This window comes from Bhargavaea sp. CC-171006 (assembly GCF_009761675.1).
Taxonomy (GTDB): domain Bacteria; phylum Bacillota; class Bacilli; order Bacillales_A; family Planococcaceae; genus Bhargavaea; species Bhargavaea changchunensis.
The window spans coordinates 57,672-115,342 of sequence record NZ_QUZH01000014.1 but is presented as its reverse complement, the minus strand read 5'-3'; the positions used below and the strand labels follow the sequence as shown (position 1 = coordinate 115,342).

54 protein-coding genes, 1 pseudogene and 3 riboswitches (2 of these 58 cut by a window edge) are annotated in these 57,671 nt (G+C 53.4%); of the genes and pseudogenes, 38 read left to right on the top strand and 17 right to left on the bottom strand.

Annotated elements, in window-relative coordinates; all coding sequences use genetic code 11:
* The 8 genes from DZC51_RS06505 to yedF all read left to right on the top strand — a co-directional run.
* Positions 1 to 2,410, top strand: partial view of an NEW3 domain-containing protein gene (locus DZC51_RS06505; protein WP_157294566.1) — the 3' portion only. It extends 89 nt beyond the left edge of the window; 2,410 of the gene's 2,499 nt are visible here — the last part of the coding sequence; the start codon falls outside the window, past its left edge; the stop codon is at positions 2,408 to 2,410.
* Between the two features lie 173 nt (positions 2,411 to 2,583).
* On the top strand, positions 2,584 to 3,747 hold the full coding sequence (locus tag DZC51_RS06500; protein ID WP_232524077.1) for an ROK family transcriptional regulator: 1,164 nt from the start codon (positions 2,584 to 2,586) through the stop codon (positions 3,745 to 3,747).
* Positions 3,748 to 3,767: 20 nt separating this feature from the next.
* Entirely contained in the window at positions 3,768 to 4,895 is a 1,128-nt protein-coding gene (locus DZC51_RS06495; RefSeq protein ID WP_232524076.1) for an extracellular solute-binding protein, read from the top strand.
* Between the two features lie 106 nt (positions 4,896 to 5,001).
* Entirely contained in the window at positions 5,002 to 6,099 is a 1,098-nt protein-coding gene (locus DZC51_RS06490; RefSeq protein ID WP_157294565.1) for an ABC transporter ATP-binding protein, read from the top strand.
* A 49-nt stretch (positions 6,100 to 6,148) separates the two neighbouring features.
* Positions 6,149 to 7,837, top strand: a complete 1,689-nt coding sequence (locus DZC51_RS06485; protein ID WP_157294564.1) for an ABC transporter permease — start codon at positions 6,149 to 6,151, stop codon at positions 7,835 to 7,837.
* Positions 7,838 to 7,863: 26 nt separating this feature from the next.
* Positions 7,864 to 9,267, top strand: coding sequence for an argininosuccinate lyase (gene argH, locus DZC51_RS06480; protein ID WP_157294563.1), 1,404 nt, complete (start codon positions 7,864 to 7,866; stop codon positions 9,265 to 9,267).
* A 162-nt stretch (positions 9,268 to 9,429) separates the two neighbouring features.
* Positions 9,430 to 10,641 (top strand): selenium metabolism membrane protein YedE/FdhT, encoded by a 1,212-nt coding sequence (gene yedE / locus DZC51_RS06475; RefSeq protein WP_157294562.1) that lies wholly within the window; start codon positions 9,430 to 9,432, stop codon positions 10,639 to 10,641.
* Positions 10,631 to 10,858, top strand: coding sequence for a sulfurtransferase-like selenium metabolism protein YedF (gene yedF, locus DZC51_RS06470; RefSeq protein WP_157294561.1), 228 nt, complete (start codon positions 10,631 to 10,633; stop codon positions 10,856 to 10,858). The genes yedE and yedF overlap by 11 nt, the downstream gene beginning before the upstream one ends.
* A 187-nt stretch (positions 10,859 to 11,045) precedes the next feature.
* Here the strand turns inward: yedF and DZC51_RS06465 are convergent, their stop codons facing one another.
* Together DZC51_RS06465 and DZC51_RS06460 are read right to left on the bottom strand one after the other, a co-directional pair.
* Complete coding sequence (locus DZC51_RS06465) at positions 11,046 to 11,444, bottom strand: VOC family protein (RefSeq protein ID WP_157294560.1); 399 nt, start codon at positions 11,442 to 11,444, stop codon at positions 11,046 to 11,048.
* A 15-nt stretch (positions 11,445 to 11,459) separates the two neighbouring features.
* Entirely contained in the window at positions 11,460 to 12,080 is a 621-nt protein-coding gene (locus DZC51_RS06460) for a YczE/YyaS/YitT family protein (protein WP_157294559.1), read from the bottom strand.
* Between the two features lie 213 nt (positions 12,081 to 12,293).
* Here DZC51_RS06460 and DZC51_RS06455 point away from each other — a divergent pair, with 213 nt between their 5' ends.
* From DZC51_RS06455 to DZC51_RS06435, 5 genes are all read left to right on the top strand, one after another.
* Complete coding sequence (locus DZC51_RS06455) at positions 12,294 to 13,094, top strand: ABC transporter ATP-binding protein (RefSeq protein WP_304504512.1); 801 nt, start codon at positions 12,294 to 12,296, stop codon at positions 13,092 to 13,094.
* Positions 13,072 to 15,027, top strand: a complete 1,956-nt coding sequence (locus DZC51_RS06450) for an ABC transporter permease (RefSeq protein WP_232524075.1) — start codon at positions 13,072 to 13,074, stop codon at positions 15,025 to 15,027. Before DZC51_RS06455 ends, DZC51_RS06450 begins: the two co-directional genes overlap by 23 nt.
* A 143-nt stretch (positions 15,028 to 15,170) precedes the next feature.
* Positions 15,171 to 16,505 carry an LLM class flavin-dependent oxidoreductase gene (locus DZC51_RS06445; RefSeq protein WP_157294557.1) on the top strand — a complete coding sequence of 445 codons (1,335 nt, stop codon included), beginning with the start codon at positions 15,171 to 15,173 and terminating at the stop codon, positions 16,503 to 16,505.
* A 104-nt stretch (positions 16,506 to 16,609) separates the two neighbouring features.
* A riboswitch (guanidine-I (ykkC/yxkD leader) is annotated at positions 16,610 to 16,713 on the top strand.
* 90 nt (positions 16,714 to 16,803) lie between these two features.
* Positions 16,804 to 17,148 carry a DMT family transporter gene (locus DZC51_RS06440; RefSeq protein ID WP_157294556.1) on the top strand — a complete coding sequence of 115 codons (345 nt, stop codon included), beginning with the start codon at positions 16,804 to 16,806 and terminating at the stop codon, positions 17,146 to 17,148.
* Positions 17,130 to 17,444 (top strand): DMT family transporter, encoded by a 315-nt coding sequence (locus DZC51_RS06435; protein WP_157294555.1) that lies wholly within the window; start codon positions 17,130 to 17,132, stop codon positions 17,442 to 17,444. Before DZC51_RS06440 ends, DZC51_RS06435 begins: the two co-directional genes overlap by 19 nt.
* 88 nt (positions 17,445 to 17,532) lie before the next feature.
* Here DZC51_RS06435 and DZC51_RS06430 read toward each other — a convergent pair whose 3' ends face one another.
* The 4 genes from DZC51_RS06430 to garR all read right to left on the bottom strand — a co-directional run bounded on the left by DZC51_RS06430 (position 17,533) and on the right by garR (position 21,832).
* Positions 17,533 to 18,054 (bottom strand): hypothetical protein, encoded by a 522-nt coding sequence (locus DZC51_RS06430; protein ID WP_157294554.1) that lies wholly within the window; start codon positions 18,052 to 18,054, stop codon positions 17,533 to 17,535.
* Between the two features lie 93 nt (positions 18,055 to 18,147).
* Positions 18,148 to 19,497, bottom strand: a complete 1,350-nt coding sequence (locus tag DZC51_RS06425; RefSeq protein WP_157294553.1) for a GntP family permease — start codon at positions 19,495 to 19,497, stop codon at positions 18,148 to 18,150.
* Between the two features lie 18 nt (positions 19,498 to 19,515).
* Positions 19,516 to 20,937, bottom strand: coding sequence for a four-carbon acid sugar kinase family protein (locus tag DZC51_RS06420; protein ID WP_157294552.1), 1,422 nt, complete (start codon positions 20,935 to 20,937; stop codon positions 19,516 to 19,518).
* Position 20,938: 1 nt separating this feature from the next.
* Positions 20,939 to 21,832: a 2-hydroxy-3-oxopropionate reductase gene (garR, locus tag DZC51_RS06415; protein WP_157294551.1), complete on the bottom strand. Its 894-nt coding sequence runs from the start codon at positions 21,830 to 21,832 to the stop codon at positions 20,939 to 20,941.
* Positions 21,833 to 21,996: 164 nt separating this feature from the next.
* On the opposite strand from garR, the gene DZC51_RS06410 reads away from it, so the two are divergent.
* The 12 genes and pseudogenes from DZC51_RS06410 (at position 21,997) to DZC51_RS06355 (ending at position 32,687) form a co-directional block, all read left to right on the top strand.
* On the top strand, positions 21,997 to 22,620 hold the full coding sequence (locus DZC51_RS06410) for a GntR family transcriptional regulator (protein ID WP_157294550.1): 624 nt from the start codon (positions 21,997 to 21,999) through the stop codon (positions 22,618 to 22,620).
* Positions 22,621 to 22,710: 90 nt separating this feature from the next.
* A complete protein-coding gene (locus DZC51_RS06405; protein WP_157294549.1) occupies positions 22,711 to 23,214 on the top strand; it encodes a DUF2628 domain-containing protein in 504 nt (167 codons plus the stop codon).
* A 142-nt stretch (positions 23,215 to 23,356) separates the two neighbouring features.
* Positions 23,357 to 23,536: riboswitch (cobalamin riboswitch) on the top strand.
* Positions 23,537 to 23,846: 310 nt separating this feature from the next.
* Positions 23,847 to 26,048 carry a ribonucleoside-diphosphate reductase subunit alpha gene (locus DZC51_RS06400; RefSeq protein WP_157294548.1) on the top strand — a complete coding sequence of 734 codons (2,202 nt, stop codon included), beginning with the start codon at positions 23,847 to 23,849 and terminating at the stop codon, positions 26,046 to 26,048.
* A gap of 94 nt (positions 26,049 to 26,142) precedes the next feature.
* Complete coding sequence (locus tag DZC51_RS06395) at positions 26,143 to 26,595, top strand: flavodoxin (RefSeq protein WP_157294547.1); 453 nt, start codon at positions 26,143 to 26,145, stop codon at positions 26,593 to 26,595.
* 49 nt (positions 26,596 to 26,644) lie between these two features.
* Complete coding sequence (locus DZC51_RS06390) at positions 26,645 to 27,697, top strand: ribonucleotide-diphosphate reductase subunit beta (protein ID WP_157294546.1); 1,053 nt, start codon at positions 26,645 to 26,647, stop codon at positions 27,695 to 27,697.
* Between the two features lie 123 nt (positions 27,698 to 27,820).
* The gene (locus DZC51_RS06385; RefSeq protein ID WP_157294545.1) at positions 27,821 to 28,495 is read left to right on the top strand and encodes a transposase; all 675 of its coding nucleotides are present in this window, start codon (positions 27,821 to 27,823) and stop codon (positions 28,493 to 28,495) included.
* Between the two features lie 72 nt (positions 28,496 to 28,567).
* Positions 28,568 to 29,527 carry a 2-hydroxyacid dehydrogenase gene (locus tag DZC51_RS06380; RefSeq protein WP_157294544.1) on the top strand — a complete coding sequence of 320 codons (960 nt, stop codon included), beginning with the start codon at positions 28,568 to 28,570 and terminating at the stop codon, positions 29,525 to 29,527.
* A 133-nt stretch (positions 29,528 to 29,660) separates the two neighbouring features.
* A complete protein-coding gene (locus DZC51_RS06375) occupies positions 29,661 to 29,861 on the top strand; it encodes a hypothetical protein (RefSeq protein ID WP_157294543.1) in 201 nt (66 codons plus the stop codon).
* Positions 29,862 to 29,984: 123 nt separating this feature from the next.
* A complete protein-coding gene (locus DZC51_RS06370; RefSeq protein WP_157294542.1) occupies positions 29,985 to 30,413 on the top strand; it encodes a VOC family protein in 429 nt (142 codons plus the stop codon).
* Positions 30,413 to 30,688, top strand: coding sequence for an iron-sulfur cluster biosynthesis family protein (locus DZC51_RS06365; RefSeq protein ID WP_157294541.1), 276 nt, complete (start codon positions 30,413 to 30,415; stop codon positions 30,686 to 30,688). The genes DZC51_RS06370 and DZC51_RS06365 overlap by 1 nt, the downstream gene beginning before the upstream one ends.
* A pseudogene (gene dmpG / locus DZC51_RS06360) lies at positions 30,673 to 31,404 on the top strand (4-hydroxy-2-oxovalerate aldolase); the annotation flags it as partial. The gene DZC51_RS06365 and the pseudogene dmpG, both read left to right, overlap by 16 nt.
* Before the next feature lie 332 nt (positions 31,405 to 31,736).
* Positions 31,737 to 32,687, top strand: coding sequence for a nuclease-related domain-containing protein (locus DZC51_RS06355; protein WP_157294540.1), 951 nt, complete (start codon positions 31,737 to 31,739; stop codon positions 32,685 to 32,687).
* A 240-nt stretch (positions 32,688 to 32,927) separates the two neighbouring features.
* Here DZC51_RS06355 and DZC51_RS06350 read toward each other — a convergent pair whose 3' ends face one another.
* The 10 genes from DZC51_RS06350 to DZC51_RS06305 all read right to left on the bottom strand — a co-directional run bounded on the left by DZC51_RS06350 (position 32,928) and on the right by DZC51_RS06305 (position 43,154).
* Positions 32,928 to 34,130 (bottom strand): M20 family metallopeptidase, encoded by a 1,203-nt coding sequence (locus tag DZC51_RS06350; protein ID WP_157294539.1) that lies wholly within the window; start codon positions 34,128 to 34,130, stop codon positions 32,928 to 32,930.
* 21 nt (positions 34,131 to 34,151) lie between these two features.
* Positions 34,152 to 35,018 carry a MetQ/NlpA family ABC transporter substrate-binding protein gene (locus DZC51_RS06345; RefSeq protein WP_157294538.1) on the bottom strand — a complete coding sequence of 289 codons (867 nt, stop codon included), beginning with the start codon at positions 35,016 to 35,018 and terminating at the stop codon, positions 34,152 to 34,154.
* A gap of 12 nt (positions 35,019 to 35,030) precedes the next feature.
* Positions 35,031 to 35,903: a MetQ/NlpA family ABC transporter substrate-binding protein gene (locus DZC51_RS06340; RefSeq protein ID WP_157294537.1), complete on the bottom strand. Its 873-nt coding sequence runs from the start codon at positions 35,901 to 35,903 to the stop codon at positions 35,031 to 35,033.
* 51 nt (positions 35,904 to 35,954) lie between these two features.
* Complete coding sequence (locus DZC51_RS06335; RefSeq protein WP_157294536.1) at positions 35,955 to 36,617, bottom strand: methionine ABC transporter permease; 663 nt, start codon at positions 36,615 to 36,617, stop codon at positions 35,955 to 35,957.
* The gene (locus DZC51_RS06330; protein WP_157294535.1) at positions 36,607 to 37,632 is read right to left on the bottom strand and encodes a methionine ABC transporter ATP-binding protein; all 1,026 of its coding nucleotides are present in this window, start codon (positions 37,630 to 37,632) and stop codon (positions 36,607 to 36,609) included. The genes DZC51_RS06335 and DZC51_RS06330 overlap by 11 nt, the downstream gene beginning before the upstream one ends.
* Before the next feature lie 80 nt (positions 37,633 to 37,712).
* Positions 37,713 to 37,826, bottom strand: a riboswitch (SAM riboswitch).
* 445 nt (positions 37,827 to 38,271) lie between these two features.
* Positions 38,272 to 38,973: an ABC transporter permease gene (locus DZC51_RS06325; protein WP_370513677.1), complete on the bottom strand. Its 702-nt coding sequence runs from the start codon at positions 38,971 to 38,973 to the stop codon at positions 38,272 to 38,274.
* Positions 38,973 to 39,818, bottom strand: a complete 846-nt coding sequence (locus tag DZC51_RS06320; protein ID WP_157294533.1) for an ABC transporter ATP-binding protein — start codon at positions 39,816 to 39,818, stop codon at positions 38,973 to 38,975. The genes DZC51_RS06325 and DZC51_RS06320 overlap by 1 nt, the downstream gene beginning before the upstream one ends.
* Positions 39,819 to 39,973: 155 nt before the next feature.
* A complete protein-coding gene (locus tag DZC51_RS06315; RefSeq protein ID WP_157294532.1) occupies positions 39,974 to 41,032 on the bottom strand; it encodes a LytTR family transcriptional regulator DNA-binding domain-containing protein in 1,059 nt (352 codons plus the stop codon).
* A gap of 153 nt (positions 41,033 to 41,185) precedes the next feature.
* Positions 41,186 to 42,331 (bottom strand): M20 peptidase aminoacylase family protein, encoded by a 1,146-nt coding sequence (locus DZC51_RS06310; RefSeq protein ID WP_232524074.1) that lies wholly within the window; start codon positions 42,329 to 42,331, stop codon positions 41,186 to 41,188.
* Positions 42,309 to 43,154, bottom strand: coding sequence for a MurR/RpiR family transcriptional regulator (locus DZC51_RS06305; RefSeq protein WP_157294531.1), 846 nt, complete (start codon positions 43,152 to 43,154; stop codon positions 42,309 to 42,311). The genes DZC51_RS06310 and DZC51_RS06305 overlap by 23 nt, the downstream gene beginning before the upstream one ends.
* A gap of 135 nt (positions 43,155 to 43,289) precedes the next feature.
* Between DZC51_RS06305 and DZC51_RS06300 the strand changes: the two genes are divergently transcribed.
* The 6 genes from DZC51_RS06300 (at position 43,290) to menC (ending at position 50,016) form a co-directional block, all read left to right on the top strand.
* Positions 43,290 to 44,867, top strand: coding sequence for an ABC transporter substrate-binding protein (locus DZC51_RS06300; RefSeq protein ID WP_232524073.1), 1,578 nt, complete (start codon positions 43,290 to 43,292; stop codon positions 44,865 to 44,867).
* A gap of 80 nt (positions 44,868 to 44,947) precedes the next feature.
* Complete coding sequence (locus tag DZC51_RS06295) at positions 44,948 to 45,898, top strand: ABC transporter permease (RefSeq protein WP_157294530.1); 951 nt, start codon at positions 44,948 to 44,950, stop codon at positions 45,896 to 45,898.
* 16 nt (positions 45,899 to 45,914) lie between these two features.
* The gene (locus tag DZC51_RS06290) at positions 45,915 to 46,823 is read left to right on the top strand and encodes an ABC transporter permease (protein WP_157294529.1); all 909 of its coding nucleotides are present in this window, start codon (positions 45,915 to 45,917) and stop codon (positions 46,821 to 46,823) included.
* Between the two features lie 43 nt (positions 46,824 to 46,866).
* On the top strand, positions 46,867 to 47,886 hold the full coding sequence (locus DZC51_RS06285) for an ABC transporter ATP-binding protein (RefSeq protein WP_157294528.1): 1,020 nt from the start codon (positions 46,867 to 46,869) through the stop codon (positions 47,884 to 47,886).
* The gene (locus DZC51_RS06280) at positions 47,864 to 48,877 is read left to right on the top strand and encodes an ABC transporter ATP-binding protein (protein ID WP_157294527.1); all 1,014 of its coding nucleotides are present in this window, start codon (positions 47,864 to 47,866) and stop codon (positions 48,875 to 48,877) included. Before DZC51_RS06285 ends, DZC51_RS06280 begins: the two co-directional genes overlap by 23 nt.
* 14 nt (positions 48,878 to 48,891) lie before the next feature.
* A complete protein-coding gene (gene menC / locus DZC51_RS06275) occupies positions 48,892 to 50,016 on the top strand; it encodes an o-succinylbenzoate synthase (RefSeq protein ID WP_157294526.1) in 1,125 nt (374 codons plus the stop codon).
* Positions 50,017 to 50,272: 256 nt separating this feature from the next.
* Here the strand turns inward: menC and DZC51_RS06270 are convergent, their stop codons facing one another.
* Complete coding sequence (locus tag DZC51_RS06270) at positions 50,273 to 51,136, bottom strand: glycerophosphodiester phosphodiesterase (RefSeq protein ID WP_157294525.1); 864 nt, start codon at positions 51,134 to 51,136, stop codon at positions 50,273 to 50,275.
* A gap of 388 nt (positions 51,137 to 51,524) precedes the next feature.
* Here DZC51_RS06270 and DZC51_RS06265 point away from each other — a divergent pair, with 388 nt between their 5' ends.
* The 7 genes from DZC51_RS06265 to DZC51_RS06235 all read left to right on the top strand — a co-directional run.
* The gene (locus DZC51_RS06265) at positions 51,525 to 53,159 is read left to right on the top strand and encodes a flavin-containing monooxygenase (RefSeq protein WP_232524072.1); all 1,635 of its coding nucleotides are present in this window, start codon (positions 51,525 to 51,527) and stop codon (positions 53,157 to 53,159) included.
* Between the two features lie 39 nt (positions 53,160 to 53,198).
* Complete coding sequence (locus DZC51_RS06260; protein WP_157294524.1) at positions 53,199 to 54,167, top strand: alpha/beta hydrolase; 969 nt, start codon at positions 53,199 to 53,201, stop codon at positions 54,165 to 54,167.
* Between the two features lie 287 nt (positions 54,168 to 54,454).
* A complete protein-coding gene (locus DZC51_RS06255; protein ID WP_157294523.1) occupies positions 54,455 to 55,159 on the top strand; it encodes a response regulator transcription factor in 705 nt (234 codons plus the stop codon).
* 1 nt (position 55,160) lies between these two features.
* Positions 55,161 to 55,352, top strand: coding sequence for a hypothetical protein (locus tag DZC51_RS06250; protein ID WP_157294522.1), 192 nt, complete (start codon positions 55,161 to 55,163; stop codon positions 55,350 to 55,352).
* A gap of 387 nt (positions 55,353 to 55,739) precedes the next feature.
* A complete protein-coding gene (locus DZC51_RS06245) occupies positions 55,740 to 56,324 on the top strand; it encodes a TetR/AcrR family transcriptional regulator (protein ID WP_157294521.1) in 585 nt (194 codons plus the stop codon).
* A 46-nt stretch (positions 56,325 to 56,370) separates the two neighbouring features.
* Positions 56,371 to 57,552, top strand: coding sequence for an acetyl-CoA C-acetyltransferase (locus DZC51_RS06240; RefSeq protein WP_157294520.1), 1,182 nt, complete (start codon positions 56,371 to 56,373; stop codon positions 57,550 to 57,552).
* A gap of 18 nt (positions 57,553 to 57,570) precedes the next feature.
* Positions 57,571 to 57,671: the 5' portion of a class I adenylate-forming enzyme family protein gene (locus tag DZC51_RS06235; protein ID WP_157294519.1), read on the top strand. Its footprint extends 1,468 nt past the window's final position; 101 of the gene's 1,569 nt are visible here — the first part of the coding sequence; its start codon is at positions 57,571 to 57,573; the stop codon falls past the right edge of the window.

Genomic DNA, 57,671 nt, shown 5'->3' with positions numbered 1-57,671 from the left:
AGACGTAGAACTGTGGAATGCCGTGAAGCCGCTGGACACGACGGTCACGTTCCTCAATACGGGTGCCCATCCGGATGACGAGCGCAGTGATTTCCTCGCTTATCTCTCAAGGGGGCTCGGTGTGAAGACGGCCAGCCTGATTGCCAACCGGGGAGAAGGCGGGCAGAATGCCATCGGAAATGAACTGGGCAACGGTCTCGGCATCATCCGTTCCAACGAGATGATCGAGGCGGCAAAAGTCAACGGCGTAAAAGCTTACCACCTGAGCAACACGACTTCGGACGCCATCTATGATTTCGGCTTCTCGAAATCACCGGAAGAAACCCTTGAGAAATGGGGAGAGGAAGTCACTTATTCCCGTCTCATCGAATTCATCCGTACTTATCAGCCGGATGTGGTGATGCCATCCTTCCTGAATGTGGACAGCCAGCATGGACATCACCGGCTGATTAATGTTCTGTCGGTGAAGGCATTCGAAGATGCGGCCGATCCGTCGGTCTTCCCGGAGCAGATCGAAAATGGCCTCGAGCCTTGGCAGATCAAAAAGCTCTACCTGCCGGTTTCCCAGGATGAAGCGACTGTGTCCATTGAGATTGGTGACTACGATCCGATCTACGGGATGAGTTACCCGCAGTTGGGTGAAGCGTCGCGCTATCTTCATAAGAGCCAGGGCATGGGACGGGACATTCCGGTCGAGCCGCGCCAGGTTCATCTGAAGCTGGCTGATTCTGCTGTGACGGAAACTTCGGGCAAGCTGTTCGACGGAATTCCGTATGACTTTAATGAATGGGCAGATGAAATTCCGAACCAGGGGCTCGGTGAATCTCTCCGTTCCCTTCAGCAAAAACTGGACCGGATCGTCGGACTTTATCCGGATCGCGGTGCCATCCTGCCGGAATCCCAGAAGGCGCTGCGGGATGTCAGGAAGCTGTCCGAAAAGGTGGCTTCCTCAAAGTTGGAACCGGGTACCAAAAACGATCTTCTCCATAAACTGGAGCTCAAAGAAGAACAGCTCGTTGAAGTAAGCCGGGTGTCTTCCGAGTTGTCAGTGGACATTTCAATCGGCTCTTATGTGCTGACCCAGGGTGAACAGACGGAAGTGGAAGTGACCGTCACGAATGAAGGAAGCCGAAAACTTCATCATATTGAAGCGGCGCTTCTGACGCCTGAAGACTGGAAACACAATAAAGCTGTTAAGCTCAAGCATCTGGAACCCGGCGAGTCCAAGACCGCCAGCTTCACAGTAAATGTTCCGGAGGACGCGGAATACTTTGAGGCTTATGCAGAAGCTTCCATCCGGGCACAGCTGTCATTCAAGGAAAATGGAACGGACACTGTATTTGTCAGTGATCTCGATAATACGGTCAGTGTCCTGCCTGAACTGGGTGTGACGCCTGATCCGGTCAATATCACAGTGAACACGGCTGATGTGCAGGAAAATATTCCGGTCAGCGTGAAAGTGAAGAACTACGCAGACGCTTCTCAGAAAGCTACGGTTTCCCTGGACCTGCCTGAAGGGTGGAGCAGTGAGCCAGCATCGGCAGAGGTGAATCTGGAGGGGCGTTTTGAGGAAAAGAGCGTTTCCTTCAACCTGATCCCTCCTTCCGAGGTGGAGGAAGGGGACTTCACAATCGGGGCGTTCGCCGAAGCGAATGGCAAAACCCACAACACGACTGTCCAGGAGATCAAATATGAGCATATCAATGACTCGTATTACCTGTATTCTTCCTCTATTAACGGCGTTGCATTTGAATTGTTGAAGCCGGAGAACCTCAAGGTCGGATACATCGACAGCGGGTTTGACACGATTGCAGATTCGTTCATCAATGCAGGTTTTGATATTACAAAGCTGACGCCTGAAGACCTTGCAACAGCGGACCTTTCACAATATGACACGATCGTAACGGGCATCCGCGCGACACTCGGCAGGGAAGATCTGCTTGCGAACAATGATCGGATCAAGGAATACGTGCGCAATGGCGGGCATTTCGTCATGCAGTATGTAACGGCTTCCGATCCATGGGATGCGGATCTGACGGCTCCTTATCGCCTGAAAATCGGAACCCCGTCCATCCGCTGGCGCGTCACGGATGAAAATGCGGAGGTGACGGTGACCCAGCCGGATCATCCGCTGTTCAACTATCCGAACAAAATTACGGACAGTGACTGGGACAACTGGGTTCAGGAGCGGGGCCTGTACTTCCCGATGGAGTGGGATAAGCAATACGAAACATTCGTTTCGATGGCAGACCCGGGAGAAGATCCGTTCACGAGCGGAATTCTCATGGCCGAATACGGAGAGGGAACATATCTGTATACGAACCTTGTATTCTACAGGCAGATCGGGGCCCAGGTGCCAGGCGGTTACCGGATCTTTGCCAATCTGATCAGCTATGGAGCCGATCAATAAAACAGAGCACTTGAAGCATAGACTGCAGAGATGAAATCTGCAGTCTATGCTTTTTGAAAGAAAAACCAAAAAAAGTTGATGAAAGCGGTTTACAATTCGAATTTCGTTGATTACAATGTTTTCAGATAAGTTAGTAAGTTAGGTTAACAAACTAACCTTTTAGGGGCAGTGCCATGCAATATGTGAATGACGAATCGAATATGAACCGCAACGCACGGCAGGTGCTCAGGTGTGTGCTGGAAACAGAGCCGACGACCCGGACGGCCATTGCCAAGAAGCTGTCTCTCAGCAAACCGACTGTCTCGGCGGCCATCTCCAGGCTTATCGATGAAGGCTGGGTCACCGAGACAGGCAGCGGGGCGGCATCCGCAAGCGGCGGCCGTAAGCCGGTGAACCTGAAGTTCAATCCGAAAAAGGCACGCTGCATCGGGATTGATATCGGGGGAACCAAGGTGGCGGTCGGCATCACCGATCTGAAAGGGGAGCTTGAGAGTTACCGTACATTCCCGACACAGGAATATTTGGATCATGATTTCTTCCCTGAAATCCGGAAGATGGCCGGAGAGATGATGGAAGAGCTGTCGCTGGACGAGGAGGAGATCCTGGGTGTCGGCGCCGGTGTCCCGGGAGTGACCGACGTACAGACCGGAATCGTGGAAGAAGCGCCGGCCTTGCGGTGGAGAGATTATCCGGTGCGGGAAAAGCTGGAGGAAGTCTTTCCGTATCCCGTATACGTGGACAATGATGTCAACATCGGAGTGCTTGGGGAGCACTGGACGGGCCGCGGCAAGGGCAAGCAGAACCTGATTTACATTTCCATCGGGACCGGGGTCGGCAGCGGAATCATCCTGAACGGCCAGCTGTTCCGGGGAAGCCAGTACAGTGCGGGCGAGCTCGGCTACATGGTGACAGACCGGAGCCTGGCCAGAAGCTACCGGCCTTCCTATGAAGGCTATGGATTCCTGGAAAGTGTCGCGGGCGGAACATCTGTCGGCACGGCCCTGTCGGAGCAGCTTGGCAGAAAAGTGACGGCTGAAGAGGCATTCGGTTTGTACCGATCCGGAAATAAAGAAGCCGTAGAAACGCTCGGGAAATCACTTGAACATCTCGGGATTGCAGTTGCGAATTATGTGTCCCTGCTGAATCCGGAAATGATCATTTTAGGAGGTGGTCTGTCACAGTCATTCGATGTGATCCGGCCGATTGTCTCAGACAACGTGAAGCGGTACGCACCGAAGGAATGTGAGATCGTCAGGACGGCGTTCGGAGGGGAAGCCGGTGTGATCGGCGCGGTTGCATTGCTGCTGAAGGAGCATGAGGGGTTGTACAACATTTAATTCAGAAGGGGGCAGTTTAGATGGGAAAATGGGTTAAGAAAAGCTGGTTGCTTGTTTTGACGGCACTGTTTGCACTTGCTTTGGCCGGCTGCATGGCCGGCTCCGATGGAGGAGAAGAAGAGGATGCTTCCGGAACAACATCGGGTGATGCGGGCGGCGATGCCGCCAAGACGGAAGACCTCGAGGAGAAAGTGGTCGTCTATTCTCCTCACGGCAGTGACATTCTGGGGGACTTCAAACAGCGCTTTGAAGAAGAGTATGGCATCAAGATGGAGTTCCTGGACATGGGCTCCCAGGAAATTCTGGACCGGGTCCGCTCCGAGAAAAATAATACACAGGCGGACGTCTGGTGGGGAGCGCCTCAGGTGAACTTCGACCAGGCGAAGGATGAAGGGCTGCTTGCCGAATACAAGCCGTCCTACGCGGATGCGCTGGATGAAATGTATCACGACGAAGACTGGATGTGGAGCGGTACTTCGATGACGCCGGAAGTCATCATGTACAACAACAAGGAAATCTCCGAAGAAGAAGCACCGAAAGACTGGGATGACCTGATCGATCCGAAGTGGCAGGATGAGCTGATCATCCGCTATCCGCTTGCATCCGGAACGATGCGGACCATCTATTCAGCTATGATCTACCGGACATACAAAGACACGGAAGATACGAAGGAAGGCTACGAATGGCTTGAGAAGCTGGACAACAACACGAAAGAATATTCGGCCAACCCTGAGCTGATGTACAACCAGCTCGCCAAAGGCGTCGGCTCCCTGACCGTCTGGAACATGCCGGATGCCGTCATGCTCGCAGAAGAAAAGGGTTATCCGTTCGGTTATGTCCTGCCGGAAAGCGGAACGCCGGTCCTGACCGAAGGGATTGCGATCGTCAAGGATGCGCCTCATCCGAAAGCGGCAGAAGCATTCTATGAGTTCGTCAACACGCCGGAAGCGGCGAAGCTGCTCGCGGAAAAATACTACCGCATTCCGACACGTGAAGACGTGACCGATCTTCCGGAATGGATCACTGAAGCGGAAGATGAGATCAAACCGATGGACATCGACTGGGCATTGTTCCAGGAAAAATCCGACGAGTGGATGGATCACTGGGATAACCAGATTAAAAATGCAGAAAAAGAAACAGGCGAGTAACCAGCAGGCTTCATGGGCTCCGTATAGCGTTTACTTTTGACGTTGGACTATCGCGGGCGGCATGCCTGCGGTAGTCCAGTGTTTTTACAGGGAAGGGAGTGGTTGCATGTCAACCGTTCATTTATCGGCGATTACCAAGCAATTTGGCAAAGTGACGGCAGTGGAGGGTCTTGACCTCATCATCAAAGAAGGGGAGTTCTTCACATTCCTGGGCCCGAGCGGCTGCGGAAAGACGACGACACTCCGGATGGTAGCCGGGTTCTATTACCCGACAAAAGGGGTCGTGAAGTTCAACGACCGGGACATGACGACCGTCCCGCCCGAAAAACGGAATACCGGCATGGTGTTCCAGAACTATGCGCTGTTCCCGCATATGACGGTTTTCGAGAATGTCGCGTTCGGACTGAAAGTCAGGAAGATGAGTAAGGCAGAGACGAAAAAACGGGTGGAAGATGTGCTGCGGAAAGTCAGGCTTGACCAGTACATGGAACGCCAGGTAAGCCAGCTGTCCGGTGGCCAGCAGCAGCGTGTGGCTTTGGCGCGGGCGCTCGTCATCGAGCCGGACATCCTGCTTCTGGATGAGCCGCTCAGTAACCTGGATGCCCGCCTGCGGGATGAAATGAGGGCGGAAATCCTCCGGCTCCAGAAGGAATATCAGATCACCACGATCTATGTCACGCATGACCAGGTCGAAGCCCTGACAATGAGTGACCGGATCGCCGTCTTTAACTTCGGCAAATGCCAGCAGGTCGGCACGCCGACCGAGATCTACAATGAACCGGTCAACGACTTCGTCGCGGAATTTATCGGTGAGACGAACTTGCTGCCTGTCAGAGAGGCTGCTTCCGGAGAAAGCCTGCGGTCATTCCATGCAGATGTGCTGGGCGGTGAGGTGTCGGTGAACAATACTTCCCTGAATATTGCCGGGTATACGGAGAACGATGACCTGATGATGTCGGTCCGGCCGGAGGCGGTAGAGGTTTCCGGCCAGCGGGTCACCGGGGCGAATGTTTTTCCCGGCAGGGTGAAAATGGTCCAGTTCACCGGGGCGGCTGTACATACCTATGTAGAGATGAACGAACAGCTGACCCTCGTCGGAACTGCTCTGAACCAGGGGCCGAGCACCTATCTGAAAGAAGGCGCGGATGTATTCGTACGCCTTCCCGAAGACCAGATCCGGATTGTGCCGAAAGCGGGGGTGTAATCCATGAAAAACTGGAATCCGCACGCCCTTGGGGAAGGGGGACGCCGATATGCTGAATGCTGAAAAAAGAAAAACATTGGTGCTTCTCATCCCTGTCGTCCTTGTATTGATCGGTTATGTTCTTTATCCGACTTTGAGGACCGCCTATGAGAGTTTCCTGCATAACAGTGTGTTTTCCCTCCAGAACTATGAAGACTTCTTCGGCTCAAAGGCAAAGGCGAACCTGCAGGCGCTATGGAACTCGGTCTGGATATCTCTGCTGTCGGTCCTGTTCAGTGCGCTGATCGGTGTGCCGCTTGCATACATCTTCAACCGCTATGAGTTTCCCGGCCGCAGGTTCTTCTCCAACATTGCCATCATGCCAATCGTGCTGCCGTCCCTAGTCGGCGTCATGGCGTTTATGTTCCTCTACGGTGAGGCGGGCCTTATTCCGAATGCGATCAAGGACCTGCTGAACCTTTCGGAAGTGCCGTTCAAGATCGGCGGGATCTCGGGCATCCTGATCGTCCATGCCTATACGATGTACCCTTACTTCTACATGACGACGGCATCTGCGCTATCGAATCTGGACCCGTCTCTGGAAGAGGCGGCCTCCAACCTGGGTGCAAATCGTTTCAAGGTGTTCTGGCAGGTCACATTCCCGCTCCTTACACCGGGACTTGTGGCAGCTTCGCTCCTTGTCTTCATGGTCTCGATGGCAAGCTTCAGTGCACCGTTCCTGCTGGCAGGGGGCTTCCGGGTGCTGAGCCTGCAGATTTACTTCTCCAAAATCAATGGTGACCTGGAGATGGCGGCCACCCAGTCAGTCATTTTGTCGATCGTCTCGATTGTGTTCCTGCTGTTCATGCGCTGGTATCAGGGCAGGAAGGACTACCGGATGGCCTCCAAGGGAATCGGTGCCCACCGCAGTGAAGTCAGCAACCCTCTGCTCAAGTGGACAATGGTCACGCTCGGAGTCTTCGCGGTGGTCATCCTGCTTCTCCCGCATGTGACGCTGCTCATCCTGTCGCTCGTGCCGGAGGGATCCTGGACCTGGCAGACGTACCCGACCATGTTCAACATGGAAAATTATACGATGCTGTTTGACACGCCGTATATCTGGGAGCCGGTCCGCAACAGTCTGATCATGGCATTCATCGCCTGTCTTGGCGTCTTTGTCTTCGGGATTTTCACATCCTACGCGCTCGTCAAACGGAACTTCATCGGGAAAAACCTTCTCGATATTCTCGTCATGATTCCATGGGCACTGCCGGCGACGGTCGTCGGGATGAACCTGATCCTGGCGTTTAACTCACCGAACCCGTTCTCGTTCGGACAAATCCTTGTCGGGACGTTCTGGATTTTGCCGCTCGCTTACTTTATCCGATTCCTGCCGCTCGTCGTGCGTTCGACCAACGCGGTGCTGGAGCAGCTGGACGACTCCATTGAGGAGGCGGCACAGAACCTCGGGGCCAAGTGGTTCTATACATTCCGGAAAGTCGTGATTCCGATCATCATGCCCGGCGTTCTGAGCGGTACGCTGCTTGCGTTCGTCCAGGCAGTCGGGGAGTTCCCGACTTCCGTCCTTCTCTACACAATCGGAAACCGACCGATTTCGATTGAAATCATGAACCAGCTCAGGATGTTCAACATCGGGCAGGCCGCTGCCTACGGCATGATCCAAGTTGCACTGATCGCCGTGGTCATGTTCATCTCCAGCAGATTCCTCGGGGTCAAGGCAGAAAAGTCCCTCGGTTAATAAAATGAAATTGGGGTGCCAGCTATATGAGTGCTTGGAAAAAAGATTTTGTTGTGGCGGACGGGGACGTCTTCCCGGGAAAAACCTATGTGGACGTTCTTCTCCGCCCTGTGTTCAACGACCAGCGTGACTACCTCTTTGATGCGATGTTCGAGGTGCATGCCGCCCACACCCAGATGCTCGCCGAGCAGAAGATCCTGGCCGAGTCGGAGGCGGGCAAGATTCTGAATGCCATCCGGGAAGTCTGGAAGATGGACCGGGCGGAACTCAAGTATTCCGCGGAGCACGAAGACCTGTTTTTCCTCGTGGAGTCGAAGATCGGCGAGCTGATCGGCGAGGAGTTGGCGGGGAAGATGCATATCGCGAAAAGCCGGAACGACATGGGCGAGGCGATGTACCGGATCGTCCTCCGGAAGTACCTGGCCGAGACGGTCGAACAGGCGGAGGCTTTGGCGGAAGCCATTCTTGCCCAGGCGGAGGAGCATGTGGAGTCGGTCATGCCGGCACACACCCACACGCAGCCCGCCCAGCCGACGACTTTCGGACACTATCTGGTCGCAATCTACGACAACCTGATCCGGGACATCGGGCGGCTGAAGCGCGCCCGCCATACCGTGAACCAGTCGCCGATGGGTGCGGCCGCGATCACGACGACCGGATTCCCGATCAGCAGGGAGCGGATGGTGGAACTGCTCGGATTCGAGGGGATGATCGAGAACTCATATGACGCGATCGGGACGGGGGATTACCTGATTGAAGCTGCACAGAGTCTCGTAAGCCTCATGACGAACATGGGACGCTGGATCCAGGAATTCCTCCGGATGGCTTCCAAGGAAGTCGGCCTGCTCCGGGTGTCCGATGCCTATGTCCAGATCTCGAGCATCATGCCGCAAAAGCGGAACCCGGTCTCGATGGAGCACTCCCGCGCACTCGCCTCCAGTGCCGCTGCGGAAGGCCTTGCGGTCATCCACATGATCCACAACACGCCGTACGGCGACATCAACGATACGGAAGACGACCTGCAGCCGCATCTGTATACCGGCTTTGAAAAGGCGAACCGCGTGCTCCGGCTGATGCATGCCGTCGTGACCACGCTCACCTTCAACAAGGACCGCGCCCTCCGGCAGGCGAGGGAAAACATGATCACCATCACCGAACTCGCTGATGTGCTGACCAGGGATTACGGGATTTCATTCCGCCGGGCCCATCATAAGGCCAGCCTCATCGCCCGCGAAGCCGACCGTCAGGAAAAGGAACTGTACGAAATCCCGCTTGAAACGGTCAACGGCTGGCTCGGCGACGTTGAACTCACCGCCGAGGACTGGAACGCCATCACCGACCCCATCACGTTCGTCGCCAGAAGACGTATCATCGGCGGACCGGCACCGGATGTCGTGCGGGGGATGATCCAAAGGCGGAAAAAGGAATAAACGTGGAGCTCCGGCAAACCTACCTGGCGTGCATGCAGAGATTCCGTATTCTGGAAAGAACGTTGACTGTCTAAAGTACGAAGACTATAATTTGGTATAGAAACAGATGATATAGACGGATTCCGGTCCGTCTTTTTCTATGGAATAAAAGGAGTCCTTTTAATGAAATCCCTTTATAACCGGATGTTCGGCCAATATTGGAACCCGGTGATGGCACTTGTTCTGGCCGGCATCTTCAGTGCGGCTTACTTCGGGCTCACCGGCACGGTGTGGGCGGTGACGGGCGAGTTCACGAGGCTCGGCGGACACGTTGTCGAATTTCTCGGCGGCGATGTCTCCGGCTGGGCGTATTTTGACCTGGTTCATCTGGAAGGCTCGACGTTCGCCCGCTCCGACGGCTGGATCGTCTGGGGCATGCTGATCGGCGCGCTCATCACGGTCCTTCTCGCCAATAACTTCAAGATCCGCACAGCCAAACAAAAACGTCGCTATGTGCAGGGCCTGATCGGCGGCACGATTGCCGGATTCGGCGCCCGCCTTGCGATGGGCTGCAACCTTGCCGCATTTTTCACCGGCGTCCCGCAATTCTCGTTCCACTCGTGGATCTTCATTGTTGCTACCGGTGTCGGTACCTTTGCCGGAGTGAAAGTCGCCAAGACGAAATGGTGGAAAGGCAAGCCGAAGCTGATGAAAGGCGGTCCCGCACCCGTTGCAAAACGGGAAAAGCGCATCGTCCAGCCGTACGTCGGCAGTCTGATCGGGCTGCTCTATGCCGGACTCATCGTCTGGTTTTTCGCCACCGGAAAACCGGTCCTCGGTATTGCGGCGATCTTCGGCGCCATCTTCGGCATCCTGATCGAACGCGGACAGATCTGTTTTACGTCTGCATTCCGTGACCTGTGGCTCACCGGCCGCACGCTCATGGCGAAGGCGATTGTCATCGCCATGGCCGTCAGCTCCGTGCTGACGATCATCATCATCGCCAACTATGGGATGACGCCGATCACTCAGGTCGCCTCCATCGGCACATTCGTCGGTGGCTTCCTGTTCGGCCTCGGCATCGTCCTGGCCAGCAGCTGCGAAACCGGCATGATGTACCGTCTCATGGAAGGCCAGGTCCTGTACCTGTTCGTCTTCGCCGGCAACCTGATCGGCGTCACATTGCTCGCCTATTCCTGGGACCACCTCGGCGTCTACAACCTGCTTGTCGCAGGCGGCGAGAAGCTGAACCTGATCACTGCAATGGGACCGGGCTGGGCAATCATCGCCACACTTACGATGCTCGCCGCGTGCTACCTGTTCATCGACCTCTATTCAAAACACAAACGCGGCACACTGATCCTACCGAAAGGGGAGAAGAAAATTGCAAGCTGACTTCACACTCGACCTCCGCGGCGAATCCTGCCCGTATCCGGTCATCTACACCCTTGATGCGTTAAAGGACATGCAGAAAGGTCAAATCCTCCATGTCGTCACCGACTGCCCGGGCTCCTTCCGGAATGTTCCCGAAGAAGCCGTGAGTGCAGGCTACAAACTGGCGAAAGACCCCGAGAAAGCCGGCCAGGAATACCTGTTTTATATTGAAGCATGACAAAAGGGACGCGCGATAGCGTCCCTTTTTTGTATCGAGTTATTTTCAGGCGGCCTGTTTTGATGCGAAAGTGACGAATCCGGCCGCGAAAGTGATGAAAGGGAGCCCGAAAGTGATGAAAGGGAGCCCGAAAGTGATGAAACGGTTCCTGAAAGTGACGAAACGACCCTTGAAAGTGACGAATCAATCACGGCAAGTTGATCTGCCACGAAACCCCGTACTTGTCATTGACCCAGCCGAATTTCCGGCTGAAGCCGTGGTTTCCGAGTGCCATGAGTTCCATGCCGCCTTCCGCGAGCTTGCTGTAAACATGATCGATTTCTTCTTCGGTGTCGACATCCACGTAGATCGAGAACGACGGGGTGAAGTCGAACTGGTGGCGGATGCTGCTGTCGATGCACTTGAATTCACGGCCGTTCAATGTGAATGTGGCGAGCATGACGGTGCCTTCTTCGCCGCCCGGCACATCCGGACCATAGCGGACGATATTGGTGATCTCGGAGTTCTTGAAGAGCGATGTGTAGAAGTTCATCGCTTCTTCTGCGTTGGCGTCCTGGAACATCAGGAACGGGGTGATTTTGGCCATGTCAGATCTCTCCTTTTATAAGCGTTGCTCGTGCAGGCTCTGTGTTTCCAGTAAGGTTTTCATTTTCGTATTGAAGATCTGGATGATTTTGCCGAGGAAGAGGGCGGTCAGCAACGTACCGAGCGCAACCGGCCCGCCCAGGAAAAAGGCGGTGGCCGCTCCTGTCCCCTCAATCAGCATCCGGGCTGAGCTGAAGCTCCAGCCCGTTCGGCCGCTGAAGGCGATCATCAGGCCATCGATCGGTGTTTTCGGAAATCCGGCTTCCATGTAGACGCCGAGTCCCGCGCCGATCAGAAGAAGGCCTAGGGCAAAGCTTGTCCACTGAAGGGCGGGTGACGAAGCGAGATCCGCTCCGTGCAGGGCCCCGTACAGCCAGAAGTCGAGGAATGTGCCGCGGATGATGATCGGCAACATCGACTCAAGCCGGAACCTTGTTTTCTCGAGCAGGAAAGTGAGGAAGGTGAAGAGGAGCTGGGAAAGGATCGACCAGAGGCCGACCGTCAGCCCGAAGTGAAGGTTCAGCCCGACTGCCACCGCGTCCCACGGCCCGGCTCCGACGGCGGACAAAATCACGAGCGCGATGCCAAGCGCTGCTATGAAAAGTCCCGCCAGATAAATGGTGACCCGACTGGCCATCGCTCTTGTCCCCCTCCGAGTTGAATGAATTATTCAATTATAGCACGGTGGAAGAGTTGCGGCGGCGAATGTGAAGTAAGTTGCCCCCAACCTTACAAAATCGTCACTTGCGCCCCCCTGATTGTAACCAATATCGAACGACCGCAGTCATCCCCGCGCGTTATGATTAACTCAACAAATCGGGCGGGACCGTGAATCCCGCCGCCGGGAGGAATCATCAAGGTGACCAACACCAACCAAACACAAGGCCGCATCGTGCTGCAGGCGAATCAGGTCCGCAAATCGTTCGGCTCGAAACTGAATTCAACCGAGGTGCTGAAGGGGATCAACCTGCAAGTCCGTGAAGGGGAGTTTGTCGGGATCATGGGGCCTTCCGGAGCGGGGAAGACGACGCTTCTGAATGTGCTCGCGACGATTGACCGGCCGACGTCCGGTACGATCACGATTGATGGCAATGAGACTTCGAAGATGAAGGATGCGCAGCTGTCGAAGTTCCGTCGCGACAAGCTCGGCTTCATCTTCCAGGACTACAACCTGCTGGATACGCTCACGGTCAAAGAAAACATTCTGCTTCCGGCGTCCCTCGGCGGGCTGTCGAAAAAAGCGGCAGAGGAGCAGTTCAACGACTTCGCCGGCATTCTTGGAATCAAGGAGCACGGCCACAAATACCCACACGAGATCTCAGGCGGACAGAAGCAGCGCACGTCCGCCGCGAGGGCGCTCGTCAACCATCCGTCGATGGTCTTCGCAGACGAGCCGACGGGGGCGCTCGACTCCAAGTCGGCATCCGCGCTTCTCGGCACGCTGGAAGACGTGAACAAATCCCGCGGCGTAACGATCATGATGGTCACGCACGATGCCGTTGCGTCCAGCTACTGCAGCCGCGTCATTTTCCTGAAAGACGGGTCGATGTACTCCGAGCTGTACCGGGGCGATAAGACGCGCCAGGCATTTTTCCAGGACATCCTGAACATGCAGGCTGTGCTCGGAGGTGACCGCGTTGACGCTCGTTGACCTCGTTCTGCGCAGCATGCGGAAGAACCTGAAGCATTATTATCTGTACTTTTTTGCGCTGATTTTCGGCGTCACGCTGTTTTTCATTTTCTCCACGCTCCAGCATGATTCTTCCGTGGTGGAACAGACCGACCTGTCTGCCAAGATGGCGTCTGGCTTTCAGGCCGCGACCGTCCTGCTGTTCGGGATCCTCCTCATCTTCGTGACTTATGCGAATGACCTGTTCCTGAAGCGTCGGAGCCGGGAGATCGGGCTTTATCAGCTGGTCGGCCTGACAAAAGGTGCGGTGTCGCGTCTTCTGATCATCGAGAATATTCTTCTCGGAGCCGGCGCGTTTATTGTCGGGCTCGGGGCAGGACTGCTTGTCTCGCGGCTATTCCTTCTTCTGCTTATGAAGCTTGTCGGATATGAGGGCTTCGTCAACCTGTCGTTCAGCGGAGCGGCTTTTCTTCAGACGGCGGTCGTATTCGCTGTCCTGATCGTCATCACGTCATTCCGCATGTTCTGGAAAGTCCGCCGCTCGCAGCTGATCGATCTGTTCAATGATGATAAAAAGGATGAACATCCGAAACAGCCGAAGCCAGTCCTGTCGGCACTTCTCGGAATCCTGGGCGTCGCCATGATCGGCTTCGGCTACTGGTTTGCCAACTCCACATACATGCTGAATGCATTTCTTTTACTCAATATGCTGCTCGTCCTCGCCTTCGTCATTACCGGCACGTATCTTGTCTTTCGCGTAACGATCGGCTGGCTGATGACGCTGGTACGGAAAAACCAGAATGGCCACATCGGGCTTGCCGGGGCTCTTTCGATTGCGCCGCTCATGCACCGGATGAAGGCTAACGCCAAGTCGCTCACCGTCATCACGACGTTGTCCGCGATGACTCTCGCCATGGCAGGGTTTGCCTACTCGATGTATTACTCGACCGAGCAGGAAACGCGCGTATGGGTTCCGCATGACTTCTTGATTGATGAGATAGGGGAAGGCAAGGAAGGGACTTCTGAGGAAAGGGCCGCGAAGTTTGCCGCAGATCTCGACGAGGCGGGCATCGGCTATGTCATGCAGCCAATCACCTATCTGGAACTGAACGCTTCATATACTGGGGATAATCTGCCGGACCTTCTCGGTTGGGAAGGTAATACGGTCACTGCGAATGTTTTTGACGTCAGGCAACTGAAAGCGGCAGGACTCGACATTGAGGAGCCGAAAGCGGGGGAAGCGGTCATTCATGACTCCGGGATTGCGTGGCTGCTGACCGACGAGGTCTTTCCATACGAGGCTTCAATCGCTGCAGGCCAGACAAATGAAAAGCTGCGTGTCACCTCCCTCGGCAAACGGGAAGTAGCGAGCGGTTACGCGGGGGTCCATTCCCAGCTGACCGTCAGCGGGGAGACATACGACCGGATCAAGGCGGCTGCTCCGGCAGAGACGCATCAGTTGGTCGCCTTTAATTTGGCCGACCAGAAAGATCTCGCGGAAGCCTCTGCCATTTTCAGGCCATACAGGGGAGATATGACCCTCGATTTCTACACCACCTATAAAGAATCATTGTCGTACAACGGCATCATGATCTTTATCACCGGCTTCCTCGGACTCGCTTTCCTCGTTTCCACCGGAAGCATCCTGTACTTCAAGCAGATGAGCGAAGCCGAACAGGAAAAGCGGAGCTATACGACGCTTCGGCAACTCGGTTTCAGGACGGGAGAAATCATGAAGGGCATCCGCCGCAAACAGGCATTTGTCTTCGGTATCCCGCTCGTCATAGGACTCGTCCACTCGATTTTCGCCATCAAATCTGTATCGTTCATCTTTATGTCTACCGACATCACACTGCCGGTAACGATTGCCATGATGGCGTACGCCTTGATATACCTGATTTTTGCTGTCCTCACCATTGGCTACTACCGGAAAACCGTACATGCCGCACTTTAAACAAAGCGCCCTCTCCTGACGCGGAAAGGGCGTTTTCGACATTTACCGGGAAATAAAGTCGGAAATTGTCCAGGAAAAGGTGTCTTTACACCTGTAAAGAAAGGCGGTATGATGAAGCCAATATCAACCGGGAGGCATGCATCATGGGAAAAGGAATGGTTCTGGGGACGATGATTCACGGAGCGGGGGAACGCCGGACGGACTGGAGGCACCCGGCGATTCCGTCCGATGCGAGTACCAGCTTTGATTTCTATAAGAAGCAGGCGCTCATTTCGGAGCGAGGGAAATTAGATTTCGTCTTTGTGGCGGATGCAATGTACATCACACCGCAGTCGGCTCCCCACTACCTGAACCGTTTTGAGCCGCTTACCATTTTGTCCGCGCTTGCCGCGGTTACGTCTAACATCGGCCTCGTCGCCACGCTTTCCTCCACATACAGTGAACCGTATGCCGCGGCCCGGCAGCTGGCCTCGCTCGACATGCTGAGCGGCGGGCGTGCAGGATGGAACGCCGTCACAAGCGGGCTTGGGGGTACTGCGCTGAATTTCGGCCACCGCCGGGACATGCACCCCGAGCATGGCATCCGTTACCGGATGGCCGCCGAGTTCACTGAGGTCGTACGGAAACTATGGGATTCGTGGGAAGACGATGCGTTCATCCGGGACAAGGACAGTGGTGTCTTCTTCGATCCCAAGAAGATGCATGAGGCGGAACATGACGGCGAGTTCTTTTCGGTCAAGGGCGCCCTCAATATCGCCAGATCCCCGCAGGGCCAGCCCGTCATCTTCCAGGCCGGGAAATCGGAGGACGGGCGCAGGTTTGCAACGGATACGGCGGAAGTCGTGTTTGCGATCGACGGGGAGATCGGCGCAGCCCGCGAATATTATATGGATATGAAAAAGCGGGCGGCCCGTACCGGACGAAATCCGGACGAATTGCTCGTCATCCAGGGCATCAGCCCGGTTGTCGCGGATACGGAGGAAGAAGCGTTTCGCATCCGCGAGGAACTCACGGCCACCGTTTCACTGGAGGAAGCGCTGGCAGATCTCGGCCGCCACTTCGACCACCATGACTTCACCCAATATGAACCGGACGCGCCGTTCCCGGATCTTGACGGCCTTGGCGCAAACGGATTCCGGAGCGACATTGAGCGGATCATTAAAGGAGCCCGCCGCGACGGACTGACCCTGAGGGAAGCGGCCATGCGTGAAGCTGCTCCAAAAACCCCGTTTATCGGCACACCGGAACATGTGGCCGGCCGGCTCGAAGAGTGGTACCGGACGGGGGCGGCAGACGGATTCATGCTGATCGCCAATCTGCCGAGCCTCCTCGAAAGCTTTGTGGAAGGTGTCGTCCCGCTCCTGAGGGAACGCGGCCTGTTCAGGGAAGTGTATGAAGGAACAACTTTGCGCGATCATCTCGGATTGCCATTCAGGGAAAACCGGTATGCACGGGCCGGGGAAGCCATCCTCGTCTGAGGCGGAGCGTTGCTGTACGTTTGGACTCCCTTTCTGTACTCTCGCGTCCCAAGCCCGGGAGTTGCCCCTCTCGGCCCATTTGCTATAATGAAACCAACCTCATACGAAATGTCCCCTAGGGTTCCGCGGTGCCGAGTGCGCTGGCCTGGTCCGAGAGGGGGCTCACGGCGATGTTGCCGTGCCACGGAAGGACAAAAGCCTGGGAGATGCTGTCGGATCAGCATACTCCCGGGCTTTTTTGTTTGGAGAGGGTGCTGAACCGGACAGGGTGAGGAAATCGCAAGAGGAGGATAACCGCATGAAAGACTGGTGGAAAATCGTCGTCGCGGCCGTCTTTGAAGTCGGCTGGGTGATCGGACTCAAGCACGCAGACAGCGGCGTGGAATGGGTCGGTACGGCGGTGGCGATCTACGTGAGCTTCCATCTGCTCATCGTTGCCGGACGCACACTCCCGGTCGGCACGGCCTACGCCGTATTTGTCGGGCTCGGAGCGGCAGGCACCGTCATCGCTGAAATCATATTTTTTGGCGTGCCGGTTAAACCCGCCAAGCTGATTCTGATCGCAGTCCTGCTTGCAGGCGTAATCGGCCTGAAATTCGTAACGGATGAGGGAGGGGAAAAAGAATGGCATGGCTCTCACTGATCGCCGCGGGTTTGTTTGAGACAGCCGGCGTCTTGACCATCAACCGGCTGAACCAGCAGCGCAACGCCCAGTCGCTCCTGTTGCTTCTCGGTGCGTTCGGCGCAAGCTTCATCCTGCTTGCCTACGCCATGGAATTCATCCCGATGTCCACCGCCTACGCGATCTGGACCGGCATCGGTGCTTCAGGAGGGGCTCTGGCAGGCATGTTCTTTTACGGGGAATCGAGAGACTGGAGGCGAGTGCTGTGCATCCTCGTCATTCTTGGTGCAGCGGTCGGCCTGAAGCTGGTGGAGTAGCATACGCCCTAACATTAGCATCAATCAACCTTAATATTAAGTGGCGATTCACCGCGCAACATGATAAATAGCCGGCGAGTACACGCAATCAGTGTGTTCGCCGGCTTTTCTTTCTTTTCTTCTGTTTCTTTGGTCCGGTAAATGTAATGTAGATGGTGAGCAGCAGACAGATGAGCAAGACGGCATGGAGACCGGTATGCAGGGTATTCGGCGTGATGCCGTTCATTTCGGGCAGGAACGAGTGGGTGCTGCCAAACATGATTCTGTAAGGCTCGGCCTTTTCCTCCGCGCCGACTCCAAAAAGGTAAGGAATCCACCATGCCATCAGCGCACCAGTAAAAATAAACCCCTGGTGGATGATGAGCCAGAGTCTGGCCCAAATCGGGTAACGCCTGCCGATGAACAGCCGGACAATAAAGATCAACAGTACAAACTGGCCGGCGTTGATGAGCGTCGAAGTCAGAATATCCGTGAATGAATGGACCTGAAACACCGAATCGACGTCATTCAGCGACCCCAGCGGGACCCAATCCTGGACGATCATAAATAGCAGAATGACATACAGCCCCAACAGAAGCCCACGCTCCGGAAGGCGGATTTTCCGCTTCATGGCCAGTCCTCCCTTCTGCTTGAGTGTATGAACGGGGGAGGGTTGGCATGTACACCATAATAAAAGCGTCCGCAAAATTGCGGACGCTTTTCATCAGAGCCCCGGCAGGATGCCGCTGAAAAGGCTCAGGATATAGACCATAGCAAGAGCGGTGAGTCCGGCAATGAAGCCGCCAAGTGACCAGGCCTGGATGGTCTGCGGAATGGTGAGTCCGCCGAATTTGTTGACGACCCAGAAACCGGAATCGTTCGGAAGGGAGAGACCGATTGCACCGGCACAGATGGCGAGGCCGAGGAGGATCGGCGATGCGCCAAGTTCCACAGCCATCGGACCCATGATCGATGAAGTCGTGACGAGCGCGACTGTCGCCGAACCGAGTGAAGCCCGGAGGATCTGCGCAAAGATAAATGCCAGGACGAGAACCGGGATGCTCCAACTCTGCATCGTTGCAATCAGGTGATCGCCGATGCCGCTCTGGTTGATGACTGCACCAAATGCGCCGCCGGCACCGGTGACGAGAATGATCATTCCGGCCGATTCAATGGCTTCATCATAAAGGTTCTTGTAAGGAACATTGATGTACGGTTTCAGGACGATGATCGCAACGATGACACTGATGAACAGCGCGACGTTCTTGTCCCCGATAAAGCCGAGGATGTTCGACAGCGTGGAACCTTCTTCAAGCCAGATCTGTGTGACTGTATTCAGGAGAATCAGCACAATCGGCAGGGCGAGCATGAAGAACGACAGCCCTGTGGAGATTTCCTTTTTGTAGGCAGCTGCTTCTTCCTGTACAAAGTCTTCCTCTTTGACGACCATGCCGGGAATCCGCTTGCCGATGAATGTTCCGTACAGATAACCGCCGACCAGTGCTGCCGGTATGGCACAGATGAGGCCGTACACGATGAACAGGCCAAGGTCGGAGCCTGTGTTTTCAGCGACGACCATCGGGCCTGGCGTCGGAGCGATCATGCTGTGCGAGACGATCAGACCGATGCCCAGTGCCGTGACAAAGGTGACAATCGAGATGCCGGTCCGGCGGGACAGGCTCCGCACGAGCCCGCTCAGAATGACGAACGCAGCATCAAAGAATACCGGAATCGAGACGGCGACACCCGTCAGCGACAGGCCTGCAGCCGAGCGCTTCACCCCGAACAGCTTCAGGACGGCACCGGCAATTTTTTCAATTGCTCCGGATGCCCCGAGGAACTGGCCGAAGATGACACCCAGGCCGATCAGGATGCCGACGCCGACCAACGTGTTCCCGAATCCTCCGGCCACAACTCCCGGTATGTCCGCAAGCGGGAATCCGAGTGCAAGCGCGGTGGCGAATGCGACAGCAATCAGAGAGATGAACGGATCGACTTTTAGTTTGAGGATCATGAAAAACAGGGCCGCAAGCGACAAGAGGAAGATGACAATTAGCAGATTGCCGGTGACCATACGGGTACCTTCTTTCTATTAGGACTCCAGTCGTTCAACGACTGTTTTTAGTGTATCGGCATCCCCGACATTTCCGGGGAAAATGATGTAAGGGATTTCGGGAAATACGCTTTCTCTTCCGGTTTTCCAGACAGGAACTCCGGGCGCTGCCTGGCCCATGACCTCGGCCTTTTCAACGCCGAGCCCCTTTGTGCCGACATCGCTCGACGTGATGCCGCCCTTTGCGATGACATAGGCCGGCTGAGGGTCGCAGTTCCGCACGAAAGTCGTGACCGCTTCAGAGATTTTCACGGACTGGGCAAGCTCTTCTTCCTGCCGGCCTTCACCTAGGTCAAGCCGCTCGCGTGAAGTGTAGACACAGACGGATGTACCTTCCGCGATGCTTGAGTTGACTGCTTCTTGGATGCGCGCAATCTCTTCCGCGAACTTTTCCTCATCTGCGACGAGTTTCACTTGGAATTCGATAAAGCGGATCGAGTCGAGCGTCTTTAACTGCTCCAGCTGCTCGGTCGTCTTTTTCACATGGGAGCCGACGATGATGAGGCCGCCATTGCCTTCGGAGCCTTCTGTCACGAGCTCTGCTTTTGTGAGGATCGGCTTGGACGGCACATCGCCGATCACTTTCGTAAAGGCGGCAGCCGTCCGGAAGATGAACCGCTTGTCCTGCCTGATGGCCCGGAGCAGGGCAATGGAGAACGCGCGGACATCTTCCTCGTCCACTGCATTCACGACCATCTTGCCGAACCTGTTCAGTGACATGAGCTTATCGGTGATCGAATCCAGATCGAGCGACCGAAGTTCATCAAGTGTGACGGACAGGACGCCATCTGCTTTAAATGCCCCGCCTGTCTTTTCTTCCACATAATCCTTCAGGTCACTGCTCTTGTATCCGAACATGCGATCCTTCGCGAATTCTGTTTCACCTGCCGGGACATAAGTGTCTCCGGTCTTTACATAGTGAACATCGCCGATCGTCTCGCGGCCGCCTTCCTTGAAGAACGGGAGCAGGATTTCTCCGTCGATGGCTTCCGGCAGATTTTGTTCCAGCGTGTTCCGCAACGTCTCGGTCTCCAGGGGATAATGGCCGCGAAGGGTGGAGTCGCCCCGGCTGATGATCAGGAATGGTTTGCCCGTCTCCTTTGAGACGCGGGCAATCCGTTCTGCGATATCCTGATGCACCTGCCTGGTCTGTTCCTCCGAAAACGCCCGGGAGTTCGTCAGGATAAACACCATCTGGCGCTCTTCCCCGAATACGGCACGGATCGTCTGCTCCGACCAGTCGGTGAAGACCGGTATGTTGTGGACGGTCTGAACGCCTGTCGGATCGTCGTCCAGGACGATAATCTTATGGTCAAACGCTGCCCGCTCCTCTTTCCAGAGCTGTTCAAGATCCGGTCCGTATGCCGGCAGCCGTTTTGTGATTTCGTTCGGTGTTGCCACTTTATTTCCCGCCTTTCGGCACTTCGTAGTTCGCAAGTTTTTCATAGTACTGGATCAGTCCGGAGTGATCGTCCGTCGCATGCCCGTTCGCTTTCAGCGAATGGAACATCTCCAGTACCTGTGAAGTGAGAGGCATCGGCGTGCCGAGGTCGCGCGCAGCGTTATAGACGTTGGTCAGATCCTTCAAGTTGATGTCGATCCGGCCGCCAGGCTCGAAGTTGCGCTCCAGCACCATCGGGATCTTCGCGTCGAGTACTGCACTGCCGGCGAGCCCGCCTTTGATCGCTTCATACATTTTGCCGATATCGACGCCAGCCTTGGAGGCAAGGACGACCGCCTCTGACATGGCCGCAATCGTCACGTTCACGAGAATCTGATTTGCAAGCTTTGTAGTGGATCCGCTGCCGGTGCCGCCGACATGCGTCACTTCCGAACCCATCGCTTCGAATACCGGACGTACTGCCTCAAAGGCCGTATCGTCTCCGCCTGCCATGATGGCAAGCGTGCCGTCGATCGCCTTCGGCTCTCCGCCGGAGACAGGAGCGTCGATAAAACGGACGCCGCGTTCCTTTAGCAGCTCAGCACATTCCACGGAATCCACTGGGGAGACGGAGCTCATGTCGACGACAATTGCGCCTTCATTTGCTGCTGAAGCCGCGCCGTTTTCTCCGAACAATACATCCTTTACAATCGCCGCGTTCGGCAGCATCGTGATGATGACGTCTGTACCGGTTGCCGCCTCGATAGGAGAAACGGCTTCCTCGGCGCCTGCATCCGCAAGCGTCTTCCGAGCATCGCTGCTCAGGTCAAAGGCCTTTACCTGGAAGCCCGCTTTTACAAGATTCAATGCCATGGGACGGCCCATAATACCGAGCCCGATAAATCCGATTTTCATATGAGTATAACCTCCTGGAGGGAAATCGATGAATTATGAGTCACAATTACTCTTGTAGTGTACTATAAGTTTTCTGTCTTGTATACAAAATTTAAGAAAGCGTATACAAGAAAATAATGTATGATAGTAAGAGACAAAGAAATAGAAAAGGGGGGCAAATGTCGATGAGAACCGGAGGCGCAGCACAGACACTTGCCTATGAAAAAATACGTGAACAGATCATCACAGGAGTTTATCCCGGCGGGACGAAACTGATCGAGGAGCGCCTGGCCGAAGAAATCGGTGTAAGCCGGACTCCAGTCAGGGAAGCGATCCGGCGCCTTGAGCAGGAAGGGCTTGTCCGCCGCAAGAAAGTCTTCAAGCCAAGCGCAAAAGAACTGCGTGATCACTTTAAGATGCGCATCCTCATCGAAGCCCACGCAGCACAGATGGCGGCAAAACATATGATGGACGAAAGCCTGGAAGAGTTGGAAGAAGCGGTCGAAAACGCCCGCGCTATCGTTGACGACTCCGCAGCCGTCGTCCGTGAAAACAAGCGGTTCCATGACCTGATTGTCGGGGAAACACGGAACCCGGTGATGATTGATACAGTCAACCGCATGCAATCAATCATCTACCTGTTCAGCCGTGCGGTGGTCATCAACAAACGTCCCGGCCTTCTCGATGAACACGCCGCGATTGTAGAGGCCATCGGGGAACGCAATCCCGAAAAAGCCGGCCGGCTGATGGAAGAGCATCTCGAGGCGGACCTGGAGTTTACATTGGCGATTGTCGACTGGGAGGAATGAGGGAGGAAGCTTTTCTTCATCCATTTTTGTAAATCCCCTCCAATCCAATTCCTCCATCCGGTATAATCAGTGGAAAAGGGGGGAGAGGGCATGGAAGCAACTGTTTCAGATACGGGAACCACGGCGAGGGAAGAAGAGCTGTTGGGTATATACGTCGGCCCCGAAAAGGCGGGTGTATATGAGCAGAAGTGGAAAAAAGAGCGGTTCTCATGGAATTGGGCTGCGTTTATCTTCGGACTTTTTTGGCTGGGCTACCGCAAGATGTACATTCCGCTTCTGGTCATCCTCGGCCTTTTCCTGCTGTTTGACGTGGTTGCCTATATGATGGGGGACTTTGAAGCGGGCTGGGATTACGGCATCGGACTTGTCGTCTCCATTGTCCTGGGGGTGGGCGGCAACCAGCTATACCGCCAGGATGCAGAGCGGAAAATCAGGAAGATCCAGACCCACTATAGGGCTGAGCACGTGGAGATGGCCGTAATGAAGAAAGGCGGAGCCGGCTTTATCAGTTTTCTGCTCGGTTTCCTGCTGTTCTTGGCATATGGCTTGGTTACAGGAGCCATAGCGGTTTTTATGGAATTCATGTATCTCTGAAAAGGGGGCTTCCCGGCTCTCTTTTTTTGTTATAGTGGAAAGCGTGAGTAGTGACACGCTTCGCCAAATTTCATAGCCTTTCGTCCTATTCATGTTTGAAACACAATATGTTAGGCTATATGAGCGTTAACAACACTATATATTGTAGTAACGATGGGTTGGTACCGATCGCGGTTTAAAAGGGAATCCGGAAAATGCCGGAGCTGTCCCCGCAACTGTGAGCGCCGACGACCGCCAAAGAAGCCACTGCAGCCATGCTGCGGGAAGGCCGGCGGGAGAAAGAAGCGCGAGCCAGTAGACCTGCCTGCCCATCGATGAGCGACACTTTCTTCGGGGGTTGAGAGGTGGAAGCGAACGGGCGCCGGCCATTCATATCTTTCATTTATCTCTTCATCCATCCCCGGCCCCGATCCTCCATTACCCACACGCAATCAGCGGAAGCCCCGCCGAAGAATGTTCTTCGGACGGGGCTTTTGCGCGTCTGAAAACCGCTTTCGCGCCGGCAGTGCACCAGTTCGCGACCGCAGCACTGGATTTCGCGCCGGCAAGTCGCCGGTTCGCGTCCGCAATACCGAATTTCGCGACGGCAACATAACATTTCGGGTTGCCATTACCACTAAGGAGGAATTTCCATGGTCACCACCAAACCGACAGATCAGCACGACTTCCTATCCGCGCTTGAACAGGAATTCACAACAGAAAGAATCGCTCCGCTCCGCCGCGCGGCAGAAGGCTACAGCGGCCCGTCCCTCCCGCAACACCTCATCCGTGAGGCGCTTGGCCGGGTGGATGAGGCGGAAACATACTGGACGGATGTTGCAGCACGCATTTTGCTCGCCCAACTGTACCGCGACCAACAGGAACGCCGCGGAATCGAAGAGGTTTACAGCGACTTCCCGAGGCATGTCAGAATGCAGGACGAAGCAGGTTTCTACGCCGCAGCGCTCACCGAACATTACACCGACAGCGAGTTGCGGGAAATCGGCACCTTCCTCGAACCGTCACGCGACCGGCTGTTCACATACACCGGTCTGAAGACGCTCACCGACCGCTACGTTGCGACCGATTTCAATAAAAAGCAGGTCGAGCTGCCTCAGGAACGCTGGCTCGTAATCGCCATGACCCTGATGAGAAACGAGACCGAAGATCGCCTCGGGAAAATCAGGGAAGCCTACTGGGCGCTCTCCAACCTCTACATGACTGTTGCGACTCCGACGCTTGCGAACGCCGGGAAGCCGCACGGCCAGCTGTCATCCTGCTTTATCGACACCGTCGATGATTCGCTTCAGGGCATCTATGACTCGAACACGGACATCGCGAATCTGTCCAAATACGGCGGCGGAATCGGCGTCTACATGGGGAAAGTCCGCTCACGCGGCGCCGCGATCCGGGGATTCAAGGGCGCATCATCCGGCGTCCTTCCGTGGATCAAGCAGCTCAACAACACCGCTGTCTCCGTCGACCAGCTCGGCCAGCGCCAAGGGGCCGTCGCTGTTTACCTCGATGTCTGGCATAAGGATATCCTCACGTTCCTTGACCTCAAGCTGAACAACGGCGACGAGCGCCTTCGCGCCCACGACATCTTCACCGGCGTCTGCCTGCCGGACCTCTTCATGGAACAGGTCGAGGCGCGCGGCGACTGGCACCTGTTCGACCCGCACGAGGTGCGCACCGTGATGGGCTGGTCGCTTGAAGACTATTACGATGAATCATTCGGTGGCGGCTCGTTCCGCGAGCGGTATGCCGACTGCGTCGCACACCCGGATATCCATTCCGAAAAGGTGCCCGCGATCGACATCATGAAGCGCATCATGCGCAGCCAGCTCGAGACGGGCGTGCCGTTCATGTTTTACCGGGACGAAGTCAACCGGATGAACCCAAACAAGCATGAGGGTATCATCTACTCGTCCAACCTGTGCTCGGAGATCGCGCAGAACATGAGCGCGACTAGCGCATCGCAGGAAGTGCTGGAAGACGGCGTGATTGTCAGCCGCCGGACACCTGGAGATTTCGTAGTCTGTAACCTGTCGTCCGTCAACCTCGGCAAAGCGGTTCCGGCAGGGGTGCTCGGCAGGCTGATCGACATCCAGGTCCGCATGCTTGATAACGTCATCGACCTGAATAAAATCCCCGTCCTGCAGGCGCAGGTGACGAACAGCCGCTACCGCGGCATCGGTCTCGGCACATTTGGCTGGCACCATCTGCTTGCGCAGGAAAACATCCAGTGGGAGTCGGAGGAGGCGGTTGAATTCGCCGACAAGCTATATGAAGACATCGCCTACCACACAATCCGTGCGTCAGCGAAATTGGCAGAGGAGAAAGGCGCATATCCACTGTGCTCCGGGTCGGACTGGCAGACCGGATTGTACTTTGAACGCCGCGGATATAAAGGCGGGCGCTGGGAGGATCTCCGGGAAGAAGTCAGACGGAACGGCGTCCGCAACGGCTATATGATGGCCGTCGCACCGAACTCCTCGACATCGGTCATCGCCGGTTCCACCGCATCGATCGATCCGGTCTTTAAGCCGTTTTATCACGAAGAGAAAAAGGACTATAAGCTCCCGGTCGTGGCGCCGGACCTCGATCACCGGACATACGATGTCTACCGCCGCTCCGCCTATATCGTCGACCAGCGCTGGAGCGTCCGGCAAAACGCCGCCCGCCAGCGCCACATTGACCAGTCGATCTCGTTCAACCTGTACGTCCCGAACACGATCCGTGCCAGCGTGCTGCTGGGCCTTCACCTGCAGGCATGGAAATCGGGCCTGAAGACGACCTACTATACCCGTTCCACCGCAAGTGACGTGGAAGAGTGTGAGTGGTGCCAGTCGTAATAATAATGACAGGCGAATGTTAAGCAAACCAACGCGAATGTTACACACCGGAACTGAATGTGAAGCAAACCATCAGTTGAAGGAGGGGCTGCCGATGAATTTCCTGATCGCCTACGCCACCTACAGCGGCAACACGAAAGAAGCGGCGGAGCTGATTGCCGATTTCCTCGAAGAAGCAGGCCATGCCGTCGGCTTCCACTGGATCGGCGGGGAGCCTGTGCCGGATGTTTCCCGGTATGATGCGCTAATATTAGGCTCATTCACCTGGGCTGAGGGCAGCGTTCCAGAGGAAGTGAAGGATTTTATCCTGGACGTCGGCTACAAGCCTGCGAATACATTCATCTTCGGCACCGGTGACACCCAGTTTGGAGGCGATGCGCTCTTCTGCAGAGCCTCTGTCAAACTGGCCCGCTTTTACGAATCCCCGTTGCCTCCGCTCAAGATCGAACAGAGCCCCCGCGGCGGGCAGGAGGAGGCCGTGCGGAAATGGGCCATTCGAGTTGCGGAGCGGCTGGGTGCCGGCGCGGAAAGCCAGGTTTCCTATTGAGAGCTTGCTCGACCTGAATCACCCTGACATTAGAAAGGAGCCAACAACCATGACAACACAATCCACCGGCTTACTCACCCGCGTGAAGGTGCTGGACCCGGTCAATCCGAACCGGGCGACGGCGATCTTCGGCGGTGAGGCGAGCGGCATTTTGAACTGGAACGACCTGAAATATCCGCACTTTTACAAGCTCCGCCAGCGGATCCGCTCCCTGTTCTGGACGGCCAATGAGGTCGATCTGACACAGGACGTGAAGCAGTTTCCGAACCTATCCCAGGCCGAGCAGGAGGCGTTCCTGAAAATCATCGGCCTGCTGGCTACGCTGGATGGGCCGCAGACGGACGTTGCCGCCAGGCTCGCCCAATACGTGGCGGACCCTTCCGTCAAATCCCTTTTCGCGACGATCGCCGATCAGGAAAGCGAGCACAATCACAGCTATGCGTATGTCCTCAGCTCTGTCACGACATTCGACAACCAGGTGAAATCATTCGAGACCGGGCGGCACGATCCGGTCCTCCTGAAGCGGAACGAGCGGATTGCCGAAGTCTACAATGATTTCGCAACCCATCCGACCACCGAAAATGCGCTCAAGGCGATGGTGTACACGACACTTCTGGAAGGCCTGTTCTTTTATTCCGGCTTTGCGTTCTTCTATAATCTCGCGCGCAACGGAAAGATGGTCGGGACGTCGACGATGATCAGCTACATCAACCGCGATGAGCTCGAACACGGAAAAGCGATGAGTGATGTGTTCCGTGCGGCGATGGGAGAGAATCCAAATCTGAACACGCCGGAATTCACCGATTGGATCTATGATGCGTACCGCCATTCGGTCGGGCAGGAAACTCAGTGGAGCCGGTACGTGCTGGACGGTGTGGATGGCATCGACCCCGAGGAGATGGAAGGCTACATAAAATACCGGGCGAATAAAATGTTGAGGATGCTCGGACTATCAGAAATTTATCCGGAACATACGGACAATCCGATGAAGTGGATCCGTGCTTATGTCGACAGTTTCGATGATACAAAAACGGATTTTTTCGAGCAGACTTCCAGGCAATATACGAAGACGAGCGACCTCAACGGCTTCGACGACCTGTAATCCCTTTAAATCAAACCAAATTTCTACAGAAAAAAAGCATTTTCCTCCTATAACTATGGACAATCCACATCATAAATTTGTTATAATTGCGTCAATGATAATTTGGTCAAGGGGGAGAACTGCATGGCGGCTAACGTGATTGAAGACAAAGAAGCCAAACCACAAAAAACTTTTGAGGAAAGGCTCCGGGCGGTGAGTGAAGTCCTTGAAAAGAAGCGGAAAAAGGGAGCGGTCGCCCGTGAATTCGGCGTCCACCCAAATACGCTTAAAAACTGGCTAGATGCCTACGAGGAATCCGGCGAGGAGGGCCTCATCCCGAAAAAACGCGGCCGCCAGCCAAAATCCCCGGGTATCGACCCGAACCGCCGACTCCGCGACCTGGAGCGCGAAGTGCGCCGGCTGCGCGAGGAAAATGAAATCCTGAAAAAATTCACGTCCATGGTCGACATCAAAAAGACCGAGCGCTTCGATGCGATCCACGAGATGAAGGATGAGCACAAGGTGCGCCGGCTCTGCCTGACGCTTGATGTGTCAGAGAGCGGCTACTACAACTACGTGAACCGGCCGGAAAACAAGCTGTCCGAACGCGACCGCGAGGATATCGCCCTGATCCGCCACCTGATGGAACAGGAAGATGTGCTTGATCCGGACTGGATTCTGCTTGAATTGAGAAAGGCTGGCCGTACGATCAACCGCCGCCGGCTTCTCCGCCTCCTCGACCAGATTGATGAAGTTGAGGTGCTGGAGATCGAAGAAGATGATCGCTGCGAAGAAAAGGAAGCCGTAGCGGCCAAATAATCCATCATCAAAACCGCCGGAATCCAGTTTCCGGCGGTTTTTCACAGTGGGATATGAAAGGGGATGCGGGGAATGAAAAAGATCTTTATCACAAGGAAGCTGCCCGAAGAGGCAGTCTCCGGTCTTCGAGAAGCATTTGAAGTGGATATGTGGCCGAGCGAGGACGATGTCCCTCCGAAAGAGGTGCTGATTAAAAAGGCGAAGACCGTCCATGCGCTCTGGACGAATGTGGGCGACACCGTCGACCGGGATGTGATTCATGCAGGGGAAACGCTCCAAGTGATCGCAAATCTTGCTGTTGGGTACAATAATATCGACCTCGAGGCAGCCAAGGAGCGGGGCATCATCGTCACGAACACGCCGGGCGTCCTGACGGAAACCACTGCCGACCTGGCGTTCACACTCATGCTAGCCGCCGCACGGCAAACCGGTCAGGCAGAGCGGTTCCTCCGCGAGGGAAAGTGGACTTCCTGGTCTCCGATGGGCTTCACCGGCATGGACATTTTCGGTGCCACACTCGGCATCGTCGGGATGGGACGCATCGGAGAAGGGGTCGCGCGCCGCGCCGCCGGCTTTGACATGGATGTTCTTTACCATAACCGCACGCGCAAAGTGGAGGCCGAGTCGATGTTCGGCTTCCGGTATGAAGAGCTGGACGAACTCCTGAAGAAATCCGATTTCGTCGTCATTCTCACACCGCTCACCGAGGAAACCCGGGGCATGATCGGCGAACGCGAACTCGGTCTCATGAAGGAAACCGCCGTCCTCGTCAACGCTGCACGCGGCGGCATCGTCGACGAAGACGCCTTGTATGAAGCCCTGAAAAACGGCGACATCTGGGCTGCCGGACTTGACGTCTTTGAAGGTGAACCAATCGGTTCCGACCACAAGCTCCTCACCCTGCCGAACGTGACGGCACTTCCTCACATCGGCAGCGCCAGTGTCAAAACGCGCCTCGCCATGATGCGCATGAACGCGGAAGACATTGAAGCGGTCTTGTCGGGTCGAAATCCTGAAAATTGGGTGGTGTGAGTATGAACAAACTTCTGGCGATAGTCCTGGTTACACTGGCAGGAGTCCTGTTAAAGCCGAGAAAGGTGAGATCTGAGCAGACCGAAACCTCTCCGGTCCCCGAACCGTAAAAGAAAGAAGAGGAGGGACCCCCATGATTCAAACCAGACACAAGATCGGACTCATCGCAGTCACCCTATTGGTGGTGGCCGCGATTCTCCTGGCCGTCCAACATTACTTTAACAAGCTGGAAGTCAATGCTCTGACCGACGGCTGCCTGGACAACGGCGGCACCGTTGAACTCACCATTCACAACACGCTCACCAACTCGTATGAATTCGGCTGCACGCGCTGATTAATAGAAATACATAGGGGAAAATTGCCCGCTTCTCTCTAATGGGAAGTGGGCAGTATTGATGAACGGACAGCAAAATCGGGTATGATGAAGAAAGATAATCAGAAAGCGGGGCGGTTGCTTATGAAAGATTGCATCACACCTTACCTCACGTTCTACGGCCGTGCAAAGGAGGCTTCAGTGTTTTATGCGGATCTGTTCGGCATGGAGAATCTCGCCATTCAAACGTACGGAGAGTCGGAATTTCCGACGCCCGAAGGGGCCGAGGACTATGTCATCCACTGCCACCTGAAACGGGGCAACTTCCAGCTGATGCTGGCCGATTCGACCGAGCCGGCACCCGAAGTCCCGCGCCGCGGCCTATCCCTCATGATCGACTGCGAATCCGAAGAGGAGATCCGCCGGCTCTATGACAGCCTGCTTGTGGAAGGCCGCCGGATCATGGAACTCCAGGATACCTTCTGGGGCGCCAAATACGCCAAGGTGGAGGACCGGTTCGGGTTTACGTGGGACCTGAACTATTCAAAAGACCAGGGACAGGCTTCCGACTGATGTTCGCGGTGTCTGACGCAGCAAAAGAGGAGCTGGCAAACCGGCTTCAGCCGGGCGGTCCCTTGTTCGTCCGTCTCCGGATGCGGGATAGCTGCCTGCTGAGCTTGAAGCTGACGCTTGTTGAATCCCCGCAGCCCGGTGACAGGGAGTTTGTTGTGGCCGGCTTCCGTTTTCTTCTTGACGAAAGAGAACTCCATTACTTTAAGGGGAAGACACTCGATTATATTCCCGACCGGACGGGCTTCAGGCAATTTGAAGTGAAGCGGCCAGCCTAGGAGCAAAAATGGCGCGGATCGCCACGCACGTCACCGAAGCGGACGTGTCCCCGCAGCACATCGCCTACGCGAAAGAGCTCGGCATGGAAACGGTAGGTTTCCTCATGATGGCGCACATGGCACCGGTCGAAAAACTCGTCGAGCAGGCCAAACTCATGGAAAGCTACGGCGCGGACACCGTGTACGTCGTCGACTCCGCCGGCTACCTGCTTCCGGACCAGGTTCGCGAACGGATCCGCGCGCTTAAGCAGTCGGTCGGCGTCAACGTCGGCTTCCATGCCCACAACAACCTGTCGCTCGCCATGGCCAACACGCTTGCGGCGATTGAAGAAGGCGCGACGCGAATTGACGGAAGCGTCCGCTGCCTCGGTGCAGGAGCGGGCAACACCCAGACAGAAGTCCTCGTCGCCGTCCTGGAGCGGATGGGCATCGAAACAGGCGTCGACCTTTACAAGATGATGGACTTGGCCGAAGATATCGTAGCCCCGATCCTCCAGACCCCTCAGGAAATCACAAAAGACAGCCTGACCCTCGGCTATGCGGGCGTCTACTCCACCTTCGCTTTGCATACCAAGCGCGCCGCCAAGAAGTTCAACATTGACTCCCGGGACATCCTGATCGAACTCGGCAAACGCAAAGTCGTCGGCGGCCAGGAAGACATGATTGTCGATGTGGCCGCGGAGATTGCGGCCGGGAAAGAGAAAGTGCTTAGCTAAAACTGCTTGACCCCGCCGGCTTCCCTGATGGGAGGCGGCGGGGTTTTTGGTGTGAGAGCGAATGACGAAACTGGGGCGGTAAATGACGAGATCGGGGCAGTGAATGACGAAACCGCGTCCTCGAATGACGAGATTAAAATAGTGAATGACGAAACCGTTATGTGAAGAGGGGCCAAATGTGGCTTCCTTAACTCGAGGAAATTCAATTTTGAGGCACAGCTCTAATACAAATTTCAAAAATGTCATCAGTATCTGCTTCAAATCGCAATCTCAACAGATTGTGTATCACGCTCTCTCAAGGCATGATATGGTCTCACAAAGGAGGGAGTGCTTTGGGGGAGCGGCCATATCCGTTGGAATTATTGCAGTTGGAGAGCATGCTTCGCAGGCTGCACCGAAACCATCGGGAAAGGGATTGGATTACCGATCGGATAAAAAGAGTGGAGGCGGGATTTAGCGGGGAACAGAAAGTCGATCAATACATGAAAAGCCTGCGACTGCCAGGCAACTGGTGGATCCTTCGGGATATCCGGCTCAGAATAGATGAAGCTCATGTGGCACAGTTTGATACCTTACTTGTGACTGACAATGGGATTGTAATCATCGAGGCAAAGATGATCAAGGGGACGCTTCACTATCTTGAGAACCCCCGTAGGCTTGAGCGTACTGAAGAAGACGGTTCGGTTCTCACGTTCGACTGCCCAATGATTCAACTTGAGAATCAGAAGGAAGGCCTCTCGTACTGGCTCCGTGAAAGGGAACTGATTACGAACATCAAGGGAATAGTTGCCTTTGCCACGCGCAACACGTGGATTGGACTACCGGAGCGGGCACCGTTTGTATCGGTAAAGGAACTGCCATATATCCCTAATACGTCTGTGAATATGATCGTCAGCCGGATACTTGAAGAAGAGCTGGGGCCGGAAAGGATACAGATTGATCAACACTATGGCATCAATCCTCACGAATTCAAAAGAGGTCTCCTGTGTGAAAAGTGTGATGGTCAATTGAGATGGATGACAAGAAGAAAGCTGGAATGTCCCACCTGTGGCGTTCCAGCGGGTAACCCGTACCAACAAGCCCTGCTCGACGACTTTTTGCTGATCGACCCGGTCATCACCACACGGGCATTCTGTGAGTTCACCGGAATACCTTCTATATCTACCGGACTCCGCCACTTGAATAGTGTTGAGCTGGACGTACTCGGCAGTACTAATAAACAGAGATTCAGATTCGATCCTATGAGGCACTTGAAAGGAAAAACACTGATTCAGAAACGATAGCCGGCGATAATTTCGTCATTCATCTTGGTAATCTCGTCATTCGCACGTCCAATCTCGTCATTCAGCTGAAAAGTTTCGTCATTCGCGCCCCGGGAGAGGTTGAATGACGAAACTGCGGCTTCGAATGACGAGATTAAAGCCCCGAATGACGAAACTGCGGACCCGAATGACGTAACCACCCCAAATCGAAAAACCCCCCGCCACGGCCGAAGCCGCAACGGGGGATCACATCAACCTTAATTATTCACCTTTAGCCGCAAGCGCACGCTTAAACTCTTCCTGAATCTTCTTAAGCAGCAGCTCTTCAGTAAGCAGCCGGTAGCCCGCCGCGGCCATCGCTTTGGCGCCGCGGATGAGGGCTTCGTCTCCGAGTGGGGAGGCGGCGGCTTCGCGGAACTCATGGGTGTGGCCGATCAGGTCGTCCGGCCCGATCTTGATGTGCGGGTGGGCGGTCGGGACGGCGTAGCTGATGTTGCCGGCGTCGGTGGAGCCTTTGCCGGAACGCTTTTCATCGACGACATGTTCGCCGACCGCAGACAGTTCCTGTCCGATCGTTTCGTCGAGGACGCGGTTCAGGACAAAGTCGCGGACTTCGTTCTGGAACCGTTCGATCTTGACCGTGGCGCCGGTCGCAAGGGCAGCGCCTTCCGCGACGGCACGGACTTTCGCGGCGACTTCCTCGGTCCGGGACCAGGTTTCCGCCCGGATAAAGAAGCGGGCGGAAGCATAGTCCGGAATGATATTCGGGGCATCGCCGCCGTGCGTGATGATTCCGTGGATCCGGACATCTTTCGGCAGCTGCTGGCGGAGTGCGTTGATGCCGTTGAACAGGCCGATGACGGCATCCAGAGCGTTGATGCCTTTTTCCGGGGAGCCGGAGGCATGCGCGGAGCGGCCGTAGAAGTGGAAATCAAGCGGATCGACGGCGAGCGTCTCTCCGGTCGGAGAAGTCTTGGCGCCCGGGTGGATCATCATGGCGACATCGACATCCTCCAAAAACCCATGGCGGACAAAGCTTCCTTTCGCACTGCCGTTCGGGCCGCCTTCTTCGGCCGGGGTGCCCAATACGACGACCCGTCCGCCGGTTTCATCCAAACGTTCTCCGAGGGCGATTCCTGCTGAGACACTCATTGTTCCGATGATGTTGTGGCCGCAGGCGTGTCCGAGTCCCGGCAGCGCATCGTATTCCGCCAGATAGGCGACCGTCGGGCCTTCTTTCCCGCTGTTCTTCACGGCATGGAACGCCGTTTCATGGCCGGCGACATTCCGTTCAACCGTGAATCCGGCTTCTTCAAGCAGTGCGGACAGGCGTCCGCTTGCGTACACTTCCTCATTCCCGATTTCTGGCCGGGCATGGATATCATGGCTCACCCCGATATAGCGTTCGCGGTTCTCCTCTATCGATTCCCAGATCTTACCTCTCGCATCCTGTGCAACGGTCATTCCGGATCCCTCCACTCTAAATCACTTTTTCAGTTCTTCAAATGCCTTGTCCAGCTCTTCCTGGCTGAGTTCGACGAGGATCGATCCGTCGTTTGTGTCTTCCTTGACGGCCTCGGCGATGTCTTCTTCTTGGTAAAGCTCTGCGATGCGCTTGTACGTTTCATTGTCCTTGTCCTCGCCGCGAGCCGCAATGATGTTGACGTACGGGTGAACGTTTTCGTCGGTTTCATCTTCTACGAAAATCGCATCTTCCTTAGGGGAGAAGCCGGCCTGTCCGGCCACGCCGTTGTTGATGACGGAGGCAGCGACGTCGGGAAGGACGCGCGGTGTCTGCTGGGCGGTCATCGGAAGGATTTCAAGGTCCAGTTTGTTTTCAGCGATCTTGGACGGGTCACCGAACATGCCGAAGTCGTCCGCAAGAGTGATGAGGCCTGCGCTTTCAAGAAGAAGGAGCGCGCGTGCCTGGTTGGACGGGTCGTCCGGAATGGCGATCTTGTCGCCTTCTTTCAGTTCAGAGACGTCGGAAATTTTCTCGGAATAGACGCCCATCGGCGCGAACATCGTGGAGCCGATCGGGATGATGTCATTTCCGCTTTCAGTGACATACTGGCCAAGGAACGCAATGTGCTGGAAGGCGTTCAGGTCGATATCCCCCTGTGCAAGAGCGTTGTTCGGAAGCGTGTAGTCGGCGAACTCGACCAGTTTGATTTCGATGCCTTCTTTTGCTGCCTTTTCCTGCAGGATCGGCCATTGTGCGCCGTCCGCGCCATTGACGCCGATTTTCACTTTGACGGTCTCGCCACCGCTTTCTTCAGAACTTCCGCTTCCGCATGCCGCAAGGGCGAGGGAAGCAATAAGGGCAATTGCCAAAATCCAGATTTTCTTCATGGTGATGCTCCTTTAATTAACGTTTTTCAATTCTTCATATGTTTCATCAAGCTCTTCTTGGCTGAGGTCAATCAGGAATGAGCCGCCGTTCGTGTCTTCTTTAACCGCCTCGGCGATGTCTTCTTCCTGATAAAGTTCGGCGATGCGCTGATACGCTTCGTTGTCTTTGTCTTCGGCGCGTGCTGCGATGGTGTTGATATAAGGACGGATGTTTTCGTCATTTTCATCTTCAATGAAGATCGAGTCTTCGACAGGGGAGAGACCGGCCTGTCCGGCGATGCCGTTGTTGATGACAGAGGCAGCGACATCCGGAAGTGCCCGCGGTGTCTGCTGTGGAGTCATCGGAATGATTTCAAGGTCCAGCTTGTTTTCTTTGATCTTTGTCGGGTCGTCGAACAGTCCGAAGTCTTCCGAAAGGGTCAGGAGTCCTGCGCTTTCAAGAAGGCGAAGCGCGCGTGCCTGGCTGACAGCGTCATCCGGGATGGCGATCTTATCGCCCTTTTTCAGTTCGGAAACGTCTTTGATCTTATCGGAGAACAGGCCCATCGGCGCGAACATCGTGGAGCCGACCGGCACAAGCTCATTGCCGCTTTCCTTGGAATACTGGGCAAGGAAGGCAATCGTCTGGAAGGCATTCAGTTCGATGTCTCCCTGTGCGAGGGCGTTGTTCGGCAGCGTGTAATCCGCGAACTCGACAAGCTTGATCTCAATGCCTTCTTTAGCAGCCTTTTCTTTCAGGATCGGCCACTGTGCGCCGTCCGCTCCGTTCACGCCGATCCTCACTTTGACGGTCTCGCCGTCCGCACTTTCTCCATCTGCACCGCCGCATGCCGCGAGGGTGAGGGAAGCGATCAGGGCGATCGCCAGAATCCAGAAATTTTTCATAGAGGGTTCTCCTTTTTGGTTGAATGATTTTCGACTATACAATGCAGCTTGTCAGCGCCGCATGATTTTCCTGGAGAGCGTATTCCCGAGCCACTGTGCCAGCTGCACGAGGACGATCAGAATCAGCACGGTGACGATCATGACGCTGGCGTCAAAGCGCTGGTAACCGTAGGTCATCGCGATGTGGCCGAGGCCTCCGCCGCCGACCGTTCCGGCAACTGCCGAGAAGTCGATCAGTGTGACTGTAACGAACGTCAGTCCGAGGACGAGCGGTCCGAGCGCTTCCGGAATCAGGACCGTGAAGATGATCCGGAGCGGGCTTGCGCCCATCGCCTGTGCGGCTTCGATGACGCCTGGGTCGATGCTGACGAGGTTGTTCTCTACGACCCGGGCGATCGTAAAGCTTGCAACGATCGTCATCGGGAAGATGGCGGCCGCCGTCCCGATAGTCGTGCCGACCACAAGCCGTGTCAGCTGCGAGATGGCAACGAGGAAGATGATGAACGGAACCGGACGGATGATGTTGATGACGATATTCAATAGGTTAAAGAGGAACTTATTCTCCAAAATATTGTTCTGGCGGGTCACAAACAGGAGGAGCCCCATGATGATGCCGAGAATCGATCCGAAAATGAGTGTGGCGATGACCATGGTGATCGTCTGGCCGGTCGCCTCGACAATGCGCGGCCAGAAGGATGTCCAATCAACGTTCAATTTCCTGCACCTCCTCGATGTCAGTCAGCGTTGCAATTTCTTGGATGGCGGTATCGACGGCTTCCGGATTGCCCAGGAACGAAACAATCAGATTCCCGAACAGACGCTCCTCAAGCTCCCGGACGGAACCGTACACGATGTTGAATGTAATCCCGTGTTTTGCCGTAACCGTTGAGAGCACCGGCTCGTTTGCGACCGGCCCTTTGAATTGGAGACGGTACAAACTGCCTCCTCCCGATTCCCGCCACTCTGCGAGTACCTTCGGGGAAGGGAGGTCCTGCTGGACGGAGTGGATGAACCGCTTGGTCGTCGCGTGCTGCGGGTCTGTGAATACTTCAAAAACGCCGCCGGACTCGATCACTTCACCGTTCTCCATGACCGCGACTTTCGTGCAGACCGACTGGATCACTTCCATCTCATGGGTGATCAGGAGGATCGTGATTCCGAACTCCCGATTGACCTGTTTCAGGAGCCGCAGCACATCGGCCGTCGTATCCGGGTCGAGTGCGGAAGTCGCCTCATCACAGATCAGGATGTCCGGGTTGGTCGCGAGTGCCCGGGCAATCCCGACACGCTGCTTCTGCCCGCCTGAAAGCTGATCGGGATAATCCTTCGCCTTGTCGGCGAGGCCGACGAAGCGGAGAAGCTCCTCCACACGCGTGTTGATTTCCTGCTTCGGGGTGCCGGCAAGTTTCAGTGGATATGCAATGTTTCCGGCCACTGTCCTCGAATTGAACAGGTTGAAATTCTGGAAGATCATCCCGATGTTCCGCCGCTGTTTTCTGAGCTCTTTGGCGGAGAGGGAAGTTACATCCACACCCTGGATTTCGATTGAGCCCTCACTCGGCCTCTCCAGCAGGTTCACCAGCCGCAGAAGCGTACTTTTTCCGGCACCGCTAAAGCCGATAATTCCGTAAATGTCGCCCTGCTCAACTTTCAGGGACACATCCTTTACCGCGTGTACTTCACGCTTTCCAAGCCGGAATGTCTTGGAGACTTGTTTAAATTCAATCATCCGGCGTACCTCCTGTCAGAATTGAAAAAATCCTCTTGATCTCATGGCAGAGAAAAAGAGGACCGGTCAAGGCCATCTTTTTCTCATCTTCCAGATGCGCGAGGCATCTGCAGGAATTAGCACGGTGCCGCCAATGAATGGGGTCCGCTGCCGAGACGTCCTAGGGCCTGTCCCTCGGTCTCTCTTGATAAGAAAAGATGTACATATTTGATTAGTGAAAGAATTGTAACTAACTTTACTTCGATAAAGAAGGGAAGTCAATGACTTGCAAAAAGTATTTTTATTCTGATTAATTGTGAAGATAATGGAAGCGTTTGCGATTCGTTGAGACATATAGATAGTGGGTTTTACAGACATAGCGTATGAAAAATAGAGGGCGGTGCTTTTAGTGGGTGAAAAGCATGAAAAGCTTCCGCCATGACGGAAGCGATCAACTGGAAGTATTGAGCGGGAGGATTCGTCATTCAGCATCTAAATCTCGTCATTCGCATCCTGGAAATCTACGAATGACGAAATCGGCGGCTTGAATGACGAGACTTTCCTCACCAATGACGAAACTAACAGCCCGAATGACGAAACCGATCTCAGCATCGACCCATCATAAAACCCCGGCACTCACATGCCGGGGCGTGCACTCTATCAGTCCATCCGTCGTTTCCGGTACACAATCACAGTCGCTGCGACTGACACCACAGCCCATACAGTGAGGATAAGGAACGATTCACCGACGGCAGCACCGTTCTCCAATCCAACCCAGATGTTCATCAGCAGTTCATTCGGGAGGTAATCCATCACTGTCAAAATCGCTTCATTGGTAATCATCGACTTGAACATCGAGGACATTCCGAAGATCAGCATGACGGGCATGCCGATGATGCTCGTTTCCATAACAGTGCGGGAAAGCAGTCCGAGCAGTGTGCCGATTGCGAGGAAGAAGATGAGCGCAATGACAATGCTCAGCGCAAACATCGGAAGGGAAGGGACAGTGAATTCAGCGAGCCAGATGCATCCGGCCACGACAACCAGTGTCATGACTCCGCTCAGCAGGCTTTTGCCGACAAACACTTCCGTCACACTTGCCGGGGACAGTAATAGTCCGCGTAATGTGTTCTTTTCCTTTTCTTCTGCGACCATCGCGGCCTGGACAAAGGCGCCGGCAATGACGAGGGCGAAGACGATCGGGAAGGCAATCATTTCTGCGCTGTCCGCGCCGATCCGCCCGAGCCAGGCAGCGAAGAAGAGGGGCAGTGCCAGTGTGAACAGGACATATGAATTGCGCTGCAGGTCTTTCCAGTCCTTTACGAAGATTGCGTTGACGCGTTTTATCGAAAATGTGGTCATCATAGGTTCCTCCCCGTAAGTTGTACGAACAGGTCGCCGAGTGTCGGCTCATTTGAGTGGATTGTCAGCAGGTTGCCGCTGGCCATGTAGCCGGAGATTGCGGCGGCGCCGGATTCATCCGGCTCGACGGTGACGGTCGTCTTGTCTTTTAGTAAAAGCGAAATCGATGGACTGCCGGACATCGTCCGCAAGTTCTGCGGCGTATCGAGCAGCTTGATCTCGCCGTCATGAAGGAAAGCGACCCGGTCGCAAAGGGCTTCCGCTTCATTCATATCATGCGTTGTCAGGAAGATTGTCGTCCCTTCCCGGTTCAGCTCCCGGAGCCCTTCATGAATATGCTTGGTCGTCGTCGGGTCGAGCGCGGAGGTCGGTTCATCGAGAAACAGGAGGGCCGGCTTATGAAGGATGGCACGCGCGAGTGTAACGCGCTGTTTCATGCCCTTGGAAAGCTTCTTGACGGGTGTCCGTTCTTCGTCGGTGAGGCTCACCATTTCCAAAACGTTCCTGATCCGCTCTTTGCCGACATCGTACAAATCTGCGTAAAGCGCCAGGTTGTCCTGTACGGTCAGCCGGTCATACAGCCCGCTATTATCGGTCAGGATGCCGATCTTCTTCATGCGTGCCGGATCTTTTAATAGGTGGACGGGCTCTCCGAACACCCGGACATCTCCTGCAGTCGCCGCGAGCTGTGCAGTCAGAATCTTGATTGTCGTCGTCTTGCCTGATCCGCTAGGACCGAGGAATCCGATCGTCTCTCCTTTGCGGACATTGAAATCCACATCTTTCAGTGCGAGTTTGTCTCCGAATGATTTGACGAGGCTGTTGACCTCAATGATGTTCTCCATCATCATCGCTCCTTTTCTGCCGTTCGTTTTCTTGACTCCACCTTACCGCGACCCTTTAAAGAACGCAGTAAAATCAAGGTGAAAGGAGCTTCCGGCATGGTGAATGGAGCAAATCGGGGTTGAATGGAGCGCTAATATTAGTGCTGACAGAACGGTCAGATGCCGAGGAACGTCTTCAGCTCCGCGTACTTGCCCTTGGAGAGGGGGACAGTGCTTTTATTGGGGTCCTCCAGAATCAGGCTGTAGCTGTTCCGTGTCCAAGTGATGACTTCGCGCACACGCTGGAGGTTCACGATATAGGAACGATGGCAGCGGAAAAAGCCGAATGGCTGAAGCCGCGTCTCGAGGTCCGCCATCTTGATCGCGCACGAGAACGTCTCGCCCTGGACATGCAGCTGCGAGACGCCTTCCACGCTTTCGACGAATATGATTTCTGTCGGGTCAAATAAAATTAGCTTGTCATTCACCTTAGCGGGAATCTTGTTGAACTGAAGCTGGGGAGCGGGAGCGCCGTCTTCGCTGACGGGCTCGGCCTCCACTGTCGAAATGGAATCAGATTCCTCTACGTTCTCCTCATCTGCCACTTCGAACAATTTCAGTCCGCCCGAATTCAGTCTGTAGATCGTGTCTCCCATCGACACCGCGTTCTCCAGGTTGCTTGTCGTCATCAGCACCGCGCCGCCATCCTCCTTGAACTGCGTCAGCACCCGTTGCAGAATGATTCTGCTTTCCACATCCAAATTCTGTTCCGGCTCCTGCAAAATCAGCAGATCCGGTTGATGGACCAGGACCTGTCCAAGCAAGATACGGCGTTTTTCGGAATAGCTGAGTTTCGAAATCCGGGTCCGTCCGCTCTCCTCCAGCCCGACACTCCGAAGCAATTCGTCAATCGGAGTCCCGGCACCATACAGATTGCGGAACAGCCGAAGCTGCTCGACCGGTGTCAGCCTCTCATATAAGGCATCATCCAGCAGCACTACCCCGACGCGTGAGGCCAGATCCCGGAATCGCCTCCCGACCGGCTCTCCGGCAAACCGGACTTCCCCGTGGGAAGCGGGGGCCATCCCCGTCACCATTCCGATCAGCTGCAGACCCGCTTCATGCTCGCACTGCACAGCGGTCACCGCACCTGGCTCGACACTCAAATCAAAACGGGGAAATACCACCTGATTCCCCGCCATTTTCTCCACCTGATGAAACTCCAAAATTCCCAAGATGCCTGCCTCCCGGTATCTGATTCTTCTTATTACTATAAGTTTAGAGAAAGGAGGGAGTACAGGCAATACCGCAGGAAGAATGGGGGCAAGTGATTAATATTAACCTTTACATAATAAAGAGCCTCCGGCTTTCCGGAAGCCCAACAATAATCACTGGTTTTTCTGTTTGAGTTGATAAGCGTTGATGATGGCACGATGGAGGATATCCACACCACTGATCAGGGCTTCCGGATTAAAGGTCATTGCCGGGTGGTGCAGTCCTGGTCCAAGATCACATCCGAGTCCCACCATGGTGGCCTTTAAAGAGGGTTTGTTAACCGAGTAATAATGAAAATCGTCTCCTCCTGGAGTTAGAAGAGGTTCATCAACCTGTTCTTCTCCAAGAACATCTGCAATGGACTGTTGCATAATCTCAACAGCCTGCTGATGATTTTCAGCAGCAACAATTCCATGAGTTTGTGTAATTTCAATCTGTGTATGATAAAGGCTTTGCAGTGACGTGAGTATCTCTTCAACTCTACGAGTAAGTTCTTCCATCAGCTGGTTATTCTGAGCCCTCAAATCCAATGAGAAAGTTGCATTACCCGGAATGATATTCACATTTTTTCCGCCAGCCTGGAACTGTGTCATCTTTACAGAATGGGGGACACGGGGATCCAAGTGAATTTGCCGGATCATATTTACGATCTGGGCGCCCACTTCAATGGAATTGGTGTTTTGATGTGGCCTGGCTCCATGTGCATCATGGCCTTTGATTTCTCCCACTATCATTTTGGTCGCTCCGTGGACAATGACTGGAGTTGCTCTTCCAAGCTCTGTTTCCTGTCCGGGCCGAAGGTGAATTCCAAATAGGTAGTCAACATCATCGATGACTCCTTTTTCAATCATCTTCAGCGCACCGGCTCCTTTTTCTTCCGCCGGTTGGAAAATCAACTTTACGGCAACCTGGTCTTCCAGTTCCGGCTGCTCTTTCAATTTCCACAACACTCCCAAAACCATGGCCATATGGGCATCATGACCGCAAGAATGGTTAGGCTGAAATTTCCCGTCTACTTCCTGCCATAGAGCATCCATGTCCGCTCTTACAGCTACTACAGGTAATCCCTTTTCGAAATTACCGAACTTCCCTACAACTCCGGTGCAGTCCTCGAAAGTTGTGGCCTCACAGCCGTTCTCTTCTAAAATCCGCTTAATATACTTTGTCGTTTCTACCTCTTCCCAGCTAATCTCAGGGTGCTGGTGAAGATACTCAAATGTTTCCTCTACCTGCTTTTTAATCGAAGTCATAATCGTCATTTTTTCTCTCTCCATCCTTGATAAAATATTTGAACATACTTGGAGGAATATCTGACTGGTTGACTTGCTTTACAACTTCAGTCAGAACAGAATTCACGATGGATAGTGTTACAGGGCCCTTTCTCAATAACGAAGCATCAGAAAGGTTAATCAAGACTACATGATCCGCGAATTCTATAGCGGGTGATACTCGTGAGTCGGTGATTACGATTACGGTAATCCCCTTTTTTCTGGCTTCTTCTGCAAAACGGATGGTATCCATCGCGTACCGATAAAAAGAAAACACAACTACACAGGAGTTTTTCGGGGTGATATCGAGAAGTCTCGCATCGATTTCCGGGCGATACAAATATGCATTTCCGGTTATGTAGTTCAGGTTGAAGTACAGCCAATAGGCAAATGCCTGCGATTGATAGTATCCAACGACAATCACACGTTCACTTTGAGTCATCAATTCTGCAATGGAAGACAAGCTATCTGGTTCCAAATACTGAAGGTTATTTCGCAGAATCTTAATGTCTTCTTCGACATTTTGGATATAAGGGTTCTTTTCGTAATGGCTGGTTTCAGATATGGGGCCTTGGTTGAAGTGCATCATTTCCTTTCGCACTTCTTCTTGGAGTTGGCTGAACCCTTCATATCCGATGGACCGGCAGAAGCGGATAATCATGGTTTCGCTGACACCAATGATTTTTCCGATTTTCTTAGCCGGATGAATTGCGAATGTAATAGGATCATGTAACAAGCTTTCCGCTACCTTCTTCAATCCCTTGCTCAGGCTTGGGAAAGCAATTTCAGTTTCCGAGACATACTTTGGAGGCATTTCATCACCTTTTTAAAGTTTTTGCAACATTTTGTATTGAAATGAATTATACACTTCACTATAATCCTAAACAAGTGATAATATTCTAACGATTTTGGATATTATCAACGAAAACTCTAATAGGGGTGGGGAAGTGTGAAGGTGAAAACAAAAGTTGGCGGGTTGCTGTTACTCATGATGGTCCTGATTCTCGCTGCTTGTAATGGTAATTCCGAACCAGAGGCCGAGGGCTCGGAACAAGGAAGTGGGGGGGAAGTCAAGACAGGGGGAACACTGGAAGTTGCGTATCCGACACAGCCACAGACACTGGATCCGCATGGAACAACTGCTGAAGCAACAAGAGATGCTGCAAAAGTGATTTACGAGGGCCTCGTCACTATTAATGAAAATTATGAGGTTATTCCGCAGTTGGCTGATTCGTTCGAGGTAAGTGACGATAATAAAAATGTGACCTTCAAATTGCGTGAGGGTGTCCTATTCCATAATGGAAAAGAAATGACTTCTGCGGATGTTATTGCATCCATGCAGAAGTGGGCAAAAAGCAAACCTGAACTTGGAGAGCACGAATGGGTTGCAGCTGACGACTATACGGTGGAACTCAAGCTGTCTCAACCCTCTTCTCTGATCATGTACTTCTTGGCTGATGTCGGTAACCTTGCGGCCATTATGCCGAAGGAAGTAGCAGAATCCGCAGAAGCTACAGGCGCCAAAGAATATATCGGAACCGGTCCGTTCCAATTCGTTGAATGGAAACAAGACGAAGTCATCCAGTTCAAGAAGTTTGAAGATTACGTGCCGGATGAAGATGCCACAGATGGTCTGGGAGGCAAGAAGGAAGCGTTTGTTGATGCAATCAATTGGAGGTTTGTTCCGGATGCATCCACCCGTGTAAATGGGCTGATGAGCGGACAATATCACTTTGCGCACATGCTGAGCTACGACTCGATTCCTCAAGTGGAAAGCAATCCGCAAGTTGAAGTGGATGTATGGCCATATGGCATTGAAGGGCTGGTCTTTAATAAAAAAGAAGGTCTATTCACAGATGTGAAGGCCCGTCAGGCCGTTAACTCTGCACTGGACATGGAAGTAATTATGAGTTCTGCGTTCACTGGAGAAGATTACTATAATCTGGACCCGAGTCTTTTCCTTGAAAGTCAAACTGACTGGTACACAGATGCCGGAAAAGAAAACTACAACCAAAAGGATGTAGACAAAGCAAAGCAGTTACTTGAAGAGGCCGGATACAACGGGGAAGAGATTATCATTCTCACGAGCCGGGACTATGAACACCATTACAATGCAGCAGTTGCCACTCAGCAACAGCTGGAGGAAATCGGAATGAATGTGAAATTGGATGTTTATGACTGGCCGACTCTCTTGGAACGACGCAACGATCCGGGTGCTTACCACATGTTCTACACAGGATTCTCGACAACGTTCACTCCGCACCAGTTCGTATTCCTTGATTCCGGAACAGCATGGCCGGGTTGGACGAATAACGCAGAAATCGATCGTTTGCTGGATGAGATTAATGTAGCCGCTTCCCAAGATGAAGCAAAAGAATTGTATGCACAACTGCAGCAGGTGATGTGGGAAGATCTGCCGGTTATCAACACTGGGACAAACTCCCGTGTATCCGGCTACTCCAAGGATTTGAAAGGTTATACAAACCTGTCCGGTCCAAACTTCTGGAATGTGTCCATCAATCAATAAGAGGTTCTCATCATTTCCCCTATATGAAAATATAGGGGAATGATTTTACATGATTCCAACCATGGAAGAGGGGAGTAACTTTGAAGGCATATATTCTCAAACGTCTGCTATCGATGATTCCGGTTCTCCTCATCGTCGCGATTTTTGTGTTTTTCCTGATTCATATGATACCTGGTGATCCTGCTGCGGTAATGTTAGGTCCCGAAGCAACACCGGAAGAAGTCGAAAGCCTTAAAGAAGAGCTGGGGTTGAACCTGCCTATATATCAACAGTTTTTTGAATGGTCTCTTCACGCACTTCAAGGAGATCTGGGCAACTCTCTTTATATGAACCAGCCGGTTCTTGATGCGTTTACCAGTCATTTGGGACCCACATTATCACTTGCCTTGCTTGCACAGGGAGTGTCCATTTTTCTTGCGATTCCGATTGGTGTATTGGCAGCCAGAAAAAGGGGTACGGGCATCGACCGGACATTTATGATTATCGCGATGCTTGGAATGTCCATTCCTAGTTTCTTGCTTGCCTTGCTGCTGATGCTCGTATTTGGCGTTCAGCTAAACTGGTTGCCGGTTGCGGGATACACATCTCTCAGTGAAGGACTTTGGGAGCATTTGAAATATCTGATATTGCCAGCGATTTCGCTGGGTACCATTCAGGCGGCAGTCATTGCCAGGATGACCCGCTCCTCGATGATTGACATTTTAAGCATGAATTTTATCAAAACAGCCAAAGCGAAAGGGCTTAAACAAAAAGTTGTGATTTACAAGCACGCTTTCAGAAATGCGCTGATTCCGATTCTGACCATCTTGGGTGAAACATTTGGTGCATTGATTACTGGAGCGGTTGTAACTGAAACCGTATTCAATCTGCCGGGAATCGGTCAACTGGTGATCAACGCTATTACAAGAAGAGATTATGCGGTCATTCAAGGAACGATTCTATTGATCGCAGTCACTTATCTGTTCTTGAACCTGATTATTGACCTGCTCTATGGCCTTGTCGATCCACGGGTCCGGCTGAATCGTAAATAGATAGGAGGCGTTGGCATTGGAAGTAGCAAAGCCTATCCAACACAATCAACTCGTTGCGCTGGAAAAAGATATAAAAAAAGAACGGCGCCAGCTTGCTGTTAAACGTTTCTTTTCGAACAAGACAGTTTTAGCCGGTTCCATCATGCTGATTTTCTTGACTCTATTTGCATTCATCGGGCCATTGATCAGCCAGTTTACCCCTTTGCAGATTGACCCTGCCAATCGTTTGGCAAAGCCCTCTGCCGAGCATTGGTTCGGGACTGATAACTTTGGAAGAGACTTATTCAGCCGGGTTGCACATGGCGCACAAGTCTCGATGGGGGTAGGTCTCTCCGTAGCCGTTTTGACAGCAGTAATCGGCATGGTCATCGGTTTATATGCTGCGTATTACTCGGCGCTTGACCATATTCTGATGCGCATCAGTGATGCCCTGATGGCATTTCCGGATATTTTGCTTGCCATTGCCATCATGGCCGTATTGGGGCCACAGCCGGTCAATGTAGTGATTGCAGTGACTCTCGCCAAAATACCGGTCGTCGCAAGGATTGTCCGTTCTTCGGCTCTGGTCATCAAGGAACAAACCTATATTGAAGCAATGAGGGCCCAAGGGGCAAGTTCCTGGAGGATTATCTGGAGGCATATCCTTCCCAATACCGTATCGCCGCTGATTGTTCAGGTTACGTACGTCTTTGCGATTGCGATCATTCTTGAGGCGGCACTCAGTTTCCTTGGGGCAGGTGTTCCGGCTCCAGACCCAAGCTGGGGAAATATCCTGTATGACGGAAAAATCGTGATCTATAACGCATGGTGGATGACCGTCTTTCCAGGCGCTTTCATTGTTATGGCTGTATTGGCACTGAACCTTTTCGGCGACGGTCTTCGAGATCTGTTGGATCCTCATTCTAATAAAGCTTTGAAAGAGTAAGAAAGATTAGCTTTCAAACAATTCAAGTCAGGGGGGATGAACCATGGAAGGATACCCATTGTTGGAAGTGAAGGAATTGAGGACTCGCTTTTCTTCTGAAAAGGGAACCATCACAGCCGTGGATGGGGTCACGTTCAAGGTGGACTATGGTGAAACCTTGGGAGTGGTAGGAGAGTCCGGATGCGGAAAAAGTGTGACAGCTGAATCAATCATGCGATTATTGAACGAGAAATCCACTAGATACGATGGAGAGATAAATTTCAAAGGGGTGAATTTGCTGTCTTTACCCGAGAAAAAAATGCTCGACATCCGTGGGAATGAAATATCAATGATTTTCCAGGACGCTATGACATCACTTAATCCTGTCTTTACGATTGGTGATCAGATAGCAGAGTCTATTATTGTTCACCAAAATCTCGGGAAGAAAGAAGCAATGGAGAAAGCAGTAGAAATGCTCCGTCTGACAGGTATCCCTTCACCCGAAAAAAGAGTCCACGAATACCCACACGAAATATCCGGCGGTATGCGACAGCGTGTCATGATTGCAATGGCGCTTTCCTGCCAGCCTAGCCTGCTCATTGCCGACGAGCCGACAACGGCGCTAGATGTAACTATTCAGGCTCAGATATTGGAAGTCATCAATGACCTTAAAGAAGAACTGAACATGGGGGTGATCATGATCACCCACGATTTGGGTGTCGTTGCTGAAGTTTGCACCCGTGTTGCCGTGATGTACCTTGGACAGGTAATTGAAGAGTCTGACGTAGATGCGCTGTTTGCCAGCCCTCGTCACCCATATACAAGGGGACTGCTAAAATCCATTCCGACAATAACCGGAGATCGGTCGCAGAAACTGCACACGATTCAGGGAGTTGTTCCCGCACTTGACAATGTCCCGAAGGGTTGCCGGTTTGCACCAAGATGTCCGTATGCTACAGACAAATGCATGACCGAGTTCCCATTACTGGAAACGCTTGAAAACGGACAGAAAATCCGGTGCTGGCACCATCAAGAAATTATGGAACGGGAGGCCGCATCTGATGTTATTACAGCAGCAACTTGATGGAAAAATTACAGAGCAAAAAGACACGGGCACCCCCCTTTTGCAGGTGAGAAACCTAAAAAAATACTTTCCAATCACATCTCCTTTCGGGCGTTTAAAAGGTCATGTAAAAGCGGTTGAAAGTGTGAATTTTGACTTGTATGAGAAGGGAACATTGGGTCTCGTTGGAGAGTCCGGATGCGGAAAAAGTACAACCGGACGGTCAATTCTCAGGTTGATCGAGCCAACCGAAGGGTCGGTGAATTATAGGGGGAAAGACCTTCTTCAGTTAAATCAGCGGGAGTTCAAAGGGTTTCGCAAAGAGATGCAGATGGTTTTCCAGGATCCACATTCTTCACTTAACCCAAAGAAGAGAATCGGTGAATTAATCGAGGAACCGATGGAGATTCATAAAATCGGGACTAAAGCTGATCGTATGGAGCGGGCCATGGATCTCCTTAAGCGGACCGGTATCCGTGAAGACCAATACTTCCGCTTCCCGCATGAATTTTCGGGCGGTCAACGTCAGCGGATCGGCATTGCCAGGGCGCTGGCGGTAGATCCCGCCATCATCGTTTTGGATGAGCCTGTCTCGGCATTGGATGTGTCAATCCAGTCCCAGGTACTGAACCTGCTGGAAGAGATACAGGACGAATTCAAGCTGGCTTATCTGTTTATCTCTCATGATCTCAGTGTTGTGCGGCATATTGCAGACGAAATCGGTGTCATGTATCTCGGGCATATGGTTGAGAAGGCACCGACAGATGATCTGTTTGCAAACCCTCTTCACCCGTATACAAAAGCTTTGTTGTCTGCGATTCCTATCCCGGACCGAAAACAAAGGAGGGAACGAATCATCATCAAGGGAGACGTTCCATCACCAATTGATCCTCCTTCAGGATGCGTATTCCATACAAGGTGTCCATTTGCCATGGAACAATGCAAGTCCATTAAGCCAGAGATGCTGCAACAATCTGATGGTCATCAGGTTGCTTGCCATCTATATAATTAAAGGGGATGAGCCGGATGAAGATTGAAAAAATCGTTTTGAGAAGAATGCAGTTGGAACTGAAGGAACCTTTCCAGACAAGCTTCGGAACGCAGAAAGAGCGAGAATTTTTCATCGTGGAAGCCTATAGCGAAAATCATGTAGGCTATGGAGAATGCGTGGTTAATTCCCGTCCTTTATACAATGAAGAAACTGTCAAGACGGCATGGCACATTGCAGAAGATTTTCTTATTCCGGCGCTATACAGCAAGGAAGAAATCGAACATCCGGATGAAGTGAGTGAAATCTTTAAGCCGTTTCGAAGGAACAATATGGCGAAGTCTGCGATTGAAGGTGCCATTTGGGATCTATATGCCAAAGAAAACAACATCTCTCTTGCTGAAGCCCTTGGCGGCACAAAAAAACAAATCGATGTCGGCATCAGTATAGGTATCCAGGAGTCTTCAGGAAAACTAATTGACACAGTCGAGAAGTATCTTGCAGAAGGATACAAACGAATGAAAATTAAAATCAAGCCAGGAACCGATATAGAAATGTTGGGTGCAGTCCGCAGTAAATATCCGGACATCGCGATGATGGCAGACGGAAATTCCGCCTATACATTGGATGATGTCGAGCTGCTAAAAGAACTGGATCATTTGAATCTCACTATGATCGAACAGCCTCTGGCGCACGACGACATTATCGATCATGCCACCCTACAAGCACAAATTAAGACACCTGTCTGTCTGGATGAAAGCATCCACTCCCTGGAAGATGCGAAAAAAGCAATCAAGCTAGGCAGCTGCAAAATCATCAATATTAAAATTGGGCGGGTTGGCGGCCTGACAGAAGCAAAGAAGATCCACGACTATTGTGCGGAACATAACATTCCGGTCTGGTGTGGAGGAATGCTGGAGTCCGGAATTGGACGCGCGCATAATATCGCCATAACGACACTTTCCAATTTCACATTGCCTGGAGATACAGCGGCTTCGTCGAGGTATTGGGCAGAAGACATCATCAATCCTGAAGTTGTGGTAACGGATGGGGTCATTACAGTTCCAGATCAACCAGGCATCGGCTACGAGCCGGTGGAAGAACTGTTGGATAAATACACATTGGAAGTTAAAGAGTATGAGAATGAGACGATGACAGTCTAAAGTATAAAATCTACTATGAGCAGTGGCGCCTATCCTATTGGTGTTACTGTTCTTTTTTAAGACGATTAAAACTGTTTTTCTGATGACGGACCAGAAAACACACCAATAAAACGGGTGAGGTATTCGAAGGCGTACCACCAATAGTTCCCCTCTGTTATCCATCCAGAGCGCATCAAAAGAAGAAGGCCCCGGCACGCCGGAGGCCTTCTTTCATGTTCATGTTAGCATCCCTGAGGCTAATATTAAGGCTGAATCATCAGTGGTTTTTCACCGGGTGATAGTAGACATGCTCCGTATAGTCCGTAACGATGCCATCCACATTCAAATCGAACAGGCGCAGTGCCTGCTCCTGAGAGCGGGAGGTGTACGGATAGATTTTCATTCCTGCTTCATGGACGTCATCGACCATTTCATGCGTCACGATGTTCATGTTCGGGTTAAAGTAATCTGCGTACGTGGCGAATTCAGCCAGTTGTTCCTCCGTTACATTTGCCCAGCTTGGTCCGGCAATGACGCCATGAGGAAGGCTCGGCAGAAGTTCTTTGGATTTCTGCATCGATTTGTGATTGAACGATTGGATGACAACTTTTTCGTTGTTCGGTTTATGGAGATTTCTTTTAATCAGCTCTTCGGCTACTTTCTCTTCGACCCCCGGGTATAGTTCAGGCGATTTGAGCTCAATCAGGATTCCAATCTTGCCGCGGAATGCATCCAGGACTTCCCCGAAGGTCAGGATCTTTTCACCGGCATAGTCCTCGCTGAACCAGCTTCCTGCATCAAGCTGACGAAGCTCTTCGAACGTCATTTCACCGACAGTGCCTGTCCCGTTTGTCGTGCGGTCGACCGTGTTGTCATGAATGATGACGAGCTCGCCGTCCTGGGACATCTGGACATCGATCTCAATGTAGTCCGCCTTCATTTCAAACGCTTTTTGGTATGCGGCCATCGTGTTCTCCGGTGCATGGCCCGACGCCCCACGGTGTGCGACATTGATGATTTTCTGCTGTTCCTGAACTGAGACCACGCTTCCTAGATCATTCGCTGGAGCTGCAGCCGTTGTTCCCGAAAACGAACTCATTGCAATGCCGACCCCTGTCAAAACCGTTATCACGCGCTTCATCTCATCCACTCCCTTATGTATGTTCAATGCCAGTGTAAGGGTCGAATATAAAGTGGGGATTAATGGATGATTAACGTACTGTTAGGAATGGCGGTTTGCTCCATGAAGCAAATGTAAAGGCAGAGTCTTCTATTCGATCCGATCAAGCCAATCTTCCTCTTCACCCCCCAATCGGGGGATGATTCACCAATTCCGGGGACTGTCTTTTTAGTACCTTTGTCCCTTATCATCAAAAACACGAAGGCTATGCGGCTATTCGGAATACGGTTCAAAAAGGGGGCTTCCACATACCTGAACACGGTTCGATGCTAAATAAAGCAGAATTTTGTAAGCGCATACAAAGAGAGCTTCAAGAGCAGGCTGTCAAACTCACTGGAAGGGAAGGGAGATGCCGATGAATCAGCAGGTCGATTTCGATGCGGTTGTGGTAGGTGCCGGGTTTTCAGGTTTGTACATGCTCCATTTGCTGAGGGAGGCGGGCTATTCTGCCCAGCTTTATGAAGCTGGAAGCGACGTAGGCGGCACGTGGTACTGGAACCAGTATCCGGGAGCCCGATGTGATGTCCCGGCAGAGTTTTACAGCTATACGTTTTCCGAGGAGATCCACCGCGACTGGAAATGGTCCGCTGTTTATCCGGAACAGGACGAGATCCTGTCGTATATCAAGTATGTCACCGACAAGCTGGATCTCCGGAAAGACATCCAGTTCAACACGCGCATCACGGATGCCAAGTATGATCCGGAGGCATACACGTGGTCGGTCAATGTGGGAGGCGGCCAGACTGTTACGGCCAAGTACTTTATCCCGGCAATCGGGAACGTTTCGGTTCCGCATGCGCCGGCCATTCCGGGGCTCGACAAGTTCAGGGGCCAGACATACCACACGAGCCAATGGCCACACGAGCCGGTTGACTTCAAGGGCAAGCGGGTCGCTGTGATCGGTACAGGGTCAAGCGGTGTTCAGGCGATTACGTCCATCTCCAAGGAGGCCGACCATCTTACCGTCTTCCAGCGGACGCCCCAATACGTCATGCCGGTGGAAAATCCGAAAGTGGGCGAGGATGACCTCGAGAGGAGAAGGGCCGAATTCCCGACGCTGCGCAAGCGGGTCCGCGAACATATCGTCGGCATGCCGTGCTTTGATGTGAGAAAGATGTATTCGGCTCTTGAGGACACCGAGGAAGAGCGGAACAGGCATTACGAGGCGATCTGGCAGGAGGCAAAAGGCTTCCAGATGCTCTATGCGTATACCGACCTCACGATCAATGACGATGCGAATGCGACAATTGCGGAATTCGTCCGCGGAAAGATCCGGGAGATCGTGAAGGATCCGGTAAAGGCTGAGAATCTCATGCCTACCTACCTCCTCGGAGGCAAGCGGCCGGTCGTTGCGACCAAATACTATGAATCCTATAACCAGGAAAACGTCGACCTGGTGAACCTCAAAAAGACCCCAATCACGGAATGCACCGAGAAAGGCCTCGTCACTGCGGACGGAACCGAACACGAGCTGGACATCATTGTCTTCGCGAGTGGATTCGATGCGATGATCGGCCCGCTTGCAGGTACAAAAATCCGCGGCAGGGAAGGCATTACCCTGAAAGAAAAGTGGGATGACGGCCGAAATCTGAAAACGTATCTTGGGGTCTGCCATGTCGGGTTCCCGAATATGTTTACCATTACGGGTCCGCACTTCCCGCTGACCGCCAACGCGCTCGCGGTAAACGAAGTGATCGCGGAGTGGGTGATAGACTGCATCGAGTATGCTGAAAAACAGGGCCTGGCCGAAGTGGAAGCGACGCCACAAGGGGAAGAGGAATGGACCGATCATGTCAATGAGGTCGGCAACGCATCGATCTATGCGCGAACCGACAGTTGGTATACCGGCGCGAACATCGAAGGAAAACCGCGTGCCTTCTACGGTTACACGGGAGATTTCCAGACCTATCAGGATAAATTCGAGAAGGCCAAGGACTACAAGGCTCTTGCCGTGAAGCCGCTCCAGCAAGTCGAAACCACCTGACCCGAACCATAAAACAACCAATATAGGGAGGAATTTTTGATGGTGAATTACGATCCGCAGGTAACGGCATTGATTGAGCTGATGAAACAGGCCGGAGGTCCGCCGGTCCATACCCTGACACCTGAGCAGGCCAGACAAGTCATGGATGGCATGAATGCCGTGGAGCAGGTGGAGGAAGTCGGCAGTGTGGAAGACCGGAAGATACCGGGGCCTGAATGCGAAATCCCAATCCGGATCTATAAGCCACAAAATGCGGCAGCCTCCGGTGTGCCGGTCCTTGTCTACTACCACGGTGGCGGCTGGGTGGTCGGCAGCGTGGAATCCTATGATCCGGTCTGCCGCAAGCTTGTGAACCGCGCAGAGTGCATCGTCGTGTCCGTCGATTACCGGCTTGCACCGGAGCATAAGTTCCCTGCAGCGGTCATCGATTGTCAGGCCGCGTTCGAATGGGTCAAGAAAAATGCCGCGCAAATCGGCGGTGATCCGAATCGGGTGGCAGTCGGCGGCGACAGTGCCGGAGGAAACCTGGCTGCCGTCGTGGCCGCAAACCTGAAGGATTCCGAGGAACTGAAAGTCGCCCATCAGCTGCTCGTCTATCCGACCACCGGCACCGGCGGCAAATCAGAATCATACCAAAAATACGGCACAACATGCCCGATCATCCCGACCGAAGTCATCTCCTACTTCTGGAACCATTACTGGAGGGATGCGAGTGACGAAAAACATCCGGACTTCAGCGTCTACTCCCGTGAAGACGTCAGCGGTGCGGCACCGGCGACGATCATCGCGGCCCAATATGACCCTTCCCTCGATGACAGCAAACTATATGCGCAGAAACTCATTGCGGCGGGCATTGACGTGGACTACAGGGAGTATCCGGGAATGATCCACGGCTTCTTTACGATCGATGCGCTCGACAAAGGCATTGAAGCCATTGAAGATGCGTGCAATAATTTGAAAGCGCAGTTTGAAAAGCTTCAGCCTGCAGAAGCTGGAGTCGGCAAGTAATTGTCATCGGAATAGCGGGAGGCGCCTTGCTCAGGCAAAGCGCTTCTCTTTTTTGCGTGGAATTGGCGAGAGTACACAATCGGTTGTTGAAAGTACACTTTGACCCCGCGAAAGGACACCATCATTGCGGGAAAGTGCACATTCGACCCGAAAAATTACACAATACGCGGAAAATGTCGCATGCCAACAATATTCATCGGAACATTCAAAATCATTTGACGTTTCGCATCCGGCGATTATAATCTTATCCATAGCATAACAATTGTTAGGGGTAAGGGGGATGGTCGGTGGTCACACTGGAAATGGAACAAATGATTTCAAGGCTGCAGCATGTCCCGGGTCACGAAGATCAGATCATCGAGATGCTTGAAGGGTTTCTTGAGGTGTTTCCCATTTTGGATGTGGGGCTGTTCCGATATTCCCCGATCGGTTACCTGACGGAAGGCGTCATGGCGATCGTACCGGAAGATGCCGGTTTGACGGAACTCAGTCACATCCGGGATATCCGGGATGATATCCGCACCGTGCCGCCCGTGAAGGAAGCGGTCCGCGAAAGAAGGGCCGTCCTGGTGAAAGGCGAGGAGTTTATCAAGTACAACTTCAGATACCGGTTCTCCCAGAACACGAAGTTTTTGTTGTTCGTCCCGATCTGCTTCCGGAACACGGTGATCGGCGTTCTCTCCAGCACCCAATTCTCCGCCGGGGAGAAGGAAATCGAAGCCCTGCTTCCTGACATCACACGGTATGGGGTCGAAGTCGGCCGGATCTTTGAACGGCCCTATCTGAAAAGCGGCGACTCCGAACTGCTGAATGCAAGGGAATTGGAAATCATGTATCACCTGTCCCTTGGAGAAAGCACAAAATCGATCGCGGCGAAAATTCATCTCAGCGAATTCACGGTCCAGGACTATATCAAGGCATCCCTAAAAAAACTCGGTGTCCGCAACCGCACGCAGGCAGTGGCAGAGCTGCTGAGGAAAGGAATCCTGTGACGTGGAGATGATTTCGTCATTCACGCGTGCAATCTCGTCATTCGTGTTGGCGATTTCGTCATTCAGCCGGAAAGTTTCGTCATTCATACCTGAAAAGGAGACAAATGACGAAACTGGGGCCGTGAATGACGAAACTGAAGCCTCGAATGACGAAAACGGAACCCCCGCATACGGAGATCACAAACGGGAATGAAATAATAGAGCAATCAGCTGTTTGAAATTGTAGATCACGATCGCTTCTATGCCTTCATCAGATGCCGAACGCCATCACTCTTGTGTTCTGTTTAAACAACTATAAAAAGTCTTTCAAACATCATATCCATGTTTGAACCATGTTCAAATAATTCAGGGCCCTTGTTCTCAAGCAAGGGCCTTTTCAATATAAAAAATTTGAACAATGTTCAAAAAACCTCTTTACAACCTATCCGTTAGGCGTATAATAGGGGTCAATCCGTAATAGTCTGATAATTTAACGAAGTTCAAAAATTGTTTTCCTCTCCGGATGAGGAGACTCCTAGATTCCGGCCTATTTATGTAAGCCCTTACAAAACTGGAGCCGTCGCAAACCGAGGTGAATGCCATGAGAAATGCAAGCCGTAAGCAGCAGGAGAAGAGAGAAAGAATCATCCTGTCTGCAATCGCGATTATGAACCGTGAAGGGTTCAAATACACAACGATGGAGCAGGTGGCCTCCGAGATGAGGATGACGAAGGGGTCCCTTTACTACTACTTCAGGAACAAGCAGGATCTGATGTTCCAGTGTCACGAGCTGGTGCTGGATCAGGCCATCGAAGACCAGAAGGAGGCATTCAAGGCTGAAGGGACCTACGGGGATAAACTCCGCCGAATGATCCACTGCCACATCGACTATGCAGTCAACCGGAAAGAGACGTTCAACATGATCATCCAGCCGGAGCAGGCGTTCGAAAAAGGGCAGTTGCCCTCGATCGTCGAGAAGCGCGACGATTATGCGCGACTGTTTGACCGGGTCGTTTCAGAAGGGATCGGTGCGGGAGAATTCCAAAACTCCGACGTGAAGATCATCCGGATGATCCTTCTCGGTGCGATGAACTGGGTCCAGACCTGGTACCGGAAAGACGGGCTCATCGGCCTGGACGAACTGAAAGATTTATACGCGGAATACCTGCTGAAGCTCCTGAAATAAGGAGTTTCACAAGGTCAAACATAGAGAACTTGGAGGAGATGGAGAAATGACTGAAGTTTATCTGATTGATGGTGCAAGGACGGCATTTGGAGCATTTGGCGGGTCGTTCGCCAACACGCCTGCCGATGAGCTCGGGAGGGTGACAGCGGTCGAAGCCATGAAGCGGTCCAATGTCGTGCCCGAAGACATCGACCACGTCATCTACGGAAATGTCATCCACACGTCTACGAATGCTTCCTACCTGTCGCGGCACATCGGACTCAAGGCGGGCATTCCGCAGGAAGTGCCGGCGCTGAACGTGAACCGGCTCTGCGGCTCCGGCACGCAGTCGATCGTATCAGGCACGCAGATGATCAAGCTAGGTGATGCGGGAATCGTGCTTGCAGGCGGAGCGGAGAACATGTCGATGTCGCCATACGCGAGCTTCAAGGCGCGGTTCAGCCAGCCGAAGATGGGCGGCATGCAGTTTGACGACATGCTGCTGTCGACACTGACCGACGAGTACACCGGAAGCGGAATGGGGATGACGGCGGAAAAGCTGTCCGAAATTCACGGCATCAGCCGGGGAGAGCAGGACGAGTTCGCAGTACTCAGCAACAGCCGCGCCGCAGCCGCCCGCGAATCAGGCCGGTTCGCCGAAGAAATCGTCGGTGTGGAAGTGAAGACGAGAAAAGGCACGAACACAATCAATCAGGACGAACATATCAAGCCGGAAGCAAGCACCGAAACCCTCGCCAAGCTCCGCCCTTCTTTCAAGAAAGACGGGACGGTCACCGCGGGGAACGCGAGCGGCATCAACGACGGAGCGGCCAGTGTCGTCATCGCGGGAGAAGATGCGGTCAACAAGCACAACCTGCAGCCGAAAGCCCGGATTGTCAGCTACGCCATCACCGGGGTCGACCCGACGATCATGGGGATCGGTCCCGTTCCGGCCATCCGCGAGGCACTCCGGCGTGCCGGCCTGACACTGGATCAGATGGACCTGGTCGAAGTCAACGAAGCGTTCGCCGCCCAGTACCTCGCGGTCGAGAAGGAGCTCGGCCTCGATCGGGAACGGACGAATGTGAACGGCGGCGCCATCGCGCTCGGCCACCCGGTCGGCGTAAGTGGCACCCGGATCGTATTGTCTCTTGCCTACGAGCTGAAAAAGCGGAATGGACGCTACGGCGTCGCGAGCCTCTGCATCGGAGGCGGCCAGGGAATTGCATTAGTCATCGAATCAGTCTGATTAAGGAGTTGAACGCCCATGACCACGTTGACGATTTCAAAGATGACACTTTTCGGCCGGGAGAACATCCGCGTTTACGAGGAGCGCCCGTCCTCCATTGCAGAATTCATCCATCAGTC

Coding starts and splice junctions, on each gene's coding strand:
- DZC51_RS06500 (WP_232524077.1), top strand. CDS start 2,584: ATGCAATATGTGAATGACGAATCGAATATGAACCGCAACGCACGGCAG.
- DZC51_RS06495 (WP_232524076.1), top strand. CDS start 3,768: ATGGGAAAATGGGTTAAGAAAAGCTGGTTGCTTGTTTTGACGGCACTG.
- DZC51_RS06490 (WP_157294565.1), top strand. CDS start 5,002: ATGTCAACCGTTCATTTATCGGCGATTACCAAGCAATTTGGCAAAGTG.
- DZC51_RS06485 (WP_157294564.1), top strand. CDS start 6,149: ATGCTGAATGCTGAAAAAAGAAAAACATTGGTGCTTCTCATCCCTGTC.
- argH (WP_157294563.1), top strand. CDS start 7,864: ATGAGTGCTTGGAAAAAAGATTTTGTTGTGGCGGACGGGGACGTCTTC.
- yedE (WP_157294562.1), top strand. CDS start 9,430: ATGAAATCCCTTTATAACCGGATGTTCGGCCAATATTGGAACCCGGTG.
- DZC51_RS06465 (WP_157294560.1), bottom strand. CDS start 11,444: ATGGCCAAAATCACCCCGTTCCTGATGTTCCAGGACGCCAACGCAGAA.
- DZC51_RS06460 (WP_157294559.1), bottom strand. CDS start 12,080: ATGGCCAGTCGGGTCACCATTTATCTGGCGGGACTTTTCATAGCAGCG.
- DZC51_RS06445 (WP_157294557.1), top strand. CDS start 15,171: ATGGGAAAAGGAATGGTTCTGGGGACGATGATTCACGGAGCGGGGGAA.
- DZC51_RS06440 (WP_157294556.1), top strand. CDS start 16,804: ATGAAAGACTGGTGGAAAATCGTCGTCGCGGCCGTCTTTGAAGTCGGC.
- DZC51_RS06435 (WP_157294555.1), top strand. CDS start 17,130: ATGGCATGGCTCTCACTGATCGCCGCGGGTTTGTTTGAGACAGCCGGC.
- DZC51_RS06430 (WP_157294554.1), bottom strand. CDS start 18,054: ATGAAGCGGAAAATCCGCCTTCCGGAGCGTGGGCTTCTGTTGGGGCTG.
- DZC51_RS06425 (WP_157294553.1), bottom strand. CDS start 19,497: ATGGTCACCGGCAATCTGCTAATTGTCATCTTCCTCTTGTCGCTTGCG.
- garR (WP_157294551.1), bottom strand. CDS start 21,832: ATGAAAATCGGATTTATCGGGCTCGGTATTATGGGCCGTCCCATGGCA.
- DZC51_RS06410 (WP_157294550.1), top strand. CDS start 21,997: ATGAGAACCGGAGGCGCAGCACAGACACTTGCCTATGAAAAAATACGT.
- DZC51_RS06405 (WP_157294549.1), top strand. CDS start 22,711: ATGGAAGCAACTGTTTCAGATACGGGAACCACGGCGAGGGAAGAAGAG.
- DZC51_RS06400 (WP_157294548.1), top strand. CDS start 23,847: ATGGTCACCACCAAACCGACAGATCAGCACGACTTCCTATCCGCGCTT.
- DZC51_RS06395 (WP_157294547.1), top strand. CDS start 26,143: ATGAATTTCCTGATCGCCTACGCCACCTACAGCGGCAACACGAAAGAA.
- DZC51_RS06390 (WP_157294546.1), top strand. CDS start 26,645: ATGACAACACAATCCACCGGCTTACTCACCCGCGTGAAGGTGCTGGAC.
- DZC51_RS06385 (WP_157294545.1), top strand. CDS start 27,821: ATGGCGGCTAACGTGATTGAAGACAAAGAAGCCAAACCACAAAAAACT.
- DZC51_RS06380 (WP_157294544.1), top strand. CDS start 28,568: ATGAAAAAGATCTTTATCACAAGGAAGCTGCCCGAAGAGGCAGTCTCC.
- DZC51_RS06375 (WP_157294543.1), top strand. CDS start 29,661: ATGATTCAAACCAGACACAAGATCGGACTCATCGCAGTCACCCTATTG.
- DZC51_RS06370 (WP_157294542.1), top strand. CDS start 29,985: ATGAAAGATTGCATCACACCTTACCTCACGTTCTACGGCCGTGCAAAG.
- DZC51_RS06365 (WP_157294541.1), top strand. CDS start 30,413: ATGTTCGCGGTGTCTGACGCAGCAAAAGAGGAGCTGGCAAACCGGCTT.
- DZC51_RS06350 (WP_157294539.1), bottom strand. CDS start 34,130: ATGACCGTTGCACAGGATGCGAGAGGTAAGATCTGGGAATCGATAGAG.
- DZC51_RS06345 (WP_157294538.1), bottom strand. CDS start 35,018: ATGAAGAAAATCTGGATTTTGGCAATTGCCCTTATTGCTTCCCTCGCC.
- DZC51_RS06340 (WP_157294537.1), bottom strand. CDS start 35,903: ATGAAAAATTTCTGGATTCTGGCGATCGCCCTGATCGCTTCCCTCACC.
- DZC51_RS06330 (WP_157294535.1), bottom strand. CDS start 37,632: ATGATTGAATTTAAACAAGTCTCCAAGACATTCCGGCTTGGAAAGCGT.
- DZC51_RS06325 (WP_370513677.1), bottom strand. CDS start 38,973: ATGACCACATTTTCGATAAAACGCGTCAACGCAATCTTCGTAAAGGAC.
- DZC51_RS06320 (WP_157294533.1), bottom strand. CDS start 39,818: ATGGAGAACATCATTGAGGTCAACAGCCTCGTCAAATCATTCGGAGAC.
- DZC51_RS06310 (WP_232524074.1), bottom strand. CDS start 42,331: ATGACGATTATGACTTCGATTAAAAAGCAGGTAGAGGAAACATTTGAG.
- DZC51_RS06305 (WP_157294531.1), bottom strand. CDS start 43,154: ATGCCTCCAAAGTATGTCTCGGAAACTGAAATTGCTTTCCCAAGCCTG.
- DZC51_RS06285 (WP_157294528.1), top strand. CDS start 46,867: ATGGAAGGATACCCATTGTTGGAAGTGAAGGAATTGAGGACTCGCTTT.
- DZC51_RS06280 (WP_157294527.1), top strand. CDS start 47,864: ATGTTATTACAGCAGCAACTTGATGGAAAAATTACAGAGCAAAAAGAC.
- menC (WP_157294526.1), top strand. CDS start 48,892: ATGAAGATTGAAAAAATCGTTTTGAGAAGAATGCAGTTGGAACTGAAG.
- DZC51_RS06270 (WP_157294525.1), bottom strand. CDS start 51,136: ATGAAGCGCGTGATAACGGTTTTGACAGGGGTCGGCATTGCAATGAGT.
- DZC51_RS06265 (WP_232524072.1), top strand. CDS start 51,525: ATGCCGATGAATCAGCAGGTCGATTTCGATGCGGTTGTGGTAGGTGCC.
- DZC51_RS06260 (WP_157294524.1), top strand. CDS start 53,199: ATGGTGAATTACGATCCGCAGGTAACGGCATTGATTGAGCTGATGAAA.
- DZC51_RS06245 (WP_157294521.1), top strand. CDS start 55,740: ATGAGAAATGCAAGCCGTAAGCAGCAGGAGAAGAGAGAAAGAATCATC.
- DZC51_RS06240 (WP_157294520.1), top strand. CDS start 56,371: ATGACTGAAGTTTATCTGATTGATGGTGCAAGGACGGCATTTGGAGCA.